67 protein-coding genes (2 of these 67 running past the window's edge) are annotated in these 56735 nt (G+C 42.6%); 13 read left to right on the top strand and 54 right to left on the bottom strand.

Annotated elements, in window-relative coordinates; translation table 11 throughout:
• The 4 genes from BQ7394_RS18835 to BQ7394_RS18850 all read right to left on the bottom strand — a co-directional run.
• Nucleotides 1-229: the 5' portion of a helix-turn-helix domain-containing protein gene (locus BQ7394_RS18835; RefSeq protein WP_075558815.1), read on the bottom strand. The gene continues 593 nt to the left of window position 1, outside the view; 229 of the gene's 822 nt are visible here — the first part of the coding sequence; the start codon lies at nt 227-229; its stop codon lies off the left edge, out of view.
• Nucleotides 230-247: 18 nt separating this feature from the next.
• Entirely contained in the window at nt 248-1105 is an 858-nt protein-coding gene (locus BQ7394_RS18840; protein WP_075558816.1) for an AraC family transcriptional regulator, read from the bottom strand.
• A gap of 122 nt (nt 1106-1227) precedes the next feature.
• Nucleotides 1228-1575, bottom strand: coding sequence for a DUF4907 domain-containing protein (locus BQ7394_RS18845; RefSeq protein ID WP_075558817.1), 348 nt, complete (start codon nt 1573-1575; stop codon nt 1228-1230).
• Nucleotides 1550-2551, bottom strand: a complete 1002-nt coding sequence (locus BQ7394_RS18850; RefSeq protein ID WP_075560123.1) for a Kelch repeat-containing protein — start codon at nt 2549-2551, stop codon at nt 1550-1552. Before BQ7394_RS18850 ends, BQ7394_RS18845 begins: the two co-directional genes overlap by 26 nt.
• Before the next feature lie 267 nt (nt 2552-2818).
• Between BQ7394_RS18850 and BQ7394_RS18855 the strand changes: the two genes are divergently transcribed.
• Together BQ7394_RS18855 and BQ7394_RS18860 are read left to right on the top strand one after the other, a co-directional pair.
• Nucleotides 2819-4135, top strand: coding sequence for a DUF4270 family protein (locus tag BQ7394_RS18855; RefSeq protein WP_075560124.1), 1317 nt, complete (start codon nt 2819-2821; stop codon nt 4133-4135).
• The gene (locus BQ7394_RS18860; RefSeq protein WP_075558818.1) at nt 4122-5327 is read left to right on the top strand and encodes a BamG family beta-barrel-assembly machinery protein; all 1206 of its coding nucleotides are present in this window, start codon (nt 4122-4124) and stop codon (nt 5325-5327) included. Before BQ7394_RS18855 ends, BQ7394_RS18860 begins: the two co-directional genes overlap by 14 nt.
• Nucleotides 5328-5384: 57 nt before the next feature.
• Here BQ7394_RS18860 and BQ7394_RS18865 read toward each other — a convergent pair whose 3' ends face one another.
• From BQ7394_RS18865 to rplS, 7 genes are all read right to left on the bottom strand, one after another.
• Nucleotides 5385-6029, bottom strand: a complete 645-nt coding sequence (locus tag BQ7394_RS18865) for a class I SAM-dependent methyltransferase (protein ID WP_210436536.1) — start codon at nt 6027-6029, stop codon at nt 5385-5387.
• A gap of 64 nt (nt 6030-6093) precedes the next feature.
• A complete protein-coding gene (locus BQ7394_RS25835) occupies nt 6094-6255 on the bottom strand; it encodes a hypothetical protein (RefSeq protein WP_154674747.1) in 162 nt (53 codons plus the stop codon).
• Nucleotides 6256-6751: 496 nt separating this feature from the next.
• The gene (locus BQ7394_RS18870) at nt 6752-7798 is read right to left on the bottom strand and encodes a DUF2776 domain-containing protein (protein ID WP_075558819.1); all 1047 of its coding nucleotides are present in this window, start codon (nt 7796-7798) and stop codon (nt 6752-6754) included.
• Between the two features lie 103 nt (nt 7799-7901).
• Nucleotides 7902-8339 carry a LytR/AlgR family response regulator transcription factor gene (locus BQ7394_RS18875; RefSeq protein WP_075558820.1) on the bottom strand — a complete coding sequence of 146 codons (438 nt, stop codon included), beginning with the start codon at nt 8337-8339 and terminating at the stop codon, nt 7902-7904.
• Nucleotides 8340-8493: 154 nt separating this feature from the next.
• Nucleotides 8494-9249, bottom strand: a complete 756-nt coding sequence (locus tag BQ7394_RS18880) for a LytR/AlgR family response regulator transcription factor (protein WP_075558821.1) — start codon at nt 9247-9249, stop codon at nt 8494-8496.
• A 34-nt stretch (nt 9250-9283) separates the two neighbouring features.
• Complete coding sequence (locus BQ7394_RS18885) at nt 9284-10495, bottom strand: sensor histidine kinase (protein ID WP_075558822.1); 1212 nt, start codon at nt 10493-10495, stop codon at nt 9284-9286.
• Between the two features lie 193 nt (nt 10496-10688).
• Nucleotides 10689-11036, bottom strand: a complete 348-nt coding sequence (rplS, locus tag BQ7394_RS18890) for a 50S ribosomal protein L19 (RefSeq protein ID WP_075558823.1) — start codon at nt 11034-11036, stop codon at nt 10689-10691.
• 277 nt (nt 11037-11313) lie between these two features.
• Here rplS and BQ7394_RS18895 point away from each other — a divergent pair, with 277 nt between their 5' ends.
• Nucleotides 11314-14313: a serine hydrolase domain-containing protein gene (locus BQ7394_RS18895; RefSeq protein WP_075560126.1), complete on the top strand. Its 3000-nt coding sequence runs from the start codon at nt 11314-11316 to the stop codon at nt 14311-14313.
• Nucleotides 14314-14365: 52 nt separating this feature from the next.
• The gene (locus tag BQ7394_RS18900; RefSeq protein WP_075558824.1) at nt 14366-15397 is read left to right on the top strand and encodes an aminotransferase class I/II-fold pyridoxal phosphate-dependent enzyme; all 1032 of its coding nucleotides are present in this window, start codon (nt 14366-14368) and stop codon (nt 15395-15397) included.
• A 331-nt stretch (nt 15398-15728) separates the two neighbouring features.
• Here BQ7394_RS18900 and eno read toward each other — a convergent pair whose 3' ends face one another.
• Entirely contained in the window at nt 15729-17015 is a 1287-nt protein-coding gene (gene eno / locus BQ7394_RS18905) for a phosphopyruvate hydratase (RefSeq protein WP_075558825.1), read from the bottom strand.
• Between the two features lie 237 nt (nt 17016-17252).
• Here eno and BQ7394_RS18910 point away from each other — a divergent pair, with 237 nt between their 5' ends.
• The 7 genes from BQ7394_RS18910 to BQ7394_RS18945 all read left to right on the top strand — a co-directional run bounded on the left by BQ7394_RS18910 (nt 17253) and on the right by BQ7394_RS18945 (nt 23445).
• Nucleotides 17253-17651: a hypothetical protein gene (locus BQ7394_RS18910; RefSeq protein WP_075558826.1), complete on the top strand. Its 399-nt coding sequence runs from the start codon at nt 17253-17255 to the stop codon at nt 17649-17651.
• Nucleotides 17652-17780: 129 nt separating this feature from the next.
• Nucleotides 17781-18590: a MotA/TolQ/ExbB proton channel family protein gene (locus BQ7394_RS18915; RefSeq protein WP_075558827.1), complete on the top strand. Its 810-nt coding sequence runs from the start codon at nt 17781-17783 to the stop codon at nt 18588-18590.
• Nucleotides 18591-18595: 5 nt separating this feature from the next.
• Nucleotides 18596-19204, top strand: a complete 609-nt coding sequence (locus BQ7394_RS18920) for an ExbD/TolR family protein (RefSeq protein ID WP_075558828.1) — start codon at nt 18596-18598, stop codon at nt 19202-19204.
• Between the two features lie 12 nt (nt 19205-19216).
• Nucleotides 19217-19879 (top strand): ExbD/TolR family protein, encoded by a 663-nt coding sequence (locus BQ7394_RS18925; protein WP_075558829.1) that lies wholly within the window; start codon nt 19217-19219, stop codon nt 19877-19879.
• 14 nt (nt 19880-19893) lie between these two features.
• The gene (locus tag BQ7394_RS18930) at nt 19894-20709 is read left to right on the top strand and encodes an energy transducer TonB (protein ID WP_210436551.1); all 816 of its coding nucleotides are present in this window, start codon (nt 19894-19896) and stop codon (nt 20707-20709) included.
• A 198-nt stretch (nt 20710-20907) separates the two neighbouring features.
• Nucleotides 20908-21843 (top strand): PstS family phosphate ABC transporter substrate-binding protein, encoded by a 936-nt coding sequence (locus tag BQ7394_RS18940; RefSeq protein ID WP_075558831.1) that lies wholly within the window; start codon nt 20908-20910, stop codon nt 21841-21843.
• A gap of 21 nt (nt 21844-21864) precedes the next feature.
• On the top strand, nt 21865-23445 hold the full coding sequence (locus tag BQ7394_RS18945; RefSeq protein WP_075558832.1) for a tetratricopeptide repeat protein: 1581 nt from the start codon (nt 21865-21867) through the stop codon (nt 23443-23445).
• A gap of 77 nt (nt 23446-23522) precedes the next feature.
• Here the strand turns inward: BQ7394_RS18945 and rplQ are convergent, their stop codons facing one another.
• The 34 genes from rplQ to BQ7394_RS19115 all read right to left on the bottom strand — a co-directional run bounded on the left by rplQ (nt 23523) and on the right by BQ7394_RS19115 (nt 44034).
• Nucleotides 23523-24017: a 50S ribosomal protein L17 gene (gene rplQ / locus BQ7394_RS18950; protein ID WP_075558833.1), complete on the bottom strand. Its 495-nt coding sequence runs from the start codon at nt 24015-24017 to the stop codon at nt 23523-23525.
• A gap of 8 nt (nt 24018-24025) precedes the next feature.
• Nucleotides 24026-25018: a DNA-directed RNA polymerase subunit alpha gene (locus tag BQ7394_RS18955; RefSeq protein ID WP_028730672.1), complete on the bottom strand. Its 993-nt coding sequence runs from the start codon at nt 25016-25018 to the stop codon at nt 24026-24028.
• A gap of 12 nt (nt 25019-25030) precedes the next feature.
• The gene (gene rpsD, locus BQ7394_RS18960) at nt 25031-25636 is read right to left on the bottom strand and encodes a 30S ribosomal protein S4 (RefSeq protein WP_075558834.1); all 606 of its coding nucleotides are present in this window, start codon (nt 25634-25636) and stop codon (nt 25031-25033) included.
• A gap of 123 nt (nt 25637-25759) precedes the next feature.
• The gene (gene rpsK, locus BQ7394_RS18965) at nt 25760-26149 is read right to left on the bottom strand and encodes a 30S ribosomal protein S11 (RefSeq protein WP_005634781.1); all 390 of its coding nucleotides are present in this window, start codon (nt 26147-26149) and stop codon (nt 25760-25762) included.
• Nucleotides 26150-26160: 11 nt separating this feature from the next.
• Nucleotides 26161-26541, bottom strand: a complete 381-nt coding sequence (rpsM, locus tag BQ7394_RS18970) for a 30S ribosomal protein S13 (protein WP_009859527.1) — start codon at nt 26539-26541, stop codon at nt 26161-26163.
• A gap of 36 nt (nt 26542-26577) precedes the next feature.
• Nucleotides 26578-26694, bottom strand: a complete 117-nt coding sequence (gene ykgO / locus BQ7394_RS18975; RefSeq protein ID WP_005645768.1) for a type B 50S ribosomal protein L36 — start codon at nt 26692-26694, stop codon at nt 26578-26580.
• A 12-nt stretch (nt 26695-26706) separates the two neighbouring features.
• The gene (gene infA / locus BQ7394_RS18980; RefSeq protein WP_028730670.1) at nt 26707-26925 is read right to left on the bottom strand and encodes a translation initiation factor IF-1; all 219 of its coding nucleotides are present in this window, start codon (nt 26923-26925) and stop codon (nt 26707-26709) included.
• A gap of 10 nt (nt 26926-26935) precedes the next feature.
• Nucleotides 26936-27721: a type I methionyl aminopeptidase gene (gene map, locus BQ7394_RS18985; RefSeq protein WP_075558835.1), complete on the bottom strand. Its 786-nt coding sequence runs from the start codon at nt 27719-27721 to the stop codon at nt 26936-26938.
• A 4-nt stretch (nt 27722-27725) separates the two neighbouring features.
• Nucleotides 27726-29066, bottom strand: a complete 1341-nt coding sequence (gene secY / locus BQ7394_RS18990; RefSeq protein WP_075558836.1) for a preprotein translocase subunit SecY — start codon at nt 29064-29066, stop codon at nt 27726-27728.
• Between the two features lie 3 nt (nt 29067-29069).
• On the bottom strand, nt 29070-29516 hold the full coding sequence (gene rplO, locus BQ7394_RS18995; protein ID WP_075558837.1) for a 50S ribosomal protein L15: 447 nt from the start codon (nt 29514-29516) through the stop codon (nt 29070-29072).
• A 29-nt stretch (nt 29517-29545) separates the two neighbouring features.
• A complete protein-coding gene (rpmD, locus tag BQ7394_RS19000; protein WP_009859531.1) occupies nt 29546-29722 on the bottom strand; it encodes a 50S ribosomal protein L30 in 177 nt (58 codons plus the stop codon).
• Between the two features lie 16 nt (nt 29723-29738).
• A complete protein-coding gene (rpsE, locus tag BQ7394_RS19005) occupies nt 29739-30257 on the bottom strand; it encodes a 30S ribosomal protein S5 (RefSeq protein WP_075560128.1) in 519 nt (172 codons plus the stop codon).
• 5 nt (nt 30258-30262) lie between these two features.
• Nucleotides 30263-30607, bottom strand: coding sequence for a 50S ribosomal protein L18 (rplR, locus tag BQ7394_RS19010; RefSeq protein WP_028730664.1), 345 nt, complete (start codon nt 30605-30607; stop codon nt 30263-30265).
• A gap of 21 nt (nt 30608-30628) precedes the next feature.
• Nucleotides 30629-31180 carry a 50S ribosomal protein L6 gene (gene rplF, locus BQ7394_RS19015; protein ID WP_075558838.1) on the bottom strand — a complete coding sequence of 184 codons (552 nt, stop codon included), beginning with the start codon at nt 31178-31180 and terminating at the stop codon, nt 30629-30631.
• Nucleotides 31181-31196: 16 nt separating this feature from the next.
• A complete protein-coding gene (rpsH, locus tag BQ7394_RS19020) occupies nt 31197-31592 on the bottom strand; it encodes a 30S ribosomal protein S8 (protein WP_028730662.1) in 396 nt (131 codons plus the stop codon).
• A gap of 54 nt (nt 31593-31646) precedes the next feature.
• On the bottom strand, nt 31647-31916 hold the full coding sequence (gene rpsN / locus BQ7394_RS19025; protein WP_028730661.1) for a 30S ribosomal protein S14: 270 nt from the start codon (nt 31914-31916) through the stop codon (nt 31647-31649).
• A 6-nt stretch (nt 31917-31922) separates the two neighbouring features.
• The gene (rplE, locus tag BQ7394_RS19030; RefSeq protein WP_010800552.1) at nt 31923-32480 is read right to left on the bottom strand and encodes a 50S ribosomal protein L5; all 558 of its coding nucleotides are present in this window, start codon (nt 32478-32480) and stop codon (nt 31923-31925) included.
• Nucleotides 32480-32800 carry a 50S ribosomal protein L24 gene (gene rplX, locus BQ7394_RS19035; protein ID WP_075558839.1) on the bottom strand — a complete coding sequence of 107 codons (321 nt, stop codon included), beginning with the start codon at nt 32798-32800 and terminating at the stop codon, nt 32480-32482. Before rplX ends, rplE begins: the two co-directional genes overlap by 1 nt.
• An 18-nt stretch (nt 32801-32818) precedes the next feature.
• Complete coding sequence (gene rplN / locus BQ7394_RS19040) at nt 32819-33184, bottom strand: 50S ribosomal protein L14 (protein WP_046146311.1); 366 nt, start codon at nt 33182-33184, stop codon at nt 32819-32821.
• 1 nt (nt 33185) lies between these two features.
• Nucleotides 33186-33443, bottom strand: coding sequence for a 30S ribosomal protein S17 (gene rpsQ / locus BQ7394_RS19045; protein ID WP_028730658.1), 258 nt, complete (start codon nt 33441-33443; stop codon nt 33186-33188).
• Nucleotides 33444-33452: 9 nt separating this feature from the next.
• Nucleotides 33453-33650 carry a 50S ribosomal protein L29 gene (gene rpmC / locus BQ7394_RS19050; RefSeq protein WP_075558840.1) on the bottom strand — a complete coding sequence of 66 codons (198 nt, stop codon included), beginning with the start codon at nt 33648-33650 and terminating at the stop codon, nt 33453-33455.
• 5 nt (nt 33651-33655) lie between these two features.
• Nucleotides 33656-34090, bottom strand: coding sequence for a 50S ribosomal protein L16 (gene rplP, locus BQ7394_RS19055; protein ID WP_028730657.1), 435 nt, complete (start codon nt 34088-34090; stop codon nt 33656-33658).
• A gap of 19 nt (nt 34091-34109) precedes the next feature.
• Nucleotides 34110-34850 carry a 30S ribosomal protein S3 gene (gene rpsC / locus BQ7394_RS19060; protein ID WP_028730656.1) on the bottom strand — a complete coding sequence of 247 codons (741 nt, stop codon included), beginning with the start codon at nt 34848-34850 and terminating at the stop codon, nt 34110-34112.
• 6 nt (nt 34851-34856) lie between these two features.
• A complete protein-coding gene (gene rplV / locus BQ7394_RS19065; RefSeq protein ID WP_075558841.1) occupies nt 34857-35267 on the bottom strand; it encodes a 50S ribosomal protein L22 in 411 nt (136 codons plus the stop codon).
• 53 nt (nt 35268-35320) lie between these two features.
• Entirely contained in the window at nt 35321-35590 is a 270-nt protein-coding gene (gene rpsS / locus BQ7394_RS19070) for a 30S ribosomal protein S19 (protein ID WP_028730655.1), read from the bottom strand.
• Nucleotides 35591-35610: 20 nt separating this feature from the next.
• Nucleotides 35611-36435: a 50S ribosomal protein L2 gene (rplB, locus tag BQ7394_RS19075; RefSeq protein WP_009859543.1), complete on the bottom strand. Its 825-nt coding sequence runs from the start codon at nt 36433-36435 to the stop codon at nt 35611-35613.
• Nucleotides 36436-36443: 8 nt separating this feature from the next.
• Nucleotides 36444-36737, bottom strand: coding sequence for a 50S ribosomal protein L23 (gene rplW, locus BQ7394_RS19080; RefSeq protein WP_075558842.1), 294 nt, complete (start codon nt 36735-36737; stop codon nt 36444-36446).
• A gap of 11 nt (nt 36738-36748) precedes the next feature.
• On the bottom strand, nt 36749-37378 hold the full coding sequence (gene rplD, locus BQ7394_RS19085; RefSeq protein WP_075558843.1) for a 50S ribosomal protein L4: 630 nt from the start codon (nt 37376-37378) through the stop codon (nt 36749-36751).
• Nucleotides 37378-37995, bottom strand: coding sequence for a 50S ribosomal protein L3 (gene rplC, locus BQ7394_RS19090; protein ID WP_075558844.1), 618 nt, complete (start codon nt 37993-37995; stop codon nt 37378-37380). Before rplC ends, rplD begins: the two co-directional genes overlap by 1 nt.
• A 21-nt stretch (nt 37996-38016) precedes the next feature.
• The gene (gene rpsJ, locus BQ7394_RS19095) at nt 38017-38322 is read right to left on the bottom strand and encodes a 30S ribosomal protein S10 (RefSeq protein WP_005634728.1); all 306 of its coding nucleotides are present in this window, start codon (nt 38320-38322) and stop codon (nt 38017-38019) included.
• Between the two features lie 21 nt (nt 38323-38343).
• Nucleotides 38344-40473 (bottom strand): elongation factor G, encoded by a 2130-nt coding sequence (gene fusA, locus BQ7394_RS19100; RefSeq protein WP_075558845.1) that lies wholly within the window; start codon nt 40471-40473, stop codon nt 38344-38346.
• 28 nt (nt 40474-40501) lie between these two features.
• The gene (gene rpsG, locus BQ7394_RS19105) at nt 40502-40978 is read right to left on the bottom strand and encodes a 30S ribosomal protein S7 (RefSeq protein ID WP_075558846.1); all 477 of its coding nucleotides are present in this window, start codon (nt 40976-40978) and stop codon (nt 40502-40504) included.
• Between the two features lie 157 nt (nt 40979-41135).
• Nucleotides 41136-41546, bottom strand: coding sequence for a 30S ribosomal protein S12 (rpsL, locus tag BQ7394_RS19110; RefSeq protein WP_075558847.1), 411 nt, complete (start codon nt 41544-41546; stop codon nt 41136-41138).
• A 382-nt stretch (nt 41547-41928) separates the two neighbouring features.
• Nucleotides 41929-44034: a hypothetical protein gene (locus BQ7394_RS19115; RefSeq protein ID WP_075558848.1), complete on the bottom strand. Its 2106-nt coding sequence runs from the start codon at nt 44032-44034 to the stop codon at nt 41929-41931.
• Between the two features lie 170 nt (nt 44035-44204).
• Here BQ7394_RS19115 and BQ7394_RS19120 point away from each other — a divergent pair, with 170 nt between their 5' ends.
• Both BQ7394_RS19120 and BQ7394_RS19125 read left to right on the top strand, forming a co-directional pair.
• Complete coding sequence (locus BQ7394_RS19120) at nt 44205-44564, top strand: BlaI/MecI/CopY family transcriptional regulator (RefSeq protein ID WP_075558849.1); 360 nt, start codon at nt 44205-44207, stop codon at nt 44562-44564.
• Between the two features lie 15 nt (nt 44565-44579).
• Nucleotides 44580-45908, top strand: a complete 1329-nt coding sequence (locus tag BQ7394_RS19125) for a M56 family metallopeptidase (RefSeq protein ID WP_075558850.1) — start codon at nt 44580-44582, stop codon at nt 45906-45908.
• A 139-nt stretch (nt 45909-46047) separates the two neighbouring features.
• Here the strand turns inward: BQ7394_RS19125 and mutL are convergent, their stop codons facing one another.
• The 8 genes from mutL to recQ form a co-directional block, all read right to left on the bottom strand.
• Nucleotides 46048-47940 carry a DNA mismatch repair endonuclease MutL gene (gene mutL / locus BQ7394_RS19130; protein ID WP_075558851.1) on the bottom strand — a complete coding sequence of 631 codons (1893 nt, stop codon included), beginning with the start codon at nt 47938-47940 and terminating at the stop codon, nt 46048-46050.
• Complete coding sequence (locus BQ7394_RS19135; protein WP_075558852.1) at nt 47937-48242, bottom strand: hypothetical protein; 306 nt, start codon at nt 48240-48242, stop codon at nt 47937-47939. Before BQ7394_RS19135 ends, mutL begins: the two co-directional genes overlap by 4 nt.
• Before the next feature lie 25 nt (nt 48243-48267).
• Nucleotides 48268-49896, bottom strand: a complete 1629-nt coding sequence (locus BQ7394_RS19140; RefSeq protein ID WP_075558853.1) for an OstA-like protein — start codon at nt 49894-49896, stop codon at nt 48268-48270.
• Nucleotides 49893-51257 (bottom strand): peptidylprolyl isomerase, encoded by a 1365-nt coding sequence (locus BQ7394_RS19145; protein WP_075558854.1) that lies wholly within the window; start codon nt 51255-51257, stop codon nt 49893-49895. Before BQ7394_RS19145 ends, BQ7394_RS19140 begins: the two co-directional genes overlap by 4 nt.
• A 22-nt stretch (nt 51258-51279) precedes the next feature.
• Nucleotides 51280-52134 (bottom strand): hypothetical protein, encoded by an 855-nt coding sequence (locus BQ7394_RS19150; RefSeq protein WP_075558855.1) that lies wholly within the window; start codon nt 52132-52134, stop codon nt 51280-51282.
• Nucleotides 52135-52147: 13 nt separating this feature from the next.
• The gene (locus tag BQ7394_RS26565; protein ID WP_075558856.1) at nt 52148-53734 is read right to left on the bottom strand and encodes a foldase protein PrsA; all 1587 of its coding nucleotides are present in this window, start codon (nt 53732-53734) and stop codon (nt 52148-52150) included.
• A gap of 109 nt (nt 53735-53843) precedes the next feature.
• A complete protein-coding gene (gene guaB / locus BQ7394_RS19160; protein ID WP_075558857.1) occupies nt 53844-55319 on the bottom strand; it encodes an IMP dehydrogenase in 1476 nt (491 codons plus the stop codon).
• Nucleotides 55320-55460: 141 nt separating this feature from the next.
• A protein-coding gene (gene recQ / locus BQ7394_RS19165; RefSeq protein ID WP_075558858.1) for a DNA helicase RecQ crosses the window boundary here: on the bottom strand, nt 55461-56735 show its 3' portion. Its footprint extends 906 nt past the window's final position; the window shows 1275 of its 2181 coding nt (coding positions 907-2181); the start codon falls outside the window, past its right edge; it ends in the stop codon at nt 55461-55463.

Below are 56735 nucleotides of genomic sequence, written 5' to 3' on the forward strand. Positions count from 1 at the left end.
CGGAGTAACCGACATACTGCCCACATAAAACAGATTGGTTGTTTACACGGCGGCTGTCTTGTGAGGAAGACAATAATATAGGATTTCCCCGATAAAAAAGCATCTGCACATTCCCGGTCGGGATAATACACTCCGTGTTTTCTATAGGACTATCCGTCTCCAACAACCAGTAATGCTTGACATAAGGAGCAAGTGCCGGCGATGGTAACATTATCTGAAATGATTCCATGCCGGCAAATATACGAATTTATTCAATCGGAATATGGATTTCAGTTACCAGCTCTTCCGGGGCTGTGTTGGCCGGATTATTCAGATACTTTTCATATCCCGGCGCATCAAGAGGTTTGTATCCACCTTCGGGAATCAGATGCAGGTAGACCGTATCATATACTGATTTCAGATGTTCATACGAACCTTTATAGCGAAAGATAAGATATTTAGCTGCAGGTAATTGCTTTACTCCGACCTCCCCTTTCGGTTCGGCAGTCTTCGGCAAAACCAGGCAAACATAAGTACGCAGCTTATCGGGCTCCGTCACTTTGGGGTCGTCATGATAGATACAAATATGCTCGATCCCTTCCGAATACAGGTTCTGTTCTTTCACAAAGGCCCACAGTTTCTGCCAGGCTCCGCAAAAATCGAGGTTCATATAAGCTCCCGACAAACGGACATAGGCAATCTGGCGATCAGGATATTCTTTTACTTCTGTTTCTATATTTAAATCGTATCTTACTTCAACAGGTCTCATAATAATGTAATCTTTGTTTTTACGATAATCATTGGGTGAAATACCATAGAACTGCTTAAAAGCCTTCGACAGGGAAGACGGCACATCATAACCTACGCGCCAGGATATTTCCTGTACCGACATATCAGAGTAACGCAGTAACCGAGCTGCAGTCTCGACCCTCATCCTGACAATAAAAGCACCGATATTCTCTCCCAGGAATGCTTTTACGATCCGGTGGAAATGCCAGGGCGAAAAACCTGACATCTCTGCCAGTATATCCAGATCAATTGTTTCGCTCAAATGATTGTTGATATACTCTACGATGATATTCATTTTACGTTGATACTCTTCTGTTGTTGATGGTCTTTGTTGCATGTCGTTTGTATTTCGATACAAAGATAAGGGCCGGAAAGGTTAGAGACTTGTCCTATCTTGCTAAAAAAGGGCGACCATCACTGGCCACCCTTTCGACGTTCACGTTGAATTATCGTTTGTTTCTAATCAGAGAGTGAATGTTGAATATCATCTTTCGTTATCGAAAAATCTTTGTTATTGGCAATCCGGTCCCTGACAAGCGATCCGATCTTACGGGCACTTGCCTCATCAGGGAAAGACATTAATGTATCAATTGCAGGAATGGTGGGTTGATCAATCAACACTTTCTCATTCATCAGGATACGGTATCCCCAGCCATTCCCCAATCGATACGTTTGCAACTCCGGTTGCCGGCCGTCCGGAGACCCCTTTTCTCCGGAACAGATGTAAACAAATAGAATAAATACCAGTAGTACGCATAGCCACCACAGGGCTTTTTTACCTTTAATAGTCATCATCATCGTATTCATAAGGGTGAAGTTCCCAAATGTCATCAAAATAATAGGTACTGCTACCACCGGTTGCCACGAAGCCTTTCTCACCGTTCGAAAAAGAAACCGTAGCGCTACGGGCCGATCCCTTAAACTTGGCGACATTTTCCCACAAATCGGTTGAAGGATAATATTTCCAGGTATCGGAGCGTACTCCCCCGCTCTCGCCGCAGGTCAGATAGACCGCCCCGTCGATTACAAAGGCTACGCCGTTGGTCCGTATTATACTATAATCGTCGTCATAGCTATCGTCGGATGTATTTGCTATATCGCGAAGTTGTGTCCATGACCCGTCAGAGGGGTTAAACCTCCAGAAGTCATCTACGTATTCAGCGTTATTCACCCCACAGCAAACATAAGCCATATTGTCGTACACAAAGCTGGTGGCACCCCGACGTTTGCTTCCGCCGATGCTGACTATCTGTGTCCAACTGTTAGCGTTAGGATCGAAAGAGTAAAAATCTTTCAGGTAATTACCATCATAACCAGAACCTAAATATCCTTTACCACTAACCCCGAATGCAACAGCGTCATAGCGGGCCGAACCGGGGAAATCGGCTTTCTGCGTCCAGCTATTGGACGCTGGATCGTATTCCCAAAAATCATTCAGATAATTCTCGCCATCGTAACCTGTGCCCAAATAACCTTTCTGGTCGACAGTCATTGCTACAGCCGAGTTACGGGCGGTACCGGGAAAGTCGGCTTTCTGCGTCCATGTGTCTCGTTCCATATCGTATTCCCAAGTATCGGAGAGGCGTTTCTTTCCATTATACCCGCAAGCTAAATATCCTTTATTCCCAATGGTAAATGAAGAAGCATAACTACGGGCAAGCCCATCGAAATCGGAGACACGATACCATTTACCTTGTAAATCATCGTCATCATCATCGCTGCAGGAGATCATCCCCAGAGGAAGCAGTGCTATCAGGAATAGAAATAATCTTTTTTGTGTCATCATATAGCGTGTTACTGTTTTACGAACACAAAAGAACAGGGCTTTTTGTTTACCGGCAAATTAAATCGGCAAACAGGTTATCTTGTTCGGTGAATGCCCGAAAAAAGAAGGTAAACCCTATTATCCCAGTCGGCAGACAGGCTGATCTGCCAAATACCACTGTTAGTGGAGCAATATCGGGGTTTGACAGGTTATTCTTGCATAAGAATAGGCGATTGTGGTTCTTTGCCTGATCAACAGACTCTATTACTAATATATATAATGTATATGAATAAGATTCTTTTTCTTTTTTGGGTATGCCTTTCCTGTTGCCTCTTTTCATCCTGCTATGATGAAAGTAATAAATACGGCAACGGTCTGGTCGATTCGGTTTTTCGTAATATTAGTACCGATACCTCAACAGTCGTCATTACATCCGTTCTGATCGATTCATTGGAAACATCAGGAAAAGGGGTTGCACTAGTCGGAGAATATACACATTCGATCTGGGGGACCATGAAATCGTCGGGATATATTCCTTATACGCGTCCCAGTTACAGTACAGACATCGACAAAGTTGTCGTACTCGATTCGCTTGTCCTGTCACTGGCCTACGGCAGCTATTATGTAGGGGATACTTTACAATACCAGCAATTCTCGGTTCACCGGCTAACAGAGAAAGTTGTATTGAATGACAACAACTACTTATATAATACCTCCTCCTTTTCTTACGAAACCGAGCCAATGGCAACCTGCCGGTTCAGGCCCCGTCCCCAAGGAGTGGACAAGCTGGAGATCCGCCTCCCCGATGAACTGGGACAGAATCTATTGACCCGTTTTCATCAACGGGACGAGGCCGTATCGTCGGAACGCTTCGAAGACTATTTCAAAGGGATCGTCATCATCCCTGACGGTTCAGACAACCATTCGATGCTCTCTTTTCAGGTGGCCGATACAATGTCGACTATCGTATTACATTACCATATTGTTGAGGAACAAGCAAATGAACAACAGTTGGTATTCTCTCCCAACACATCCACACAATTCAACCATATCGATCATGACAGGACAGGTACACTGATGGAGCCTTTCCCCACGAAACAAGTCGAAATACCTTCCGAGTCACTGGATAACCGGGGTGTATTATTTGGTGGCTTAGGCTGGTTCGCCCGGTTGGAGTTTCCTTACCTCAACGATATCATGAAGCTGGGAGAAAGAGTGGTCATAGAATCGGCCATGCTCAAACTATATCCGGAACTCGGTACTTATTCGGAAACAAATGCACTTCCGGACAGCGTCTATCTTTACATTGCCGACGAGAACAATGTCGTTACCGATGCTGTAACGGATTACCTCGGCACACAGGTACAAGGCGGTACACTTGTAAAAGACGATGTATTCAATGAAAATACTTATTACTATTTCGATGTCACCGATTTCATGCAACAAGAACTCGGCACAATCGGGATAAATAAACACAACCTGCAACTGGTTCTGAACGAAGACAGCTACACCAAAACATTCAAAAATATGACTTTCGGCGACAGGCAAAGCAAGTCACCCATCGTTTTACAGCTAATCTACAAAATATATGAAAGTTATTAAGTATATATTTTCCTCTCTCCTGCTGACAGCAACAGTAGCGGACGCACAAAACATCATGACCTCTTCACCCTATTCGATGTTTGGTATCGGTGAGATCGTAACCGGACTATATGGTTCCAATTCAGCCATGGGGGGCGTTTCCACCGGGATACGGAATTCATGGTTGATAAACACGGAAAATCCGGCCGGACTTTCGGGACTCGACTCGTGCAGGCTCTTTGCCGAAGCTTCTGCTTTCGCAAAAAGCGAATCTTATAAGTCGAAGAGTGGAAGTAGCAATGCGTTCTCCGGAAATGTATCGGCCTTCGCATTAGCCGGACGAATCATACCCCACTGGTATATGGCGGCCGGTCTCACTCCTTATTCTTCGGTCGGTTATTATTTTCAGAGCACACAGCCGCTCGAAGGTTCACCCGGGTCCTACTATACCAGTACCTTCGAAGGATATGGCGGTCTCTCGAAAGTGTATCTGTCGAATGCCTTCATGCTTTCCCGGGATTTATCGGTTGGCGTGAATCTGAATTATATATTCGGTAATATAAAATCGTCTGAGAATCAAGGCAGCATGACCGTTGAAAACAAAATGTACACAAATGCTTTCTATGCAGACTTCGGAATTCAGTATCACCGGAATCTGGCCAGGGACAAATCGATTACGATTGGAGCTGTCTATGGATACAAGCAACGTTTGAAGATGGACAATTCCATTATCATAACAAACGGCAATGTAGAGACAGAGCAAAACAAAAAGAGTTCCTCTCAACATCTACCTCAATACATGGGGATCGGAGGATCATTGATCTATCAAAAATGGACGTATGCCCTCGACTATAAGTTTCAGCAATACAGTTCCCTGTCATCGGGCGACAGCAGGGTTGCATTTAAAGATGCACACGAAGTACGTGCCGGAGTCTGTTATTTCCCGAACGGATATTCTTCCAGTAGCTACTGGAAGCGAATGTCTTACAAGGCTGGTATCGACGTATCCACTCCCTATATGAACATAAGCGGACAATCCGGCCTTTCGTGGCGGGCAAGCATAGGTATGGGATTGCCTGTTCTGAACGGACATTTCAACGCTGCCATTTTCCATGAACGGACACAACTGAAAAACAATACTTTCCAAAAAGACGTTACAGGGATAACGGTTACTTATACATTAAGCGAGTTGCTTTATAAGATGAAATTATAAATAGTTAATGATAAAAAACGAACGTCTGCACTGATTAATTGAGTGCAGACGTTTTCTTTACTTTCGGATAATAATTGAAAAGTCCATTACGAATCCTAAAAACCAGTTACATTTGACAGAGCAATTTGTTGCTCCTGCTTCTTTACAAATGGAAATAATTTGCTTTTGAGTGAGTAGATTCATATAGTCACCCGTAGCCCAATCTTTTCCTAAGATATGAAGAATCCCGTCAAATTGTTTCTTGGGCAACCAATGGATAAAAGGGTATTTGGTATGGAGGTCAAAAGGGAAAAATCTATTGGGCGTAGTAAAATAAACTACTTTACATGTACGTAACATCTCTTTTATGAATAGAACCTGTTTATCACGCTTACCGACATGTTCAATAACCGCATTGCTCCAGCCAATATCAAATGTGTCATTTTCAAAAGGAAAAAGACTTCCATCATACCGAATAACTGTTACTTGAGGGTATAGAGTCCTGAAGTCCCCTTCTTCTCTCGCTTCTTCAATGCCTAATGCGGTAATATTCTTTTGGTATGGATAATGTTTTTCCAAATAATTGGCTTCTTCACTATAATTATTCTCAGTAAATCCTACATCAAGAATTTTATCTTCTATACCAGGTTTGATTGTTTGCAAAAAGTGATTGTATTTACGACCACGATTAAATTTGCTGATCTTATTAGCTAAGTTCATCATTGCTTTTCTTTTTTATAATTGAAGTTTCATATACCTACTTTATATTAGTGAGTTTGCCTTTTTATTAAGGTGTTTGTTTCATCGCTTCCAATAATTCCAATCCTGCTATCACCCACCCGTAACTCATCCCTTCGAGGATGTTCTGTTTATAGTCATTCTTATCGGCTATCAGCTTGTTTTCATTGGTATTTCTACGTAATATATTCGATTTTACCTTTTTTGCCATAATTGAAGCAGTCTTAATATTAAATATAGTGTTGATTTACAAGCCTTACAAAAAGACAATGACTAGATTAAACGTTCCTTTTTTTTAGTCACAATTTATACCAAGCAACAGATCTAAAGGGGCGAAGTAAAAAAGTGAGACAACGTATTGATATATAGCAAATAAAAAAGACTCTATCCTTTGAATATTCAAATATAAAGGACTATCTTTGGGATGACTAAAATAAAGGAACGATTAAATCGTCCACAGCCCCATCTTTATTGATTATATAAAATTCAAGGGATAACACAAAAAGGTAGATTAGAAGTAGCCCAATCAACACATGTCCGGTAGCGAAATAATCAGAAACTAATCGACAAACAAAAATTTTTAGTACACTTAATTCGTATCGAACCTAAAAAGAAGAGAATTGAGAACTTTTGATAAGAACTAATAGTTAAAAAAAGGGACAGATTGAAAAAACCTGTCCCTACAATACATCAAGGATATAAATTATTTACTTAGAAGACGTTCCGCTCTCCAGAATACTCACAATAGAAAACAAAGTAAAACAAATACCGCCTAATCCAGCCAGAACACGTGCCGGGACAAAGTAGTAATCGTGAACGGAACCCAGTTCAAACAGGAATGCAGAAAGGAACAGGCAGGTCAACGCTGTGAAGATCGGTATTAGCGGAATACGGTTAGACAACTTAAACTCATGCCGCCATATTTTTGAAAGTAGGATCACCTTGCTGGATATACTATAACAAACCAACCCTAAACCGATCATGATATAACCTGTTACACCATTGGCCGGATTAATTGTCCCCAAAATAAGAATAACTCCCCAAATGACACATAAACTTCCCATGATCAACACCATGACCGGCCATATCATACGCTCGTTAGGAGAAAATATATTCCGGATCTGACGGGCAATGGTAGCAACTAACGCTATCAGACTGGTACAGATACAAGCCAACCCGATCATCACATGCCCGGCTATAAAATATTTGGAACTATGATCTTCATTCGCTAATAACCAGAAAGCCCATATCCAGGCAATCAATGCAATTCCTCCGGCAATGGCAATTAAAGTCAATCCCTGTGCCCGTGTAAATGCTTCGGGAGGAACATCATGGTCCGTTTTTTTCGAATTAACCGTGATCATCGTAAAGCGGGTAGAAGATGTTGCTGTAGTTGCTACACATGCGGTAATAAGTCCAACTCCACAGATAACATGCCCGGCTACGAACGAAGCCGAATCAGGCGATTCCATTATATGGACTCCGATTATTACAGTCAGAAGGGCCGATAAGTAACCGAGTGCCGGCAATGCGTACCGACTCACCATCCCGAAAGTATTTATGATCTGCCGGATAATCGTTGCCGCCGTGGAGAAGAGGGCAATACAGATCATCCCCAGGGAAAAGACAACCGGACCCGCTACAAATTTACCCGGGTCTGTTCCATATTCATAAACGAACAAACCATAACTGAAACAGAACAGGGCCATCAACAGTGGGATCGCCCTGAATAAAACACTAATACCGTAATTCATAGTCTATTTGCTTTAAATTTTCAACCAAACAGACTGAATTACGGCTTTGTTCCTTTAATTAGATTTTTATAGAATCTTTTTAGTTATCAAGAGCAGGATCAACCTATTCCTGTAAAGCCAACCTCCCCATAAGAGCCGGCAGATACGAATCGCTGATAGGAATCAGTTCATCGCCGATACGTATCCTTTTCCGTTCGATATAACTGATATGGGAAAGGGCAACGATATAAGAACGGTGCACACGACAGAATAACCCATCGGTAAGATTTTCTTCAAATCGCTTCAGGCTGACCTGCGAAAGTAGCGGCTTGCCCGTGGTGCGATGGATTTTGACGTAATCGCCATAGCCTTCCAGAAAAAGTATTTCCTCTCTGTGAAGGCGAATGATCTTACTTCCTTCCCGAACAAAAACAGGTTGTTCAGTTTGTTCCTTGTGCAAGACTTCATGCACATCAGCGAGTGCTTTATCCAACTTCTCAAAATACCCCATCAGGGTGTTCAACGTAGAAGCATCTCCATCGAAAGTAATACATTTCAACATACTAGAGTCTCTTTTTAAATTACACTACAAATAAATAAGAATATTCGGTGAACAAAGGTTAACCACCGACAAATGGTACAACTTGATCGGTGAATCGCCTTAGGTAGCAGGGTGAAAAAACTTGCTTCCTCAATGCAGTATTTTCACCTGACCACTATTCCATCAGTATCCATTTCTTGAATACCGGTGTTTTTGTCTTACTGATGATAATACGCTCCGGAACCGGTAAAGTCAGATTAACCGACAAACGGCTGCCGAACCAGAGGTCGATATCCTTTATGGCTTTACGGGCAATGATAAACTGACGATTAGCACGAAAAAAGTCTTTTCCGTCGAGTTGATCACCTAAGGTATCAAGTGTACGGTCCACCGGATGCTGTTTGCCGTCGGAGGTATAAGCCGTTACTTTCTCGTTTGCCGTATAGAAATAAAGGATATCTTCTACCTGCAAAGGGTAGAACTTATCACTGAGCATGATAAGCAGGCTTTTGATGACATGCCGCTTTTGTATCGTATCGTTCGTCTGACGGATATGTGCCAGTCGCTCTTCCGGACTGAACAGCCGCAGCTTACTCAACGCCCGTTCCAAAGAGGTCATTGTGACCGGTTTCAAGAGATAATCGATACTGCTAACCTGAAAGGCCTGCAGCGCATATTCGTCATAAGCCGTTGTAAAAACGACCGGAGCTTCAACCTCAACCTGCTCGAATATCTTAAAAGCGCTACCGTCTGCCAGATGAATATCCATAAAAATAACATCCGGATGAGGAAAGGAACGGAAATAGGCTACGCTTTCCTCTATACTCTCCAGTTCGGCTATTACCTCGATCGGTATAATCGTATTCTGTGCCAGTATCGCCTTCAGGGAGCTTACCGCAGCAGTTTCATCTTCAATAATTACAGCATTCATACGGATAATCAATTAATTGACAATTTAGTTAGACCTAAACCGACAGATCGGACAGGGGAAGGGATACTTTAAAATATTCTTTCCGGTTGGATATATTAATATCTTTTCCAGTGAGTAAACGATAACGTCCCCAAAGATTTTTAAGTCCGATACCGCTACTATGTCCCTCCTCTACCTTCGGATGCACTTTGTTGGATACCACCAAAGTGTTCTCCTTTGTAGTATAAATGTCAATTTGTAGCGGATACTGCTTACTGATCACATTATGTTTGACTGCATTTTCAATCAGCGGCAATACACTCAGGATAGGTAACGACCAAAGCAACAGCGTCGGTTCGGCCTGTATAGAGAAAAAAAGTTTGCCTTCATAACGCACGCCAAGCAGATAAGTATAGGCCTTTACAAACTGCAACTCCTCTGCTAAAGTGACCATTTCCTTCTTGTTACTCTGGAGGATATACCGGAAAACATTCGACAGTTCATCCAGGTATGTCAATGTATGCTCCTTTTCTCCGTTACGGATCAGGGAATTGAGTCCGTTGAGTGAATTGAAAAAGAAATGAGGATTGATCTGCCCCATCAAAGCATTATAGGAAGTTTGTAGTTTCTCTGTTTTTAGTTTTTCATACTCTAGCATCATTTGTTGTTTGCCGCTTATCAAACGTATCAGCAACACACTGAGCAATACGGTTAACAGGACAAACAGATGTTCCGTCATCTGCGGATGAAAAGCAATAGATCTGGATATTAGAATATCCCCCTCCGGTCGATCCGGTCGTATCTCCAGATTTTTTCTGGCTTTAGATACAGGCCTTCCATATCCTGGAATAATCTTATCCGACCGCCTTTCCATAATAACGGTTTCATGAACAGTGGGAACTTCAGCGACTTCAAATACAGATTTTTGCACGATCGGATATACAGCCAGTAGCCCCAGACCCACCATCACACTTACTCCACCGGCAAATATCGCTACTTTATATTCCCTTTGTTTGAATATCTTATCCCCCAGTTTATACATTTGCATATTTACAATGAAAAGAAGGAAAGCAAACAAGAAGAACCACACAAGCGGGAAATAAAATAAATAATCATTCAGGAATACCGGAGGCTCTGGAAGAGCCGGATTTCTCTGAATATTAATCACATCATATTTACGCATCAGCATCGAGAAGTTGACAAACAGACTCAACAATACCGATACGATAAAGCCAATCAATAGATCGTTCTTTACGGAATGTCGCATAAAGGATTTATTTAGTGGCTACAAAGATAAGTATCCCAGGAAGTCAAAAGTATATAAACCGACGAAACGGACAAAAACATCGGCGAAACGCCTGTTCTTATTCATCGAACATTTTACAGGCAATAGACAAAAGGACATAAAAAAAGGTTACCCAACGAGCAACCTTCTTTTATGGTAATTAAATCCCAAAGGATTAGAATCTTCTTTCTTTGATTCTTGCTTTCTTACCAGTAAGAGCACGCAGGTAATACAATTTAGCGCGACGTACTTTACCAAGTTTGTTTACAGTGATGCTTTCGATGAACGGAGATTCCATCGGGAAAATTCTCTCTACACCTACGTTTTCAGACATCTTACGAACTGTGAAACGTTTTTTGTCACCATGTCCTGAGATACGGATAACTACACCTCTGTACTGCTGGATACGTTCCTTGTTACCTTCTTTAATACGGTAAGCTACTGTAATAGTGTCACCACTCTTGAATGAAGGATATTCCTTATTCGTAGCAAACGCTTCTTCTGCAATCTTAATTAAATCCATTGTTTTATAGCTTTTTAATTGTAATTTTAAACGAAACGCAATATAACGGGCTACTTCTCCCGACAGAGATTGCGCAAAGCGGATGCAAAGTAACGAAAGATTTATTTTATACGCAAGTAGTTTAGGTAATAAATCATCGATCCTGTACTTATTTTTCTTCCTTTAAATCGCTATTCAAGCGTATATTACCTTATGTGAACAACCGAAAAGTTGTCACAGTATAGAGACTTTTCAACTTATTTTCCTATTTTTGATGGATAATAATGATAACGTGAAGATGAGGAAGATACTTACAATACTGCTTTGCGCTGTATGTTTACTGGCAGGCAAAGCACAGACCATACCGAATATGTACCGCAATGTCGATCAGGCAAAAATGAATCACTGGGTGGATTCGGTTTTCGACTCGATGACTTACGATGAACGGATCGGGCAACTTTTTATGGTAATAGCCGATCCTAAATCGGACAACCGCAATATGCAACGACTCATGCGGTATGTGAATGAAATAAAGATCGGAGGAATTCTTTTCCATAAAGGAAACCCTGTCACACAGGCAGAAGTCACCAACCGGTTGCAGAAAGCATCCCGTGTTCCCATGTTCGTCTCGTTGGATGGAGAGTGGGGCTTGTCGATGCGTCTGAGCGGTACGACTCGTTTCCCCAAGAATATGATGCTGGGGGCGATAGAAAACAATCAATTAATCACCGAATATGGCAAAGAAGTAGCCCGTCAATGTAAAGAGATGGGGATACAGATCAACTTTGCCCCCGACATGGATGTAAACAGTAACACAGACAACCCCATAATCGGACTACGTTCCTTCGGAGAGAATCCGCAGGCAGTAGCAGAGAAAGGTCTTGCTTATGCCCGTGGCCTGGAAGGGGAAGGTATTATCTCTGTTTCCAAGCATTTCCCCGGACATGGAGATACCTCGGAAGACTCACACAACACACTACCTTCCGTCCATCACGACCTGGCCCGTCTCGACAGTGTGGAACTATATCCTTTTAAACGATATATATATGATGGATACGCGGGGGTTATGACAGGACACCTCTATGTCCCGGCACTCGATAAGACCCGTAACCTGCCCTCTTCCTTCTCCCGCCCGATAGTAACCGGATTATTAAAAGACAAACTGGGCTTTAGAGGATTATGTTTCACCGACGCACTGGCCATGAAAGGTGCCACCACCAGTAAATCGGACAACCCTTCGGTAAAAGCACTACTGGCCGGAAATGACATATTATTGGCTCCTGCTGCCCCGATCAATGACTTCACAGCCGTGAAAGAGGCCATAGACGAAGGCATACTTAATATTGAAGAGGTGGAGGCCAAGTGTATAAAGATACTTCAGTACAAATATATTACTGGATTAAACAAATACAAACCGATAGAGATCAAAGGCTTAAGTGAGCGGCTGAACTCACCGCATGCAGAATGGCTGGCTGCCAAACTGAATGCGGAAGCGATCACTTTATTAAAGAATGAAGCAGACTTCATTCCACTCAAACAACTGGATAAAAAGAAGATAGCCGCCCTGTCGATCGGATCTCCCGTAGGAAACGATTTCCAGAAGATGCTGGGCCGTTACGACTCTGTGGCAAACTTCAGTATCAGCCGCAGCTCTACGGCCGCACAGGTACAACAGGTTTACAAACAGCTGGAGAAATATGATGTTATTATTTGCAGCATACACACAGTACGTATTCCCGAAAGTCAGTTGCTCCGCCAGCTGGCGACAAAGAAAGAACTGGTGTACGCCTTTTTCACCCTGCCCTATTTCTGTAAAGATTATAAGAACTCGATACAGAAAGCGAAAGCAGTCGTGATGGGATACGAAGCGACTCCTCTTGCACAAGAGTACGCTGCCCAGTTAATATTCGGAGGTATTGCAGCGAAAGGGAAATTACCTGTTACCATCCCCGGACTTTATTATGCGGGAACCGGTCTCTTTACTGAGAAAACCCGGTTGGGATATCATGAGCCGGAAGAAGTCGGAGCCAACCCCATACGCCTTAAAGTGATCGATTCTATTGTTGAAGAAGGACTGGAAGAGAAAGCCTACCCTGGCTGCCAGGTGCTTGTAGCCAAAGACGGTATGGTCATTTACGACAAATCGTTCGGCTATTTTGATTACAGTCAAAAACAGCCGGTAGAGGAAAATTCAGTCTACGACCTGGCTTCCGCTTCAAAGGCAGCCGGAACATTATTGGCCGTCATGAAAGCTTATGACGAAAAGAAGTTCACGCTCAACAATAAGATATCGGAGTATATCCCGGAGCTGAAAGGCTCTAATAAAAAAGACCTGAATATAAAGGAAATGCTCTACCACCAGTCGGGCGTTGTCTCTACAATCAACTTTTACCTGGATGCTATCGACAAAGACAGTTACAAAGGAAGTCTTTACAGTCGCGAAAAGAACGCTACCCATCCGGTACGCTTCGATGCAAAGACCTTCGTCCGCAACGACTTTAAGTATCTGCCCGACCTCGTATCCGATAAAAAGAAACCCGGTTTCACCACCGAAGTGGCCCGCAACTTCTATCTGCACGACTCCTTCAAAGACAGTATCATACAGGATATAAAAGACTCGCGCCTCGGTACACGCGGTAAATATGTGTACAGCTGCGTCAACTTCATCATGCTGAAGATGATGGTGGAAAACCAGATGAAGCAACCGATGGATCAACTGCTCCACAATAACTTTTACAGTCGTCTCGGAGCACGCCATACCACTTACAATCCATTGAAAGCGATGGATACGTTACAGATTGTCCCCACAGAAGACGACCAGTTCGTACGCCGCCAGCTGGTTCGCGGATATGTGCATGATGAGGCAGCCGCCTTTCAGGGAGGTGTCTCCGGTAATGCCGGATTATTTTCGAATGCCAACGATCTGGCAAAGGTGTTGCAACTGTTCCTCAATCAGGGGAAATACGGTAACGAACAATACCTGTCGACAGAAACCTGCCGGCTCTTCACTCAAAGCAAAAGTCCGACAAGCCGTCGCGGACTGGGTTTCGACAAACCAGCCGTCGGCACGCATAAAGGTTCACCCTGTGGAAGCCTGACGCCACCATCCGTCTACGGCCATACCGGGTTTACCGGTACTTGTTTCTGGGTAGACCCCGATAATCAGTTGCTTTACATCTTCCTTTGCAACCGTGTCAACCCATCGCGAGCCAACAATAAGCTGGGAGCACTGGATATACGAACCCGAATACAAGACGCAATCTATAAAGCAATTGATAGAAAAAGCCAAAAAGATTAGTACTTTTGCAACACCTTATTATAACAACATTAATTACTAAAACAAATAAAGTATGCTATTCGGACACGGTGACGACTTTTACAACTCACAAAACGAAGTGAAGATAAACTTCAGCTCCAATGTATGGCACGGTGCCAACCTTGAAAAGCTCAAAGAACATCTGATCGAGCAATTCAATAAACTGACACGTTATCCGGAACCGGATGCCGCCTCACTCAAACGGCTGCTTGCCCGCCGATATGAAATAAAAGAAGAGAACGTTGTTGTGACCAACGGTTCCATCACCGCCTTCTACCTACTTGCACAGGCTTGGAGAGGGGCCAAATCGATGATCGCTGTGCCTTCTTTCTCCGAGTACGAAGATGCCTGCCGCCTGCACGAACATGAGATCAGTTTCTTTTCCACCACCGACGACCTTTCGGAACTCTCGCTGGAAGGACAGGATTTCTGCTGGATTTGTAACCCGAATAATCCGGACGGCAAACTGCTCCACCGCACAGAGATGCTGAAACTGATCGCAGCTAACCGGAACACAAAATTTATTGTCGACCAGGCATACGTTGCCTTTACAACCGAGGATATGTTGAAACCGTCGGACGTAAAGAACAACCCGAACTTGATCCTTATCCAATCTATTTCCAAAGCATACAATATTCCGGGAATACGTATCGGTTATCTGGTAGCTTCACCGGAAATAGTAAACGAAGTAAATAAGTATATCATCCCCTGGTCCATCAATGCGATCGCACTCGAAGCAAGTAAATATATCCTGATCCATCCGGCACAGTTCACATTGCCAATCCGCAAGTGGCAACGCGAAACAGCTGAGCTGATCTACCAATTGAATAAATTCGACAACCTGGAAGTGATTCCTTCGTCGACCACCTTCTTCCTTGTCCGCCTGAAAAAAGGAACGGCTGCCGAATTGAAGAAATTCTTGTGGGAGAAATATGGTATCCTGATACGCGATGCTTCAAACTTCCGCGGGTTGGATGAAACCTATTTCCGCCTGTCTACCCAGACAACAGCAGAGAATCAGGTATTGATCGATGCCATACGCGAATGGTTTGAACTGGAGGACTAAGCAACTACCTCCCTACTTATAAGGATTTATCTCACTAAGATTAAATCTTTTTGTCTGGACTTTGGGAAACGAAAGGCAGGCAGTACAAATACGCAAGGCCAGCTTTACATAAATGTAAGGCTGGCCTTAATTTTTAGTAAGGCAGGCCTTGCGTTTAAAAACATCAGGACTAAAATGCTTAAACATCGGCACATTTTCCCTTAATATACAGCATGAAAAGACTTAGATCCCGGCATGAAAAAACACTTAGCACAGCAAAGACAAAACAAAAGAGGCCATCCTCGTAAGGACGGCCTCTCGTCATTTTAAATCACACCTAATGGAGTTTATCTTATTTCTTATAAGTCTTGTAACCATAAACTGCCAGGTCACCCAATTCCTCCTCGATACGAAGCAACTGGTTGTACTTAGCCATACGGTCTGAGCGGCTCAATGAACCGGTCTTGATCTGTCCACTGTTAGTAGCAACTGCGATATCGGCGATTGTCGCATCTTCCGTCTCACCCGAACGATGTGAAGTGACAGAAGTATATCCGTTACGATGAGCCATTTCGATAGCATCCAGTGTCTCGGTCAATGTTCCGATCTGGTTTACTTTGATCAGGATAGAGTTGGCACAGCCTTCTTCGATTCCTTTCTTCAGAAATTCAACGTTAGTCACGAACAGGTCGTCGCCAACCAGTTGGATACGGTCGCCCAAAGCCTTGGTAAGTTTCTTCCAACCTTCCCAGTCGTTTTCATCCATACCGTCTTCGATCGAGTCGATCGGATATTTATTTACCAGTTCAGTCAGATACAACACCTGTTCTGTTGCTGTGCGCTTTGCACCATTCGGACCTTCAAATTTAGTATAATCGTAAGTTCCTTTCTTGTCGTAGAATTCAGAAGAGGCGCAGTCCATAGCGATAGTTACATCCTTTCCCGGTTCGTATCCGGCAGCTTTAATAGCAGCCATAATAGAACCCAGTGCATCCTCTGTACCGTTAAGAGCGGGAGCAAAACCACCTTCGTCACCAACAGCAGTACTCAGGCCACGGTCGTGCAGAACTTTCTTCAATGCATGGAATACTTCAGCTCCCATACGTAAGCCTTCACGGAAACTCTTCGCGCCTACCGGACGGATCATGAATTCCTGGAATGCAATCGGAGCATCAGAGTGCGAACCTCCGTTGATAATATTCATCATCGGAACAGGCAATACATAAGCATTCGTTCCGCCGATATAGCGGTAAAGCGGCTGGTCAAGATAATTGGCGGCAGCTTTAGCTACGGCAAGTGAAACACCCAGCATGGCATTGGCTCCTAGCTTCGACTTTGTCTTTGTTCCGTCCAAAGCGATCAGTTTATGGTCGATCTCACGCTGGTTCAAAGCACTCATACCGATAATTGCAGGTGCGATAATTTTGTTCACATTATCTACGGCTTTCTGAACACCTTTACCGCCATAACGTTTTTTATCGCCATCACGAAGTTCGATGGCTTCGTTTTCGCCGGTTGAAGCACCGGAAGGAACGGCTGCACGGCCAAATGCGCCACATTCAAGAAGCACATCTACTTCTACTGTCGGGTTTCCACGGGAATCAAGAATCTCTCTACCTACTACTTTTTCAATTTTCATAACCTAAATATTTAGTACTTTATTATTTTTCACTCAGTACAAATATAACAAAGTTTACACGCCGATTGTTGCCAAGCCCTTATAGAGTTTTTCGATGAATAAATAGAAGAGTTTCTTTTACGACTCGATATTTCATCCAAATTTGCGATAAGAATAAGTTGATATTTTTTTCTAAAAAGTTTCAACTATTTGCTTCTCTCGAATGTTTTAACATAAAAGTCCTGTTTTGGTTGGGTTATGAAAAAGATTCTATCCATATTGACACTCCTTATTCTGGTCCTTATCGGTCAGGAGGTTGCATTCAATGTGGATAGTAAAACAACAATCCAACAATGCAGTTCGAATGATGACAAAAAAAACACTTCTCTGGAAAAAGAGCTTAAGAAGTTTGAATTAGGAAAAGTTCCCCTTGAGTCTTATGATATAACAGCCCGTACCAAACCGGCTTCCGATAACTACGAACGACTGTTCAAATTATCGAACAACAATAAAAACCTTCTCCTCCTACATCTGAAAGGTCAAGCTATACAATATAAAGTATCAGAGACTTTATCTACTATTCAAACTATAAACTACTCTTCGCTTCGTAAATGTGGAAATCTTTGGATCTACGTTTTACGAAAACTCATTATTTGATATTATAGATTAGACAATTGTAATTGATGGTTATACCCTTTTTATAAGGTATGATCCGAATGCACATTCCCTTATTTGTGCACTCAGACTATTATTTTCTGTTTTTATCTTCAATATAATATCAAAATTATGAAAACAAATAAATCTGTTATATTAAAAACATCCAACGGCGTATCAGCCGGTATCGTTATTATCGTTTGCTTTGTCCTGGCAGTATGTTTCTTTGAATTCGTGTTAGGTAATCCTTCTAACTTTATGGATAATAATCCTGATAATCATCCGCTTCCCGGAAATTATGCGGGTACAATCTATAAAGGAGGTTATATCGTTCCTGTTGTAATCACTCTTCTATTGACTGTTATTACACTAAGTGTAGAACGTTTCATCGCTATCAGCCGCTCCAAAGGGAAAAAAGGCTTGATGGGTTTCGTGCAGACCATAAAGAAAGACCTGGAAGAAGGTAATCTGGATGCAGCAAAAGCTGCTTGTAAAGAACAGCAAGGTTCGGTTGCCAATGTCGTTAATGCGGCACTGACACGCTATGCGGATGTAGAACAAAGAGCAGACCAGACAAAAGAACAAAAGATGGTCATCATTCAGAAAGAGATTGAAGAAAGTACGGCGCTGGAGTTACCGACTATGGAACAGAACTTGCCTGTCATCGCTACGATCTCAACGTTAGGTACCTTGTTTGGATTGCTGGGAACAGTATTAGGTATGATTCGTTCGTTTGCCGCTTTGGCTAATGCGGGTGCTCCCGACTCCGTTGCTTTGTCTACTGGTATCTCTGAAGCGCTGGTTAATACGGCTTTAGGTATCGCCACCGGTGCCATGGCCATCATCTCATACAACTATTTCACCAGTAAAATAGATAATATTACCTATGCTATTGACGAGATAGGTTTCTCTATCGTACAGACATTCGCCGCTAAACACTGAAGCATATGCCTAAGATCATAGTAAAACGCAAGAGTACATTCATTGACATGACGGCAATGAGTGACGTAACGGTATTGCTGCTTACTTTCTTTATGCTGACATCTACCTTTATTCAGAAAGAACCGGTTATGGTAACGACACCGGGGTCTGTTTCCGAAATCAAAATACCGGAAACAAATATTCTTTCAATCCTGGTAGACCCGGACGGGAAAGTATTTATGAGCCTGGATAAACAGGAAGACAAGGCTAATGTATTGAAGATGCTGGGAAAAGATTATGGTATAAACTTTACCGACAAAGAAATATATGAATTCAGTCTGCTTCCTTCCTTCGGTGTTCCTATCCAGAATATGCAGGAGTTTCTGAATCTCCCGGGATCCGAACAAGACCGGTTAATAGTCAACTACGGAATCCCGGCCGACAGTACCAACAACCAGTTTAAAGCGTGGGTTCAACATGCCCGCGAAGTAAACCGTGACCTGGTGATTGCCATTAAAGCCGATCAACAGACTCCTTATCCGAAGATTAAGAACATTATGAACACATTGCAGGACTTGAGGGAAAACAGGTATAACCTGATCACCACTCTCAAAAATGTACCTGACAATGCCTAAACAACAAACGTTATGGCAGAAGTAAATACAGATAAAGGTAAAGGCGACGGCAAGAAAGGTAAACAGAAAAAGGTGAATATCCGTGTGGACTTTACTCCGATGGTGGATATGAACATGTTGCTGATTACTTTCTTCATGCTCTGTACTTCGCTCAGCAAACCGCAGACCATGGAGATCAGTATGCCGTCGAAAGACCATGTGACGGAAGCCGAACAGACGAAAGTAAAAGCCTCCAAAGCCATCACTCTTATACTGGGTGAAGACAGCAAGGTGTATTACTATTTCGGCGAACCGGATTACGAACATGTTGAATCGCTGCAAACTACCGACTTCTCTCCCACCGGATTACGTAACATTCTTTTGGAACGTAACGCCGATGCGGTACAGAAGATTACGGAACTGAAAGTAAAAAAGCTGAATAAAGAAATCTCCGAAGATGAGTTCAAAAAGCAAGCCGCAGAAATAAAAGGAGGTAAAGACGCACCGGTCGTACTGATCAAAGCTACCGACGATGCTTCTTACAAAGACCTGGTGGATGCACTCGACGAAATGCAGATTTGCAACATAGGTAAATATGCAATTGTCGATATCACTGACGGAGACAAATTCCTGGTTGATAATCTAAAAAGCGGGGGCGAACTTTCCAAGGAGATCGCCCAGGCGAATAAAAAATGACGATCATGATTAATATTAATAATATAAATCTAAACTCACCGGAATGGACCGATTTGATCTTCAAAGGAAAGAATAAAGAATACGGAGCTTATGAGCTACGCAAAAATTCTTCCCGCAGACATATTCGTGCCTTGATCGTCGTTACCATCGGAGCAATCCTGGTAATGACCATTCCGGCTTTAATCAAATCTGTCATCCCGCAACATACCAAAGAGCAGGTACTGGAAGTTACGACACTTTCCAACCTGCAGATGGAAACAAAGGTGCCGGAAGAAAATCAAATTCGTAATATTGAGGCCCCACCTCCTCCCGTACTGAAAAGTACGATCAAATTTACTCCGCCTGTCATCAAAGCGGATAAAGATGTAAGGGATGAAGAGGAGATCAAAACACAAGAAGAGCTGACCACATCCAAGTTGGCTATCTCTGTTGCCGATGTAAAAGGCTCTGACAGTGATGACGCAATCGACATCGCCGACCTGAAAGATAACAAAGAAGTGATCGAAGAGGAAACGACTCCTTACGTAGCTGTTGAACAGATGCCGCAATTCCCCGGTGGGAACGAAGCTCTGCTGAAATACATCAGTACCCATTTAAAGTATCCGGTTATCGCTGCTGAAAATGGTATCGAAGGAACAGTCACACTCCGTTTTGTTGTCAGTCCGACAGGCGAAGTCACCAAGGTTGAGATCCTAAGACAGTTGGATCCTTCCTGCGACAAAGAGGCGATACGTGTTATCAAGTCTCTTCCGCAATGGGTCCCGGGAAAACAAAATGGTAAACCTGTACCGGTCTATTTCACTGTCCCGGTACGCTTCAGATTGCAATAATATGGAGGTAAAGTGTATAAATACGAGGCTTGTTTGGGGTATATCCATGATTGTGATATACCTCGGCATGTCTTTTCTTCTAATCTTCACGAACTTGTTTAACGAGAATATGTCATTCTATATGCGGATGATATTTGGTGTCTTATTCTTTTGTTACACAATATTCAGAGGATATAGGCTGGTAAAAGACAATAAACGATGAGAAATCTATTATATATAATAATATTAGCGGTGTTAGCTTCATGCAACAGCAAGAATAGCAATTCGCCGGATGACACTCCTACGAGCGGTGTAATAGCAATTGCCTCCGACGGTTGCTTTACTCCGATCATAGAAGAAGAGATCGCCGTGTTTGAAAGTCTTTATAAAGAGGCTGGTATAGTTCCCTACTTCTCCGGTGAAACAGAAACGATCAACCGCTTATTACATGACAGTACACGGTTGGCAATCGCTTCACGACCGCTAACCCAGGAAGAGACTGAATATATGAACGGCAGAAAGCTATTTCCCAAAAGTATTCATATCGCAACCGATGCTATCGCTTTAATCACAAACAGACAAAATACAGACTCTCTGATCGGCATTCCGGTATTAAAAGAGATACTGACAGGCAAGATCAAGGATTGGGATGAGTTTGCTACGGATAATAAGTCTGGAAAAATAGAAGTGGTATTCGACAATCCGAATTCCGGTACTGTTCGTTATGCTATCGATTCAATCTGTGGCGGAGAACCGTTGAGTGGTAATCTTCATGCTATGAAAGATAACCGGCAAGTAATGGATTATGTATCTAAAACTCCGGGAGCACTAGGTATCATTGGAGTAAACTGGATCAGTAACCCACTGGATTCAACATGTATGAGTTTTCTGGACGATATAAAAGTGATGGCAGTCAGTCGTTACAAAAAAGCGACCGTTACCAATAGCTTTAAACCGTATCAGGCATACATAGCCCTAAAGGAATATCCAATGACAAGGTCTGTTTACCTGATCCTGTCAGAACCGCGTATGGGGCTGGCTTCCGGTTTTACCACCTTTATCACCAGCGACCGGGGGCAACGGATCATTCTCAAATCCGGAATTCTTCCAGTTACACAACCTGTCCGGTTGGTCAATGTTAGAGATCAATTATAAACCCTATAAACATCAATCATTATGATAAAGAATTTATATATACTCATCTTAAGCCTGGTAGCGATAGCTATCCACGCTGATAACCAACAAGGAATTGCTTATTATAAAGCCGGTGAACCGGCTATTGCAAGCCAGCTTTTCAATAAACAGTTAAACGGTTCTCCCTCAGAACAGGCAGAAGCGCTCTATTACCTGGGGGAAATAGCCTTCGACGCCGGAAAAACGACCGATGCCCTGGCTAACTATCAAAAAGGTTGGGCTGTTTCTTCCGATTACGCTTATAATAAGGTGGGAGAAGGAAAAGTATTACTAAAAACAGACAAGTCGGCAGCCCAAAAAGCATTTGATACAGCAACCAAAGTTGATAAGAAAAATGTACCGGTTTACGTGGCCATTGCCAGAGCTTATTCAACTTATGGAATGAATTCAGAGGCAAAAGCTGCTCTCGACAATGCCAAAAAGTATAACATCAATGATCCGTCAATTTACATATACGAAGGCGATATGTTAATCAGTGAAGATAAACCGGGAGATGCTGCTGGCAGATATGAACAAGCCCTTCACTTCGATCCCTCCTGTAAAGAAGCCTATCTTAAATATGCAAATGTTTACCAAGGTGTCCAGCCTGCATTATCCATAGAAATGCTTGAAAAAGTAATTACAAACTATCCAGATTATCTTCCTGCCTATAATGCACTTGGTAATATTTATTCATTACAGGGAACGTACTCCAAAGCTGTAGCTGCATATAAAACATATATCGCAGGAGGTCTTTACTCTATTGACAACCTGATTCATTATGCATCTGCTTTGTTCTTCAACAAGCAATATGCAGAAGCAAGTCAGGTAATTAATGAAGGACAGGCTATCGATCCCAATAATTTCCTGTTGAAACGTCTATGTATTTATAATAACTATGAAACGAAGGCATATGAAAAAGGACTTGAAGAAATCAATACATTCTTCAATGATCCGGATGCTAAATACATATGGCAGGATTACTTATACTACGGTCGCTTACTCAACAAAGCCAAGCAGTACGATAAAGCTGCAGAAGCATTGCTAAAAGCAATAAAAGAGAACCCGGCTCACACAGAAGTATACAAAGACCTTGCTGAAGTATATAGTAATAGTGAAAAGGATTCTGAGGCGATTAATGCCTATACACAGTATATAGAGTCATTAGGTAAAGAATCGGAAGCGGCCGATTATTATCAACTGGGTAAATACTATTATTCTGCAGCGACAAAAGATAGCTTAGAAGCCAGTAACTACTTGGCGAAGGCAGATAGCTTGTTTGCCATAGTAAAAGAACGTGTACCAGACAGTCATCTAGGTAGTTTATGGCAAGCGCGAACACAATCTCAACTGGATCTGGAAACAGAGCAGGGATTAGCTAAACCTTATTATGAGACCTGTATTCCTATGCTGGAAAAAGATAAAGACAAATATCGTAATGAATTAACGGAATGTTATCGCTATCTGGCTTATTACTATTATCTTAAACAGGAAATGGACAGTTCCAAATCATACTGGAATAAGATATTGTTAATCGATCCGTCTAATGCTACGGCACAAGAAGCATTGGAAAATATAAAATAAAAGGCTTAATACCTATATAAACAAAAACAGCCGACATATAAATGTCGGCTGTTTTTATTATATATAAGTTACAGAAATTATTCTGCAGCTTTTTCTTCTGTTGTTTCTGCAGCAGGTGCTTCAGCAACCGGAGCAGTTTCAGCAGCTGTAGATTTCTTACGAGAACGTCTTGTTTTCGTAGTTTTTGCAGCTGTTGTTTCTTTCAACATGTTTTCGTTATAGTCTACTAATTCAATGAAGCACATTGCAGCGTTGTCACCTAAACGGTTACCAGTCTTGATAATTCTGGTATAACCACCCGGACGATCACCGATCTTCTGAGCTACTTCTTTGAAAAGTTCTGTTACAGCATTTTTGTCCTGTAATGTACTGAATACGATACGTCTTGAGTGAGTTGTATCCTCTTTACATTTAGTGATCAGAGGTTCAACAAACTTACGAAGTGCTTTCGCTTTTGCTGTTGTCGTAAAGATTCTCTTATGCTTGATCAAAGAAGAAGCCATATTAGACAGCATTGCTTCACGGTGAGTATTCGTACGACCTAAATGATTGAATTTTTTATTATGTCTCATCGCTTTACTTACTCTTTATCTAATTTATATTTCGTGATATCCATACCGAATGAAAGGTTCAAGCTTTCAAGCAGTTCATCAAGTTCAGTGAGCGACTTCTTACCGAAGTTACGGAATTTCAACAAATCATTCTTGTTGAACTTAACCAGTTCACCTAATGTTTCAACATCTGCAGCTTTTAAGCAATTCAATGCACGAACGGAAAGATCCATATCTGCTAACTTGCTCTTAAGCAACTGACGCATGTGAAGTACTTCTTCATCGAATTCTTCATTGCCGTCAGTATCAACTGTCTCGATCGCAATCTTTTCATCTGAAAACAACATAAAATGGTGAATCAGAATTTTAGCAGCTTCTTTCAACGCTTCCTTCGGATGAATAGAACCATCTGTGGCTATTTCAAGAACCAACTTTTCGTAGTCCGTCTTTTGCTCAACACGGAAGTTCTCGATTGAATACTTAACGTTACGTATAGGAGTGTAAATAGAGTCGATAGCAATAACGTGAACGTCTGCATTCGGATCTCTGTTTTCGTCAGCGGGTACATATCCGCGTCCTTTATTTATCGTTAATTCAATCTGGAAACTAGCGTTCGGATCCAAACGGCAAATAACCAGGTCAGGATTCAATACTTCGAATCCGGTCAGCTGTTTACCTATATCACCGGCTTTGAACACTTCCGAACCCGAAACAGTAATACTTACTTTTTCATTCTCTATGTCGTCTACAATATGCTTGAACCGTACCTGTTTCAAGTTCAAGATAATGTTTGTTACATCTTCAATAACACCGGGGATTGTACCAAATTCATGGTCAACCCCTTCGATCTTAATGGATGTAATAGCAAAACCTTCAAGCGACGACAGGAGAATACGACGCAGAGCATTACCTATAGTAATACCATAGCCGGGTTCCAACGGACGAAATTCAAACTTTCCGAAGAAATTGTCCGCTTCCAACATTAATACTTTATCGGGTTTTTGAAATGCTAATATCGCCATGGAAATCAATTATTATTTAGAATACAATTCTACGATCAACTGCTCTTTAATGTTTTCAGGAATGTCAGTTCTTTCCGGCAGATGCAGTAATTTTCCGCTTAAAGAAGACTGATCCCACTCAATCCAAGGGTATTTGCTGTGATTGAACCCTGACAATGCATCAGCAATCACTTCCAAAGATTTGGATTTTTCTCTAACACCAACGATCTGACCGGGTTTCAAAGAGTAAGAAGGAATATTCACAACCTTACCATCCACTGTGATGTGACGGTGAGAAACCAACTGACGGGCTGCTGCTCTTGTAGGAGCCATACCCAAACGGAAAACTACATTGTCCAGACGGCCTTCCAACAACTGAAGTAGAACTTCACCGGTAATACCTTTTGAACGCTGTGCTTTTTCAAACAGGTTTCTAAATTGTTTTTCCAATACACCATAAGTGTATTTTGCTTTTTGCTTCTCGCGAAGCTGAATTCCGTATTCAGAAGTTTTTCTCTTTCTGGCGTTACCATGTTGTCCGGGAGGATAATTCTTTTTAGAAAGAACTTTATCCGGTCCGAATATAGCCTCACCAAACTTACGGGCAATTCTTGTTTTTGGTCCAGTATATCTTGCCATTTTTTTATTGTTTTAATTTTTCTGTCTGAATCTGGAACCGTGCAGCCGCGATTACAGAGAGGATAAGGTCTTTGTGCAATCTATTCACAATTCCGGATTCAATGTTCAAGAAACTATAGTTAATTATACTCTTCTTTTCTTCGGAGGACGACAACCATTGTGAGGCAGCGGAGTAACGTCAACAATTTCCGTTACTTCAATACCGGCACCATGAATAGTTCTGATAGCAGACTCACGTCCGTTACCCGGTCCTTTAACGAATACTTTTACTTTTCTCAAACCAAGATCATAAGCTACCTTAGCACAATCTTGTGCTGCCATCTGAGCGGCATACGGAGTGTTCTTTTTAGAACTTCTGAATCCCATCTTACCTGCAGAAGACCAACTAATAACTTGACCTTCGCTATTGGCAAGAGACACAATAATGTTATTAAAAGAAGAATGAATATGAGCTTGACCATAAGCGTCAACTTTTACGTTTCTCTTCTTTGCTGCGACTGTTTTTTTTGCCATATCAACTCTTATTATTTAGTAGCTTTTTTCTTATTTGCAACAGTTTTCTTCTTACCCTTACGAGTACGAGCATTATTTTTTGTGCTCTGACCTCTTAAAGGCAATCCAATACGGTGACGAACACCTCTGTAACATCCGATATCCATCAGACGTTTAATGTTAAGCTGAACTTCTGAACGAAGATCACCTTCTACCTTGTACTCAGCGCCAATGACTTCACGTACTTTTGCAGCTTGATCATCTGTCCAGTCTTTCACTTTGATATCACGATCAACGCCTGCTTTCTCTAAAATAGATTTTGAAGCACTCCGACCGATACCGTAGATATAAGTCAAAGCGATTTCTCCTCTTTTATTTTGTGGCAAGTCTACACCAACTATTCTTATAGCCATATTACTTACTAATGATTATTATGCAAAAATAATAAATTATCCCTGACGTTGTTTATACTTAGGATTTTTCTTGTTAATTACGTATAAGCGACCCTTTCTTCTTACAATTTTACATTCCGGGGTACGCTTCTTTAAAGATGCTCTTACTTTCATATCTAGTTATTTTTATTTATATCTAAAAGCAATTCTACCTTTTGATAAATCATACGGAGACATTTCGACTCTTACCTTGTCACCAGGAAGGATTTTAATATAATGCATACGCATCTTTCCTGAAATGTGAGCGGTAAGCTCATGTCCGTTCTCTAATTCTACACGAAACATTGCATTCGACAATGCTTCAATAATTACTCCATCTTGTTCAATAGCTGCTTGTTTAGCCATATAGATCAAATTAAATTGCGTTACTTCCTAGGACTTCTTCTAAAAACTTAAATGAAGAGAGGATTTGTGGTCCATCAGGTCTGATAGCAATGCAATGTTCGAAATGAGCAGAACATTTTCTATCTTTAGTCCGGACTGTCCAACCATCCTTTTCAAAAACTACATTCTTGCTTCCCATATTGATCATAGGTTCAATGCAAATGCACATTCCACTACGTAATAAAGGTCCGCAACCATATCTGCCATAATTCGGTACTTCAGGTTCTTCATGCATTTTACGTCCAATACCATGTCCTACCAATTCTCTGACAACAGAGTAACCGTTCGATTCACAATATTTTTGTACTGCATTACTGACATCCCCAATGCGCTTTCCTTCTACAGCTTGTTGAATACCCAAGTAAAGAGATTCCTTTGTTGTCTTCAACAATTTCCTTACTTCCGGAGACACCTCCCCTACACAAAACGTATAGGCTGAATCTCCAACAAAACCATTCAATATAGTACCACAGTCAACCGATATGACGTCACCTTCCTTTAAAATAGTTTTCGAGGAAGGAATACCATGTACTACCTGTTCATTTACAGAAGCACATATTGAATTAGGAAAACCACCATACCCTAAAAAGGCAGGAACAGCTCCATTATCCCTAATGAATTCTTCAGCAATCTTATCGAGTTGAAGAGTTGTTACTCCGGGAGCGATATGTTTAGCTAACTCTCCCAGTGTCTGACCAACCAACTGGTTAGCCGAACGCATCAACTCGATTTCTTCATCTGTCTTTAAATAGATCATTCTATTAATAAGCGGCTACAGAGCCTGAACGTCCTTTAATTCTTCCTGACTTCAACAAACCGTCATAATGACGCATCAACAAATGACTTTCGACCTGCTGTAATGTATCTAACACTACACCAACCAAAATCAACAAAGATGTACCTCCAAAGAACTGAGAGAACTCCATACTCACACCAGCGATTCTTGCAAAAGCGGGCATAATAGCTACTAATGCCAAGAAGAATGCACCCGGTAGAGTAATACGGTCCATGATTGTATCCAGATAGTCCTTGGTACTTTTTCCCGGCTTAACACCCGGAATAAATCCATTGTTTCTCTTCAAATCATCAGCCATCTGCGTCGGATTGATCGTGATAGCTGTATAGAAATAAGTAAAGAGGATAATCAATACCGCAAAAGTGAAATTATACCAGAAACCGGTATTATCCATAAATGCAGCCCAAAAACCACTCTGATCACCAGTGCTTGAGAATCCAACAATAGAAATAGGTATAAACATAATTGCCTGGGCAAAGATGATAGGCATTACGTTAGCAGCATTTACCTTTAAAGGGATATACTGTCTTGCACCACCATACTGTTTGTTACCTATAATTCTTTTTGCATACTGTACGGGTACTTTACGAGTTCCCTGAACCAATAAAATAGCACCGGCAATAACAAGTAAAAGAAACAGCATTTCAAACAAGAACATAACCAGACCACCAGTTTTTTCACTTGTTCTTGAAATAAATTCCTGGAACAATGAATGCGGCAGACGGGCTATGATACCAATCAAAATGATAAATGAAATACCATTTCCAACACCTTTATCTGTAATTCTTTCACCTAGCCATAAGATAAACATACTTCCTGCAGCCAGAATAATAGTAGAAGAAATTGTAAACCAGATACCCGGAGGTAAAGCTGCACCGGCGGCCTTTAACTGAACACTTAAGTTCACAAGGTATGTCGGTCCCTGGAATAACAGGATAGCTACTGTCAGGTAGCGAGTCCATTGGTTGATCTTTCTACGACCACTCTCACCTTCTCTCTGTAGTTTCTGGAAAGAAGGAACTGCGATGGCTAACAACTGCATAACAATTGAAGCGGAAATATAAGGCATAATACCCAATGCAAAAATAGAAGCATTAGAGAATGCACCACCTGAAAACATATCCAACAGTGCAAGCAATCCGCCTCTTGTCTGCGCCTGTAAAGCGGTTAACGCTTGAGGATCAATACCAGGAAGTACTACATACGTTCCGAAGCGATATATAGCCACCAATAAAAGAGTGGTGAGGATCCGATTTCTCAGATCCTCAATCTTCCAGATATTTTTTATTGTTTCAACTGCTCTCATGACTTAGAGTTTAACAACAGTTCCACCTGCGGCTTGGATAGCTGCTTCTGCACTCTTAGAGAAAGCGTGAGCTTCAACTTCTAATTTAGCAGTCAGACTACCATTACCAAGAATTTTAACCAGTTGAGATGCAGAAATAAAACCAGCTTCGATCAATTCATTTACACCAATCTTAGTTAAGTTCTGAGCTTCAGCCATTAACTGTAATGTTGCGAGATTGATAGCTTTATATTCTACGCGGTTAATATTCTTGAAACCAAATTTAGGCAAACGTCTCTGAATTGGCATCTGACCACCTTCAAATCCGATCTTTCTTGAATAACCTGATCTAGACTTTGCTCCTTTATGACCTCTTGTTGAAGTTCCTCCTAATCCTGAACCCGGACCACGGCCGATTCTTTTTCTGGTCTTAGTAGATCCTTCAGCAGGTTTTAAATTTGATAAGTTCATATCGTATAATTTATTTTTTCAACCAATTATTACTTTTCTACCGAAACCAAATGTTTCACTTTCTCAACCATACCCAAGATAGCCGGAGTAGCTTCATGTTCTACCACACGGTTCAACTTTGTCAGGCCCAGTGCATCGAGTGTTCTTTTCTGGTCTTTCGGGCACTTAATTCTACTCTTAACTTGTTTAATTTTAATAGTCGCCATAATTTTTCCTCCCTAATTAACCTCTAAACACTTTTTCAACAGAAATACCTCTGTTCTGAGCAACTACAAACGGACTTCTCAATTCACCCAAAGCAGCAATAGTAGCTTTTACTAAGTTGTGAGGGTTTGAAGAACCTTTTGACTTTGCCAAAACGTCAGTAATACCAACACTTTCCAATACAGCACGCATAGCACCACCAGCTTTAACACCGGTACCGTGAGATGCAGGCTTAATCAAAACTTGTGCACCACCAAATTTAGCAAGCTGTTCGTGAGGGATAGTACCTTTGTGAACAGGAACCTTGATTAAATTCTTTTTAGCAGCTTCTACACCTTTAGCGATAGCTGTCGTTACTTCACCTGCTTTACCTAAGCCCCAACCGATGATACCATCTTCGTTTCCTACTACTACAATAGCAGCAAAACTAAAAGTACGTCCACCCTTTGTTACTTTAGTTACGCGGTTGATTGCAACTAATCTGTCCTTCAACTCTAAGTCGTTGGTCGATTTAACTCTATTATTAACTCCTGCCATCTTCATTAAAATTTAAGGCCGCCGTTACGTGCAGCATCAGCTAATTCTTTAATTCTTCCGTGATACAGGTAACCGTTACGGTCGAAAACAACAGCCTGAACACCAGCTTCCTGAGCACCTTTAGCGATCAGTTCACCAACTTTGGCAGCGATTTCTTTCTTGGGAGCCTTAACATCTAATTTCAAAGATGAAGCAGCAGCCAAAGTTTTACCTGTAGTATCATCTATAACCTGTGCATAGATCTGCTTGTTGCTTCTAAACACAGTAAGGCGCGGGCATTCAGGAGTTCCTGAAACTTTGCCACGTATACCTCGTTTTATTTTTAATCTTCTTTCTTCCTTCGTTGTCATGATAATTTCAGTTTACGTAGATTACTTACCTGCTGATTTACCAGACTTTCTGCGAATTTCTTCACCCACAAACTTAATACCTTTACCTTTATACGGTTCCGGCATTCTGAATGAACGAATCTTTGCACAAATCTGACCTATTAATTGCTTATCAGCTGATTCAAGGATAATAAGAGGATTCTTATTTCTCTCAGTCTTCGTTTCAACTTTCACTTCTTTAGGCAACTGCAAATAAATGTTGTGAGTATAACCTAAAGAAAGATCCAACAGCTGGCCTGTGTTAGACACACGATAACCAACACCGACTAATTCCAGTTCTTTTTTGTATCCTTCAGATACACCGATCACCATATTGTTGATCAAAGAACGATACAAACCATGTAATGCACGATGGTTCTTTTCTTCTGTCGGTCTTGTTAAATGAATAACTCCGTCTTCCAAAGTTACATTTATATCAGGATTTACGGCCTGAGTCATCTCGCCTTTAGGACCTTTTACAGTCACTACGCTATCCTTAATCGTAACCGTTACACCGGCTGGCACATGAATTGGTAATTTTCCTATTCTTGACATTCTTCTTTCCTCCTAATTAATAAACATAACATAATACTTCGCCACCGATCTTCAAATCGCGGGCTTCTTTGTCTGTCATCACACCCTTAGAAGTAGAAAGAACGGCAATACCTAAACCATTCAATACTCTCGGCATTTCTTTGTAACCAGTGTACTTACGCAAACCTGGAGTAGAAACTCTCTGAAGTTTCTTGATCGCATTCACTTTGTTTACCAAGTCATACTTCAGGGCAATCTTAATTGTACCCTGAGGACCTTCTTCTACAAACTTGAAGTTAAGAATGTAGCCCTTTTCGAAAAGGATCTTAGTGATCTCTTTCTTTAAATTTGACGCCGGCACTTCAACAACTCTGTGCTTCGCTTTAATTGCATTACGCAATCTTGTCAAATAATCTGCAATAGGATCTGTCATATATAAATGAATTAAATTGATCCGGCCACCCGGACAATATTTAAATAAAAAAACTTACCAACTTGCTTTCTTTACACCCGGTATTAAACCATTGGATGCCATTTCACGGAACTGAATACGTGAAATGCCGAACTGGCGTACATACCCTTTCGGACGACCTGTAATTTTGCAACGGTTGTGCAAACGTACAGGAGAAGCATTTTTAGGTAAAGACTGCAAAGCGTCATAGTTGCCTTCTGCTTTAAGCTGTGCTCTTTTAGCAGCGTATTTTTCAACAAGCTTTGCTCTTTTAACCTCGCGGGCCTTCATTGATTCCTTAGCCATAACTACTTAGTCTTTTTTTGCATTTTTAAAAGGCAACCCAAATTCTCTCAATAGAGCATACCCTTCCTCATCTGTTTTCGCAGAGGTCACAAAGGTAATATTCATTCCCAATATTTTGGTAATATTATCGATATTTATTTCAGGGAAAATGATTTGTTCCTGAATACCCATGGTATAATTACCTCTACCATCCAACTTACTTTCAATACCTTTGAAGTCACGAATACGAGGAAGAGCGATACGAACTAATCTTTCCAGGAATTCATACATTTGTTCACGACGCAATGTTACCATTACACCGATAGGCATTTTCTTACGCAACTTGAAGTTAGAGATATCCTTTTTAGAAACTGTCGCAACGGCCTTTTGACCAGTGATTGTAGACAATTCGCTGATGGCGATATCGATAATCTTCTTATCAGCAGCAGCCATACCCAAACCCTGATTGATAACAATCTTCTTCAGTACGGGAACTTGCATTACTGATTTATAACCGAACTCTTTCGTCAAAGCAGGAACAATTCTGTCCTGATATTCTTTTTTAAGACTGGCAGTATTGCTCATTACTTAATTTCCTCCCCAGATTTTTTAGAATAACGAACTAAAGCACCTTCTGCATTTTCCTTACGGCCGATACGTGTCGGTTTTCCAGATTTAGGATCAACCACGTTCAGGTTAGAAAGATGGATAGGAGCTTCTTTCTTTTCAATTCCTCCTTGCGGATTCTTTGCATTAGGCTTGGTATGCTTTGATACCATATTAACACCTTCAACAATAGCACGGTTCTCATCTACGAGCACCTGTAAAACACGACCTGTTTTACCTTTGTCTTCGCCGGTATTAACAAAAACTATATCGCCTTTTTTGATATGTAATTTACTCATTACCTTAAATTTTACGAATTAAAGTACTTCAGGTGCAAGTGAAACAATTTTCATATTTGTTGCACGAAGTTCTCTGGCAACCGGACCGAAGATACGGCTTCCACGAATATCACCACCGGCATTCAACAATACGCAAGCGTTATCATCGAAACGGATGTATGAACCATCCTGGCGACGGATTTCTTTTTTAGTGCGAACAATGATAGCTTTAGAAACAGCACCCTTCTTCACATCACTTGACGGGATTACACTCTTAATTGCAACTACAATTACATCCCCAACAGTGGCATAGCGTTTTCTTGTTCCGCCCAAAACACGGATACATAATGCTTCTTTTGCGCCACTGTTATCTGCTACTACTAGTCTTGATTCTTGTTGTATCATGTTACTTAGCTCTTTCGATTATTTGAACTAATCTCCATCTCTTTGTTTTGCTCAAAGGACGAGTTTCCATAATTTTTACGGTATCACCGATATTACACTCGTTCTTTTCGTCGTGAGCATGATATTTCTTCGTTTTATTAACGAACTTACCATAAATGGGGTGTTTTTCCTTCCATTTAATAGCAACTGTGATGCTTTTTTCCATCTTGTTGCTAGTAACCACGCCCGTTCTTTCTTTTCTTAAATTTCTAGTTTCCATCAGGCTCAATTATTTGTTGTTAAGTTCTCTCTGGCGCAATTCTGTTTTCATGCGCGCAATCATCCTGCGTTGTTGTTTAATCTGTGCAGGATTGTCTGTCGGAGAGATAGTGTGGTTAATAACCTTCTGATCGTAGGCAGCAACCTCAGCATCAACTCTTTCAAGCAATTCTTTTGTGCTTAATTCTCTAATTTCTGCAATCTTCATAACAATTACGCATTTTGATTAGCCATATCATAATCACGTCTCACAACAAATTTCGTTGTTACAGGAAGCTTCTGAGCCGCTAAGCGCAATGCTTCTTTTGCAACATCAAAGGGAACACCTTCGATTTCGAAAATAAGACGACCTGGAGTAACAGGCGCAACAAATCCTTCTGGATTACCTTTACCTTTACCCATACGTACTTCGGCCGGTTTCTTTGTAATAGGTTTATCCGGGAAAATCCGAACCCAAACCTGACCTTGACGTTGCATATAACGAGTTACCGCGATACGGGCAGCTTCAATCTGGCGACCGGTAATCCATTTATTCTCTAACGCTTTTATACCAAACGAACCGAACGCCAGCTGGTTGCCACGTTGAGCTTCGCCCTTCATGCGACCTTTCTGCTGTCTTCTGAACTTGGTTTTCTTTGGTTGTAACATCTCTTCTTAATTCTAACGTTTAACGATTAGCTTTCTTTCTCTTGAAGTTCTTATCTCCTCTGTTGTTGCCGCCGGCATTGTCATTTCTGCGACCTGAATCTTTTGATGCAGTGAATGAAGGAGCAAGATCTCTCTTACCATAAACTTCACCACGGCAGATCCAAACCTTAACACCCAGCAAACCAACTTTCGTCAACGCTTCAGCCAAAGCGTAATCGATATCTGCTCTCAGTGTGTGTAACGGAGTTCTTCCTTCTTTGTACATTTCAGAACGGGCCATTTCAGCACCATTCAAACGACCAGATACTTGCACTTTAATACCTTCGGCACCCATTCTCATGGTAGAGGCGATAGCCATCTTGATAGCACGACGATAAGCAATTTTTCCTTCAAGCTGACGAGCAATATTGTTTGCGACAATAACTGCGTCTAATTCGGGTCTTTTTACCTCAAAGATGTTGATCTGAACTTCTTTGTCGGTAATCTTTTTCAACTCTTCTTTCAATTTATCAACTTCCTGACCACCTTTACCGATGATAATGCCCGGACGTGATGTGCAAACTGTTATTGTGATCAACTTAAGCGTACGTTCAATAACGATACGAGATACACTAGCTTTAGCAAGACGAGCATTCAGATACTTACGAATTTTGCTATCTTCCAGCAAAGTATCTCCGTAATTCTTGCCGCCATACCAATTGGAATCCCAACCACGGATGATTCCTAAACGATTACTAACCGGATTAACTTTTTGTCCCATCTACAATTAATTTTGACTATCGTTTTTACTAAGTGTATCAACAAACAAGGTTACATGGTTCGAACGTTTACGAATTCTGTATCCTCTACCCTGGGGAGCCGGACGCATTCTCTTCAATATAGTAGCGCAATCTACGCTGATTGAAGAAACAAACAACTCACCAGTTTCTGCTTTACGTTCATTTTTCTGCTCCCAATTGGCAATTGCTGAACGAAGCAATTTTTCTACTCTTGCTGCAGCTTCCTTGTTAGAAAACTTCAAAACACCAAGTGCACGGAATACTTCCATACCGCGGATCATGTCTACAACGAGACGCATCTTACGCGGAGAAGTAGGTACATTACGCAATTTTGCGAAGTACATGGTCTTTTGGGCTTCTTTTCTTGCTTCAGCTGATATTCTTTTTCTAGCACCCATTTTTATTGATTCTTTTTATTTTCAGATTCCTGAATTCCTGTTACTACCGATAATTATTTCTTCTTGTTACCGGCGTGACCACGGAACGTACGAGTTGGTGAAAATTCTCCCAACTTGTGACCTACCATATTTTCGGTTACAAAAACAGGAATAAATTTATTTCCATTGTGAACTGCAATAGTATGGCCTACAAAATCAGGCGAAATCATTGAAGCTCTTGCCCATGTCTTAACTACGGCTTTCTTTCCTGACTCATTCATAGCCAAGACTTTCTTTTCCAGCTTGATGTTAATATACGGGCCTTTTTTTAGTGAACGACTCATAGTTTACTTAATTAATCAGATTATTTCTTTCTTCTTTCAATAATATACTTTGAAGAATGCTTCTTCGGAGCTCTTGTCTTCAAGCCCTTAGCATACAAGCCTGTACGAGATCTTGGATGACCTCCGGAAGCACGACCTTCACCACCACCCATTGGGTGATCAACCGGGTTCATTACAACACCACGGTTGTGAGGACGACGACCTAACCATCTAGAGCGACCGGCTTTACCTGATTTTTCAAGACCATGGTCTGAGTTACCTACACTACCAATTGTAGCCTTACATGCAGCAAGAATCTTTCTGGTTTCGCCAGAAGGCATCTTAATAATAGCATAAGCGCCTTCTTTAGAAGTCAACTGAGCAAATGCACCTGCAGAACGTACCATTTTAGCACCCTGTCCAGGACGAAGCTCAATATTGTGAATAATTGTACCAACGGGAATATTTGCCATAGGCAAAGTATTACCTACCTCAGGAGCGGCATCGCTACCTGAAACCACTGTCTGGCCAACTTCCAATCCGTTCGGAGCGATGATATAGCTCTTTGCTCCGTCAGCATAATACAATAAAGCGATACGAGAAGTACGGTTTGGATCGTACTCGATAGACTTTACTGTTGCAGGAATGCCATCTTTATTTCTCTTGAAATCGATAATTCTGTACTTTTGTTTGTGACCGCCACCAAGATAACGCATTGTCATCTTACCTGTGTTGTTACGACCACCAGTACTGCTCTTACCTACCACAAGAGACTTCTCTGGTGTACTTGCAGTGATTTTATCAAATGCACCAATAACTTTGTGTCTCTGCCCCGGTGTTGTGGGCTTTAATTTACGTATTCCCATTTCTTTTTTTAGATATTACTAAAGAAATCTATTGTTTCTCCTTCTTTCAACGTTACGATTGCTTTCTTAAAAGCTGCTTGTTTACCATTGATAATACCTGATTTTGTATAACGGCTTTTCAACTTGCCAGAGTAGTTGATGGTATTAACATCAACTACAGTTACATTATACATATCCTGTACAGCTTTTTTGATCTCCAACTTGTTGGCATCAGGAGAAACACGAAAACCATAGCGATTAGCCATTTTTTCTGTAATCGCTGTTTGCTTCTCTGTTACTATAGGTTTAATAATAATTCCCATTTCTTTACTCCTTATGCGTTAAAAAGTTTTTCTATAACAGCAACAGAACTTTCAGTCAGCACTAAATTTGCTGCATCAAGAACTTTGTATGTGTTTAATTCAGAAGCTGTTATAACATTTGTTTTCTCTAAATTACGAGCCGACAAATATACAAAATTATTTTTCTCCGGTAAAACCATAAGTAACTTTTTATCAGCCACTTTCAGGTTTTTAGCAATTGTTATTAATTCTTTAGTCTTAGGAGCTTCCAGAGCGAAATCTTCTACAACCACAATTGCGTTATTAGTAGCTTTATAAGTCAGTGCAGACTTACGAGCCAGACCTTTTACCTTCTTGTTCAGCTTGAACTCATAATCTCTCGGTTTCGGACCGAATACACGAGCACCACCAACCAATACAGGAGAGTTGATATCACCACGACGTGCACCACCTCCACCTTTCTGGCGGATCAGTTTACGAGTACTACCAGAGATCTCACTTCTTTCTTTCGATTTATGAGTACCCTGACGTTGGTTAGCCAAATACTGCTTTACATCCAAGTAAATAGCATGATCATTGGGTTCAATGCCGAAGATAGCATCGTTCAAAGTTACCTTTCTTCCGGTATCTTCACCTTTAATATTAAATACGCTCAGTTCCATTACTTTTCAATTATTACGATTGAACCTTTTGCTCCTGGAACAGATCCTTTAACCAATAAAAGATTGTGTTCCGGCATTACCTTGATCACTTCCAAGTTCTGAACAGTTACACGTTCATTACCCATCTGTCCAGCCATACGCATGCCCTTAAACACCTTTGCAGGGTAAGAACAAGCACCGATACCACCGGGAGCACGCAAACGGTTATGCTGACCGTGAGTAGTCTGACCTACACCACCGAAACCATGACGTTTTACAACACCCTGGAAACCTTTACCTTTTGATGTACCCACTACATCAACGAAACCAGCATCTTCCAGATAATCCACAGTGATCACATCACCCAGATTGTATGCAGTTTCAAAATTCTTGAACTCGGCCAAGTATCTCTTGGGAGCTACACCGGCTTTCTTGAAATGGCCCATTTCCGGCTGTGTAGTGTGTTTCTCTTTTTTGTCTTCGAAACCAATCTGCACTGCTTCATAGCCATCTTTCTCGATAGTCTTAATTTGTGTAACAACACAAGGACCCACTTCGATAACAGTGCATGGAAGATTTTTTCCCTCGGCACTGAAAACGGATGTCATTCCGATTTTTTTTCCTAATAATCCTGGCATTTCACTTAATTTTTAAATAACTCACACTTTAATTTCTACTTCAACACCGCTGGGTAATTCCAGCTTCATCAATGCGTCAACTGTTTTTGCAGTTGAGCTGTAAATGTCTATCAATCTTTTGTAAGACGATAGTTCGAACTGCTCGCGAGATTTCTTGTTAACGAAAGTTGAGCGGTTCACAGTAAAGATACGCTTGTGTGTAGGCAGAGGTATAGGACCACTAACAACAGCACCTGTAGCCTTTACCGTCTTCACGATTTTCTCGGCAGACTTGTCTACCAGAGAATAATCGTAAGACTTTAATTTAATTCTGATCTTTTGGCTCATATTGTTATATATGTTTCTAAATTATTTGATCAAATCAGCACGACCCTGTACTTCTGTCAGCACCTGCTTAGCGATAGAAGAAGATACCTGAGCATAGTGAGAGAACTGCATTGAAGATGTTGCACGACCTGAAGTGATAGTACGAAGAGCAGTTACATAGCCGAATGTTTCAGCCAAAGGAACTTTAGCTTTCACAACACGTGCACCAGTACGGCTTGATTCCATACCTTCAACCTGTCCGCGACGTTTGTTCAAGTCACCAATTACATCACCCATACTTTCTTCCGGAGTTACAACTTCCATCTGCATGATCGGTTCCATCAAAGCAGGACCTGCCTTTTCAGAAGCGCTCTTGAATGCCTGGATACCTGCGATTTCGAAAGACAACTGGTCAGAGTCAACCGGGTGGAATGAACCATCGATCAATGTTACTTTCAGTTTATCCAACGGATAACCAGCAAGGATACCGTTCTTCATAGCTTTCTCGAAACCTTTCTGTACTGAAGGGATAAATTCTTTAGGAATGTTACCACCCTTCACTTCGTCGATGAACTGCAGTGTACCTTCGAATTCAGCATCAGCCGGTTCAACGCGAACGATGATATCAGCAAACTTACCACGACCACCAGACTGTTTCTTATAAACTTCACGAAGTTCAACAGATTTGGTAATAGCTTCTTTGTAAGTTACCTGAGGTTTACCCTGGTTACATTCAACCTTGAATTCGCGACGCAGACGGTCAACGATGATATCCAAGTGAAGCTCACCCATACCGCTAATTACAGTCTGACCTGTTTCTTCGTTAGTCTGTACGCGGAATGTAGGATCTTCTTCAGCCAGCTTAGCCAATCCCATACCCAGTTTATCCAGGTCTTTCTGAGTTTTAGGCTCTACTGCGATACCGATAACCGGATCCGGGAATTCCATTGATTCCAGTGTAATCGGATGTGCTTCGTCACAAAGAGTATCACCAGTACGGATATCTTTGAAACCAACACCAGCACCGATATCACCACAACCGATAGCTTCCATCGGGTTCTGTTTGTTTGAGTGCATCTGGAACAGACGAGAAATACGTTCTTTCTTACCTGAACGAGTGTTATAAACATAAGAACCGGCAAGCAGAGAACCTGAATATACACGGAAGAAACACAAGCGGCCTACATACGGGTCAGTTGCGATCTTAAATGCCAGTGCAGTCAACGGTTCTTCGAACAACGGTTTACGAACGATCACTTTATCAGGATCGCTAGGATCTGTACCTTCGATAGCATCTGTATCAGCAGGACTCGGCAGATATGCACAAACTGCATTCAACAGAGTCTGAACACCTTTATTCTTGAAAGAAGAACCACAGATCATCGGATTGATCTGCATAGCGATAGTACCTTTACGGATAGCAGCTCTGATTTCATCTTCAGTGATAGTAGAAGGATCATCAAAATATTTTTCCATCAAAGCATCGTCGCATTCAGCCAAAGATTCGAGCATCTTATCTCTCCATTCATCAGCTTCATCCTTCAGGTCTGCCGGAATTTCTTCAATTGAATATTCAGCACCCATTGTTTCATCATGCCAAAGAATAGCTTTCATTGTTACAAGGTCAACTACCCCTTTGAAAGTTTCTTCTGCACCGATAGGAATCTGAATAGGACAAGGATTTGCGCCTAATACAGCCTTCACCTGACGAACTACTTCAAAGAAGTTTGCGCCGGAACGGTCCATTTTGTTTACATAACCAATTCTGGGTACATTATATTTGTCAGCCTGACGCCAAACTGTTTCCGACTGGGGTTCTACACCACCAACAGCACAGAATGCAGCAACGGCACCATCCAGAATACGCAGTGAACGTTCTACTTCAACAGTAAAGTCCACGTGTCCCGGGGTGTCAATCAAGTTGATTTTATATTTATCATTAGCGTAATTCCAGAAAGTAGTTGTAGCAGCAGAAGTGATAGTGATACCACGTTCCTGTTCCTGCTCCATCCAGTCCATAGTTGCAGCACCGTCGTGAACTTCACCAATCTTGTGAGTCAGACCTGTGTAGAAAAGGATACGCTCAGAAGTCGTAGTCTTTCCTGCATCGATGTGCGCCATGATACCGATGTTTCTGGTATATTTTAATTGTTCGTCAGCTTTTGTTGCCATCTTTTTTTATTCTCCTAAATTTGCTAAATTAAAATCTGAAGTGAGCGAATGCACGGTTAGCTTCAGCCATACGATGCATATCTTCTTTTCTTTTGAATGCGCCACCCTGGTTGTTGAAAGCATCTACAATCTCTGCAGACAACTTATCAGACATAGTCTTACCACCTCTCTTACGTGAGAAGATAATAAGGTTCTTCATAGAAATTGATTCTTTACGATCGGGGCGAATTTCAGTAGGTACCTGGAAAGTAGCACCACCTACACGGCGTGACTTCACTTCGACTTGAGGGGTAATATTGTCGAGTGCAGCTTTCCAAATTTCGAGAGCAGACTTTTCTTCGTTAGGCAATTTAGCCTTAACGGTTTCCAGAGCGGAATAGAAAATTTCGAAGGCAGTATTTTTCTTGCCATCATACATTAAATGGTTAACGAATCTCGTAACCTTAACATCACCGAAAACAGGATCCGGAAGGATCTGTCTTTTCTTTGGTTTTGCTTTTCTCATTTTGTTTTCAAAAATTTCGTTTTTTTCTTTGGTTGCCTTTTTAAACTTTGTCTTCAACGGTTCCGCTGAACCATTTACTCAACCTTGTAGCCTATCCAAATACTCAAACCAGCTTTAATACTTAATTTAAATTCTCAGTTTGAAGGGATGTAACTAATTACTTCTTCTTTCCTTTAGCTGCAGCAGCTGCCTGTCCTGGTTTCGGACGTTTAGCTCCGTATTTAGAACGTCTTTGAGTACGTCCGTTTACGCCAGCAGTATCCAAGGTTCCACGTACAATGTGATAACGTACACCAGGAAGGTCCTTAACACGACCACCACGTACCAAAACGATTGAGTGTTCCTGCAAGTTATGTCCTTCTCCCGGAATGTAAGAGTTTACTTCTTTACCATTTGTCAAACGAACTCTCGCTACTTTACGCATTGCAGAGTTAGGCTTTTTCGGTGTCGTAGTATACACACGTACACAAACACCACGTCTCTGAGGACATGAATCCAGTGCAGGTGACTTACCTTTTATCACCAAAGTTTCCCTTCCTTTTCTAACTAATTGCTGAATTGTAGGCATTTCTTTTCTTTTTTAAACTTTGAATGTGTTATAATTATATTTATATCTTTTTCTATTTCAGGCTGCAAAGATACGCATTATTTCCGTATAACCAACGAGTTACAGTTCTTTTTCTGCATAATTCGCGCTAAAAACGGTGCAAAGTTACATAATAGTTCCCGTTTGTTTCTGCTACACAACAGGCGAATTCATACTATTTATTATTATTTAACAACGAAGCCCCGTTGGCTTAAAACCAATGGGGCTTGTCTTGTGTCTGCTTTCTCCCTTCACAGGGAAATTACAGAAAATAACAAAGGTGAAACGCGAGGCTTCACCTTAACAAACTGTTCACCTGTCCATTACGATCAATATGACAGGTGTAGGGTATGCGTTGAAACAACTACGGCATCGGTAGAAAACCCTCCGCTCTCACTGTCCAGCTTCCATCTTGCGGGAATCCGGGAGCTTCGCCCGATGACCCGTCCCAACCGGCAGCCATCATGGCGACAGCAGTCAATAAGGCACCGTTGGACGGGAAGTAAGGAAACGGACCGCCTGTAGCCAATCCATGTTCATCGAACTGGAAACCACCGGCCGGATGAAGCAGGAAGTCCACCGCCTGTCCGGGTTGCCCACAGCGGGCGGCTGCCATAGCCAGCATCGGAAAGTCCCATCCCCAGGTCCGGTCAAAATTCCAGGTTGCAGTGATCTTTGCCAATGTACGTGCCAACGTATCCGGATCAACCCCGTCCCCCGGCAGCATACCGTAAGTACCGATTAAAGCCGGATGCTCGAAGGCAAAGTCCGTCCACATGTCCGGGATACCCTCATACGTAACATATACATCTTCTTCAACAGGCAACGGAGAGAGTCCAGCTAATACCTTTTCCCACTTTTCGTCTACCGGAAGCGACATGCGTTCACGCCATTCACAAGCCATCCGCAGGCCATAACGCCAATAACCCAACTCGAAGGCCGGATTCAACGTTATTTCGGGTCGCGTATTCTCGGAAACAATAAAAACAGGAGGCCCTAGTACATACCGATCCTGCGCCTCGTCATAATGTGCATAATCGGCCATAAAGTCGGCGGTAGCCGAAACGACAGGTTCCCATTTCTCCAACGTCTCGCGGGTAGGATGCAGCCGGTAATCGAGGTCGGCAAAATAGATCGGGTGCGGTTGCTGCCAGATCAGGGTAGCATGGATGATATGAGGCCACTCACGATCGAAATCAGCCGTGCATTTAGGCCAACGGGCCCCTTTATACCCTTGTTTCTGTGCACGCATCTGTGAAGTAGGGAGAAAATCCCGGTAAACGGCCAGACTCTTTTCAAATAACGGCCAACGGTTCCATAAAGCATAATGTACGCCATGCCACCAGATCATTTCGAAATGGAAACGGCCGTACCAGCCATTATTCACCAGTCCGCTCTCTTGGGGAGGAAGCGATCCGGCCTCGTTCACCTTCATAAGGTATTGCGAAAGGACGATCCGGCGTTCCAGTTCTTTCCAGCGCGGGTCTTTGCTGCCGGACAGGTCGATTGCCGCCCCCGATTGCCAGAAAGCTCGCCATTCCCTGGAACTGTCATTAAATATGCGGGAAGCAGTCGGGATATCCGCCAGCTCTTCCTGTGAGAAAAGACAAGAGAAAGACAACTCCTCCGTATCTTCCGGGATCAGTTCAAAACGGTGAGATGCCTCTGCCCCGTCCCGCACGAAACCGGCGCGGGTATTCCACCGCAACGAAGTATAATAATGTGTTTCATCCATTTTACGGGCAATGAGAACAGATCCTTTCTTTTCGTCCCGGATGACCGAACGGTGGGCCCCGGGTTTATCATAAGTGCCGACATACTCTTTCATCTCCCCACTCTCCGCATAAGGAAAATCGAGAAAAACACTTACCTGTCCTTTCCTGAGCAACGGGCTTTCTACCGTGACGCCTACCGCATCCAAAGCAGGATGACAAGCCGTTTTAACAGAAACGGGAACACCATCCAATTTAAAACGGCTGTGTATGATACCGGTCCACATATCCACCTCCTGGTATGTATCCGAAAGATCTTCGGCAGTTGCCTCCCTCCCATCCGAACGAAGCAGTTTAAAGCCGATACGCCCCAGATTAAAGCGGTGGGGATTAGCGGCCAGCCAGGCTGATAATTCGGGTTGTTCCGGATTAGGTATATCGTAAGGGAGCATCTTACCATAGGTATCTATCAAAGGCTTTCTGAAATCCTCCACCTGCAGCCCTTCCGGCAAGGGAAAGCTATGCCAGCTCCACTGTGCCATCGTATTGAAAGGGACAAAGGTTTGCAATCCGGTAATATCGACCCCGAAAGCGAATTCGCCATTCCCTACCTGGGCAGGACTCCGGGGATCAGTCTTCGTGGTTACGATACGATGCCTGTCTACCAATGCCTGCCTGTCGATACGGGACTGATTACAGGCTACAAAAGAGAACACGCTCACCAGAAACAGAAGGATAAGTCGGATCGGTCTTTTCATTTTCTCATGATTTAAATGTAACAGTCTCAAATATACAACTTTTCCATCCTATACACCTTGCTTTCTCTTTCCCCGTTAACAATATTTATCGATAAAAAGAATTGCCATCTACTTAAATTAAGTAGCTTTGCGAAAAGATAGTAGATTAAAATTCAAATAATTGAAGAGACATGGAAAGACTGACTGCGCAAGAAGAAGACATTATGCTCTATATTTGGAGACTAGGTCCCTGCTTTATCCGGGATATACTGAACGAGATGCCTGAACCCCGTCCGCCTTATACGAGCGTGGCCTCTGTGATCCGTAACCTGGAAAAAAAGAAATATGTCACACCGAAGAAGTTCGGAACCATCACAAGGTTCTCTCCCAAGGTGAAAGAGGCTGACTACAAGCGTACTTTCATGTCGAACGTCGTAGAGAATTACTTCACCGGCTCTTACAAAGAGATGGTATCCTTTTTTGTCCGCAACCGTAAACTGACGAAAAGCGACTTGCAGGACCTTATGAACCAGATAGAAAACGAAGAATAGATAAAACGAATCTATATGGAAACATCGATACTGGCCTATTTCCTGAAGGTGAACCTGGCGTTGGCAATCCTTTATATCTGCTACCGCCTGTTATTCCGGGATGATACCTTTTTCCGCTTGCGGAGAGGTGTATTGCTTTCTGTCTACCTGATCGCGTTCCTCTATCCGTTATTGGATATCAGTATCTGGTTATCCTCTCGTGAGAGCATGGCAGAAATAGTGAACTACTATTCTACGATCCTTCCACAGAAAACGGCAGCCATAACCGAAGATATGCCTCTCCTTGCAGAGTCGAACCGGCAGATGATGATAGGAAGCGCTTTGTTACTGGTCTATCTGATAGGAGTATGCCTATTGTTCTTCCGTTGTATCGTGGAATTGGTCATGGTAGTCAGACGCCGGTTCAGAAGCCCTGAACAAAAGATCAACGGGACTACTATTCACATATTACCCACAGGGGAAGAACCTTATTCCTTCTTCGGCTGGATATTCGCTTCACCGGATTCACACACTCCGCAAGCGCTAGAAGAGATACTGGTGCATGAGAAGACCCATGTCCGCCAACTCCATTCGGCCGATGTAGTTCTCGCAGAGCTCGTATGTATCCTATATTGGATCAACCCCTTTGCCTGGTTATTGAAGAAAGAGATCAGTAGCAACCATGAATACCTGGCAGACGAACAGGTGATGCTTGCCGGATATAATAAGAAAGAATACCAGTACCATCTGATCGGACTGGAACATCCCGATATGGCTATAGCAAAACTATATAATAATTTCAGTGTCTTACCATTAAAAAAGAGAATTACTATGTTAAACAAAAAAAGAACCGGCAGAGTTGGGAAAGTAAAGTACCTGACACTGCTACCGCTGGCAGCCGGTTTATTGCTGCTCAATAACATCGACGCGATGGCACGGATCATGAACCGGCAAGCGACTGTTCCCGTTCCCGTACAACAGACAGAGGTTGTACCTGCACCGGAAACAGCTCCTGTAGAAATAGCGGCACCGCTACCACCGGAGGATGACAAAGTGTATCAGGTTGTAGAAGTAATGCCGGAATTTCCCGGAGGGGAAACTGAACTTTTAAAATACATGGCCAGAAATGTCAAATACCCGGCCGAATCCGTAAAGAACAAAGAGGAAGGCAGAGTCTCGCTTTCCTTCATTATCAATAAAGACGGTAGTCTATCAGATATTAAAGTAGTAAAAAGCCTGACTCCATTATTGGATGCAGAGGCAATACGGGTGGTTAAAGACATGCCTAACTGGACACCCGGTAAGGTAAAAGGAAAAGTGGTACGAGTAGCCTATACCGTTCCTATCTTTTTTAAATGCCAGTAATTCGACAACTTAAACATACTAATTCCCTTTTTGAGACAGACACAAAAAAGGCATGAAACTTTCCCAAATGCTGGCAGGCGATCAGAAAAGTAACATGCCCATAGCCCTTCTCAAAAAGGGATATTTTTTAATATTCCGTCTACTTAAACCGCTTCTCCAACTCCTCGTCGGTCAACATCGAAACGATCGTTTTCCCGTCGGGTGTCAGGTTTGAATCCGGACAGGAGAAAAGAGTGGCGATCAAATGATCCATCTCATCGGCAGACATCACTTTCCCCGGACGAATGGCAGCAGCCTTGGCCAAAGCCAACGCGATCGACTCACAAATCTCCTCGTGTACTTCACAGCCCGTTTCTATGGCACGGCTGACAATATCCTTTATCAAAACGACCTGATCCACATTTTCCAGGCCGGCTGGTAAACCATTGATTGCATAGCTGTTATTCCCCAGGTTGGAGAGATCAAAACCGATAAAACGCATATCTTCCAGCAGCGCAGGCAAGACAGCAGCCTCTGCCGCGGTAAACTCGATAATTTCCGGGAAAAGCACCTGCTGGGAGGCTCCTTTCTGCTGACGGATATTATTCAGATACTGGTCGAACAGGATGCGGACATGTGCCCGGTATTGATCGATCAACGCCAATCCCGACTTGAGCGAAGTAATAATATAACGTCCTTTATACTGGTAACAAGGGGTAGTTGTCTCAGCAAACAAAGCCTCGTCACCGACAACCACTTTAACGGGTTCCGGCGTTTCCATCTCCTCCGTATCCAATACTTCACCCATCATTTCCAAATCCTTGCGTACGGCATCCCGGTCACTCTCAAAACCCTGATAGAGTTGAGACCAGTCGAACTCCTGCTTCTTTGAAGAAGGAGATGACGACGAGGGCGAATACGAGGACGATGAAGAACTCTTGAACGGATTATATCCGGAATCGAGTTGCACAGTTGGTGATTTAAAACCATCCGCTTCCCTGACAGGGTTATAGACCGGTATGTCGATTGCGTCCTCCACATCGAAGTCGATGGTAGGAATGGCACTCGACTTGGCTAGTGCCTCACGGGTGGCCGCCATCAGTATCTGCCAGATAGGCTGTTCGTTCTCGAATTTAATCTCAGTCTTGGTCGGATGGATATTTACATCGATCGTGGAAGGATCAAGCGTGAAATAGATAAAATAGTTGGGTTGTTCGCCGGGAGGGATCAACTGTTCATAAGCCTGCATGACCGCCTTATGAAAATATGGATGTTTCATGAAACGTCCGTTCACGAAAAAGTATTGCAGTGCCCCACGCTTTTTGGCAGAGTCGGGACGGCCTACAAAACCGGAAATAGTGACCAGCGAACTTTGTGCATCCACAGAAAGCAGCTTCTGATTCAGGTTCTTGCCGTAAACGTTTATAATACGCTGACGCAAACCGGATTCCGGCAAATTAAAGATCTCGGTATCATTATGATTCAGCCCTAAAGCCACCTGAGGGTTCACCAATGCGATGCGTTCGAACTCATTGATTATATTACGAAACTCCGTCTCGTTCGATTTCAGGAATTTACGCCGGGCCGGTACATTAAAGAACAAATTCTTTATAGAGAAAATACTCCCTTCCGTACAGGCGTCCGGTTCGATATCCTGTAAGGTAGAACCTGCCATCGAAAGCTTCGTACCGAGTTCGGCACCTTGCAGCCGGGTACGCAATTCCACATGGGCTACTGCTGCGATCGAAGCGAGGGCCTCTCCACGGAACCCCATTGTATGGAGCGAAAAGAGGTCGTCGGCAGAAGAGATCTTCGAGGTGGCATGCCGTTCGAATGCCATACGGGCATCGGTTTCAGACATACCTTTCCCGTCATCGACCACCTGGATCAATGTACGCCCTGCATCCTTGATGTTCACCTGGATGTGACCGGCTCCTGCATCTATCGCATTTTCAACCAGTTCCTTTACAACGGAAGCAGGCCGTTGAATAACTTCACCGGCCGCTATCTGATTGGCTATACTATCAGGTAATAAATGAATTATATCGCTCATGACCAGAACAAATACCAGAATAATGCACCCAGAACCGCAATTGCAACAATGAGCTTAACGCTCTTATATGTACGGCTACGTGCATTGTCCCCTCTGTCAAGGCTTTTCTTCAGGTGCGAAGTACCTTCAACAAAGGTTCCTTTTATCTGAGGTTTATATTCTTCCAGTGACTCCTCCACTCCCATCTCGCGTTTTATCTTACGCACACGTTCCTCCATAGCCTCTCTATGGGGATCCCAGTAAATCGGCTTATGGTCGTATTGACGGGGCTTACGCATATTATAAAATGAGAAAAGTGCCATAACTTAACAAATTTAATAGTGAATTTTATTCCTCATGTTTGAATTTATTGTCACCCCTAACCGGTGCGTCTTCCACTTTCTTCTTCACCACAGTGTATATATCATCTTTGTTTTTCGGACGCAGGTAGTCATACCAATAAAAATCCTTCAGTGTTTTCTGTTCCGGCTTCAGGTCGGGTATCGGTGTCAGGTTACCCAGTGGGCTCGGCCATATCTTAAGCTTCTCGAGCTTATTCTCTTTTACCCAGATCGTAAGGAAGCCACTCTTGGTTTCATTCAAACCGATCTTGGCACCATCGCTTTCCAACGGGTAATAGATCGACTCCGCATTTCCCTCCACATCAATCTGCCGGACAGCCTGACCTTCAAAGTAAGCTTTGAGGTCGTTCCCTTTCAGTTGATTATAATAGGTCGAATCGAGATGCTGCACCGCAAACGCAAACTGTATGACATGTGCATATTCGATCGTACTGTCATTCATAAAAATCTCTATCGTATCGCCGTACAACTGATACTGTGCGTTCCACAAAACCGGATTATCATACATATATAATACGGAATCACGGGTATTGAACTGCATCGAATCGCAAACGCCCTGCATATCGGTACGGTAGAAACGTACACCATGAAAAGCCTTTATCTCACGGGCCGTCGAATCGAGTGTCGACATTTCAAGGGTATCGGCATGCAGATATAAGGTATCTCCCTGCGAATATTCCAGGAAACGGGCACTGTCGGTAGCAAAAGCATACTCCGTCCGTTCATTATAATAACCGTACTGGCCTTCCAATGTAACCTTTTGTGCCGTATCTACCAGGCACATATTTCCAAATGCTTCCCCAAAACCGGCATCCTGATTATACGAGATAGAATCGCCGATCAAGACCCTGTCGCCCGAATAGACTTCGGAACGGTCAAGTAGTAAGGATGTATTTGTTTCCGTATTGTACCATCCACGGGAAGAATGGATCGTTCCACTGTCTGATACAATAATGGAAGGTCCTAATATCGTCGCTATTTTCGACTCTGTATTGTAATGAAGCGTATCCGAATACAATGTAAAATTAGGATTCTCCAAACGTACGCTATCGTTAAATATCGCCAGCTTCGTCCCCGGAGAATATTGTCCATAGAATGACGAAAGTTGATTCAGCGAGTCGACGATCAGACCACCATCAAAATAATATCCTATATCCGGAATGCGCTCGTAGTTCAGGCTATCTGTAAAAAGCGTTACCTGCCCGTTCTCCATACGAACGTTTTCACGCAGGTAAGCGATCTGGGTATCTCCGTCATAAAACAGATAGTTACCATACACAAACAGGGTGTCGCCCTGCTCCATCCTCACATTGCTGAAAGCTTCCAGTGAGTTGGTTGTCTCAAAAAAGTAAGCACTGTCACAATACATATATGAACTATCGTGGCGGAAGCACACATCTCCTTGTAGAAACTGTGCATCCGCTTTCATCACTTCCTTATCATAAGACACCGTATCGGCATGCAACAGATAAACCAGTGTTTTTTTAGTAGTGGCAGTATCGACAGGCTGTGTTTCTCCTTGTCTGACGGAAATAGAATCCTGCGTTTGTGCAAAGACACAAACCGTCAGTAAACAGAATAGACCTGTAAGAAAAAACTTATTTACAATTTTCATTCTTTCACCCAACCCGGATACTTGAAGTCACAGTTACGCCATCCTTCTGAAATACGTACATAAGTCGTTTTTTGTTTCTTCAGGATCCAGTCATTCAATAATTCTTCTCTTTTTTGCTGTTCCACCAGATTCTTCATTGCCTGGAAATCGTCTGAAAGATTTGCTTTATGTTGTTCAGTACGTGACTTCAACTTGACAATAGCGACTACCTCTTTCTGTTTGTCGGATATCATGGTAAACGGTTTGGAGATCTCCCCAACCTGCATGTTATAAACGACTTTACCCACTTCCTGCGGAAGTTCCTGCATTTCGAACTTAGGTGTACCGAAGTTATTTCCTTCATGGTTCTGATTCACCATCAACCCTTTGTTGTTACGGGTATCCTTATCATACGAAATGAATGTGGCAGCTTCTTCAAACGAGAACTTGTCAGCCTTCAAATCGGTATATAAAGAGTCCATGCGAACAGTTGCTTCTGTCAATTCCTTTTCCGATACTTTCGGCTTCAACAGGATGTGACGGCAATTAATACGGTTACCGCGTTTTTCGATCAACTGAATGATATGGTAACCATACTCGGTCTGAACGATCTGTGATACACGCTTCGGATCAGACAAGTTGAAAGCGACATTGGCAAACTCCGGAAGCAAGTCGGTCTTACTCATGAATCCCAGTTCACCACCTCTGGCAGCCGAACCCGGATCTTCCGAATACAAACGGGCCAATGTGGAAAACTCCATCTTACCGCTATTGATCTGCTCTGTGAAATCACGCAGGCGGGCTTTGATAGCATCAGTCACCTCGAACGGTATCTTCGGTTCGAAAGTAATGATCTGCACTTCCACTGTTGTCGGGATAGTCGGCAGACTGTCTTTCGACAACTGGTTATAGAACTTACGGATCTCAGACGGAGTCAGCTTGATCTCACCGATCAGTTTCCGCTGCATCTCCTGAGTAATCTGTTGCTCACGGATCATATCCTTACGCTCATCCTTGATCTGTGAGATTTTCTTTCCGAAATATTCTTCTACTTTTTCTTTCGATCCGATCTGGTTGATCGCCCAGTTGACCCACTGGTCTGCAGCCTGGATAATCTGCCCTTCACCGACTTCGATACTATCGATCTTCGCCTGGTTCAGATACAGCTTCTGTATTGCTATCTGCTCCGGAATCACACAATAGGGATCGCCGTCCAGACGCTGACCTTCGTTTTGCATATACAAACGCTGTGTCTCTATGTCCGAACGTAAAATAGCATCATCCCCTACCACCCACACAATTTCATCAATCACATTATCCTGTGCCATTGCCACACAAGATAAGCAGGCAAGAAAGAATACAGTTAAAATCTTTTTCATCATATCTACCTTTATAAGTTACAAATTACGGTTCTGTATAAAATTTCACATCACCTCCTCTGACTGCATCATTATATAATTCTTCTTCAAACGTCTTCAAAAAATCGACTTTCCGCTGGTTGATAAGCATTTCCGTGATCTGCGGACTGGCATAATCATAAGGAGCGACACTTCCCACAGAAAGATACTCCTTGATATTCAGCAGATAGCAATAACTACTATCGGCCACTTCCACGAACTTGTTCGCTTTCAGATAAGCGTTCGGATCAGACACATGAACGGGGAGATTGTCCATCACCTCGTCAAAGTCCACCCATTTGTCGTAAAAGTAGTCATAAATAGTGGCATTTTGCACACTATACTTCTCAATTTTTTCCAAAGAGGCCTCAGAAGTCGATTTATACCACCCTTTTACATCAGAAAGACCGGGGGCATCCACCGGTATCTTCAGGAAAAGACCTTTGATCAGGGCCTTATCAAGTGTAAACTTTTTCTGATTCTCTTCATAATAGTTCAGCTTATCGCTCTCGCGGATATTAGCCGACAACTTTTCTTTTATCAATCGTTCCTGATAACGGTAACGGATCAGCGAATGGCGGTATTCTTCCACGAGCTTGTCAACCTCTTCTTTTTCGTTTCCGAGGTTCCGCTGAGCGACTTCATAAACCAGGGCATCTTTCACCCATTTCTTTACAAAGCTTTCGGCTAACAACAAACTATCCGCAGAGGATATCCCCCGCGGAATCAGACTAACCACTTCCGAACGTTTCAACGTCCGGTCCTTCACTCTTACCAGTACATCCGCATCGTTGGTTTGCTGGGTCCGTTTACAAGAACACAGCAAAGATACGAATGCTATAAAAATGAAGCAATACTTCATAACCTTCTCTTTCTTATTTCTTTAGTTTTTTCAACAATTTCCAATTAATAGTAACAGGATACTCTTTATTCAGCTGCTTCACCCATTCCTCTTCCAGAGTGGTTTGCTCTGCAGCCGGTTTACTCCAAATCTTCTCATTACTGATATTGAATAACAAAATGCCATCACGATATTCCTGCATCAAATGTGTGAACTCAGGATGTTTTGTTTCCAGGTTTTTACGCTCTGCAGTCGTAACGATATCACGGATGAACAGATCGTACACCTCCTGCATGAAATCTCCTGCATACGTTTTTGTGGAGAACGGGCAACGCTGTATATAGTAGGCGAACTCGCTCTGCGGGAAATCGGTATCTGCCAGGTGGAACAAGGTCTTGTTCATATCCTTTGCTTTTTCATAAAACTCCTTGTCTGTCGGGAAGTTATCATTGCAAAGAGCAACCAGTTCCGCATATGCTTCCGGATAGAATTTATATCCGTATTCTTTCTTCAAACGTTCGTCGAATGCTTGATAATATTCAAAATTACGTTCTCCCTGTGCCATTATCTTCGACCAGGATTTTTTCTTTTCTTCAAAAGAAGGGATGCCACTCTTTCCGATCAGTTTGATAATATGATAGCCGAAACGTGTTTTTACCGGCTGTGACAACTCGCCCGGAGTAGTCAGGGCAAATGCCGCTTTCTCGAACGGTTCAACCATTTCGCCCACACCGAACCAGGGTAGTTCTCCCCCTTTTCTTGCAGACGCACCGTCGGAAGAATATTCTTGCGCCAACTCACCGAAGTCGGCTCCGTTTTGTGCTTTTTTATAAACTTCGTCCGCCAATGCGAGTGTTTCGCTTTCGCTACGCGTTACTGAATCCTTTTGGAACGGGATCAGGACGTGAGCGACATGGCGCATGCCCGGATTAGGTTTCCGGCTAAGCAGTTTTATGATATGAAAACCGAGGGTAGTGCGTACAGGCATCGATAACTCGCCCGACTGCATGGAATAGACGGCGTTTTCAAACGCTTTTATCGTCTGCATCGGCAACAGGCAACGGGTATATTCATAACCTGTATTTTCAGGATCTTCCTCTTTCAACTCACGGCCGACAGCTGCGATATCTTCTCCTCCCTTAATACGCTGGTATGCTTTCAGGGCTTTCTCATATACAGCCACTGTATCTTTCGAAACGGTGTGCTCCGGCAAACGAAACAGGATATGACTTAATTCCATCACTTCACCCAGTCGTTCGTATTCTACACGAACTGCCGCTTCTTCCCCATCCTTATCAGATAAATAACTTGAAGTCAATTGTGCGCGGTATCCCTCCAACTCATCTGTGAATTCTTTTGTCTTATCCATCCCGGCGGTCTCTGCATCGGTAACCTTCAGTTTGAAGTTCTTATACAGTTCCACATAATTCTCCAGTGACTTACGGTCGGCCAAATTTACTTCACCGTTCTTCTTAGCCATAAAAACAAATTCCGCAAGAGGGACCTGCTTACCGGCCACAGTCATCACTACAGAGTCAGGCAAATTACGCGCTTCTCCTGTTAAACAAGCGAATACCAAAGATAATACAAGTAACTTTTTCATCAAAAATCTGTTTATCATACTACGTAGACATTACAAAAATAACACTAATCTAACGGACAACATCCTTAAAAAGTATGCTATCGAATTAAATTAGTGTTTTTTATATAACGGGGATTATCCGCATTTATTATTCGCCGCGGCTATAATTAGGTGCTTCCTGCGTAATGGCCACATCGTGCGGGTGACTCTCCTGCACACCTGCATTCGTGATACGGGTAAATTTAGCCTTATGCAACTCATCAATATTATGAGCTCCGCAATATCCCATACCGGCACGCAGACCACCTACCATCTGATAGATCACTTCAAATAAAGATCCTTTATAAGGAACACGGGCAGCTATTCCTTCCGGAACCAACTTCTTCACATCGTCTTCCACGTCCTGGAAATAACGGTCTTTCGAACCTTTCTGCATAGCTTCCAACGATCCCATGCCACGATATGATTTAAACTTACGTCCGTTAAAGATAATAGTCTCACCCGGCGACTCTTCCACTCCGGCTAACAGGGAACCCATCATAACAGATGATCCACCAGCCGCAATCGCTTTTACAATATCTCCCGAATAACGAAGTCCGCCATCGGCAATTAAAGGAATGCCTGTTCCATTCAATGCTTTCGCCACGTCATAGATAGCCGACAACTGGGGCACACCCACTCCGGCAATTACACGGGTTGTACAGATCGAGCCCGGTCCGATACCCACTTTAACGGCATCGGCACCGGCATCGGCCAGGTATCTGGCAGCATCTCCGGTAGCGATGTTACCTACCACACAATCGATACCCGGATATTGGGCTTTGATCTGTTTCAGGACATCCACCACTCCTTTGGAATGACCGTGAGCCGTATCGATAACCAATGCATCGGCACCGGCTTCAACCAGGGCAGCTACACGTTCGAATGTATTAAACGTCACACCTACTCCGGCTGCTACACGCAAACGCCCTTTGGCATCCTTGCAAGCAGAAGGTTTATCTTTCGCTTTTGTTATATCTTTATAGGTAACGAGCCCTATCAGTTTATTATGACTGTCCACAACCGGCAGTTTTTCGATCTTATGTCGCTGAAGGATCTGGGCGGCAGCTTCCAGGTCGGTAGACTGATCAGTCACCACCAGGTTCTCTTTCGTCATCACCTCATCGATCGAACGGTTCATATCTCTTTCGAAACGCAGGTCACGGTTGGTAACGATACCTACCAGATAACCGCCTTCGTCTACCACAGGTATACCGCCGATCTTGTATTCCGCCATCATAGCCAACGCATCGGCCACACGTTTTCCTTTCGTGATCGTCACAGGATCGTAAATCATTCCGTTCTCTGCACGCTTCACGCTTTGAACCTGCTTGGCTTGTTCTGCGATCGTCATGTTTTTATGAATAACGCCGATACCGCCTTCGCGGGCAATAGCAATAGCCATCTTTGCCTCGGTAACTGTGTCCATGGCCGCCGATACCATCGGAATATTCAATGTAATGTTTCGTGAAAACTTTGTCGAGAGGTCGACATTTCGGGGAAGAACTTCTGAGTAAGCAGGGATCAACAATACATCATCGAATGTTAATCCGTCCATAACTAACCTGTCTGCAATAAATGACATAAAACGTATGCTTTAAAAATTATTGCGCGCAAATATACGATTTTTCCGGAAACTATGCAACGATAAAAACAAAAATGGCTTTCTCCCTGTTTACTTTTAGGGAGAGAGCCATTTTTATTTCTGACGAAGACGGCAAATAAATCAATTGGCCATTTCCGACAAAAATTTAATGCGAACCAGACGGATCTCTTCTTCGGTATAATCGTTACCCAGTTCTTCGATCGCATCTTCCAGATCATCGGTTTCGGAATCTTTGAAGTATTCATAGATATCTTCAATATGATCTTCATCCATGACATCATTCACAAAGTAATCGATGTTAATACGAGTTCCGGAATAAACGATCGCTTCGATCTCGTCGAGCAGTTCGTTAAATTCAAGTCCGTTGGTCAATGCGATCTCATCCAGAGCCACCTTACGGTCGATACGCTGAATGATAGAGACTTTCAGTTTCGACTTATTGGCAACCGTACGTACACGCAAGTCTTCCGGTCGCTCGATTTCATTTTCTTCTACGTGTTTTTTGATCAGCGTAATAAATTCCTGACCATAGCGTTTAGCTTTTCCGGCACCTACACCCGGAATGTTCTGCAATTCATCCAATGTCACCGGATAAGTGGTAGCCATAGCTTCCAGCGACGGATCCTGGAATATTACGAAAGGAGGAACTTCCAGACGTTTGGACAGCTTCTTCCGTAAATCCTTCATCATAGAGTACAGAATCGGATCGACCGCACAGGTTGCTCCACCACGTACAGGAACTTCTTCCTCTTCTTCTTCAAACTCGTTATCTTTCGTTATCTTGAACGATACCGGTTTGTTCATAAAATCTTTTCCTTTTGGCGAGATCTTCAACAAACCATAGTTCTCGATATCCTTTGTCAGATAACCGGCGATCAACGCCTGGCGAATAACAGCGTTCCAAGTCTTTTCATCTTCATCCGTACCGGAGCTGAAGACTTCCAGTTCATTGTGTTTGTAAGATTGAATTTCGGAGGTCTCGTTTCCGACCAACATATTGACAATATAGTCTGCCTTAAATTTTTCTTTTAAAGTACTTATCACTTCAAGTACTGCACTCAACAATTCTTTCGCTTCCACTTGCTTTTGGGGGTTCAAACAATTATCACAATTTCCACAATTTTCTTCCAGGTACTCTTCACCGAAGTAATGTAACAGAACCTTGCGGCGGCATACGGATGTCTCTGCATAAGCAGCTGTTTCAAGCAACAACTGTTTACCGATCTCCTGCTCCGCTACAGGTTTGCCCTGCATAAATTTCTCCAGCTTCTGCAAGTCTTTGTATGCATAAAATGCAATACACTGGCCTTCACCGCCATCACGGCCGGCACGTCCTGTTTCCTGGTAATAACCTTCGAGGCTCTTGGGAATGTCATAATGAATCACATAACGCAC

This window comes from Parabacteroides timonensis (assembly GCF_900128505.1).
GTDB lineage: Bacteria > Bacteroidota > Bacteroidia > Bacteroidales > Tannerellaceae > Parabacteroides > Parabacteroides timonensis.

Bases quoted from the DNA above. Each gene is read 5' to 3' on its own strand.
- BQ7394_RS18840 (WP_075558816.1), bottom strand. From the start codon at position 1,105: ATGCAACAAAGACCATCAACAACAGAAGAGTATCAACGTAAAATGAAT.
- BQ7394_RS18845 (WP_075558817.1), bottom strand. From the start codon at position 1,575: ATGAATACGATGATGATGACTATTAAAGGTAAAAAAGCCCTGTGGTGG.
- BQ7394_RS18850 (WP_075560123.1), bottom strand. From the start codon at position 2,551: ATGACACAAAAAAGATTATTTCTATTCCTGATAGCACTGCTTCCTCTG.
- BQ7394_RS18855 (WP_075560124.1), top strand. From the start codon at position 2,819: ATGAATAAGATTCTTTTTCTTTTTTGGGTATGCCTTTCCTGTTGCCTC.
- BQ7394_RS18860 (WP_075558818.1), top strand. From the start codon at position 4,122: ATGAAAGTTATTAAGTATATATTTTCCTCTCTCCTGCTGACAGCAACA.
- BQ7394_RS18865 (WP_210436536.1), bottom strand. From the start codon at position 6,029: ATGATGAACTTAGCTAATAAGATCAGCAAATTTAATCGTGGTCGTAAA.
- BQ7394_RS25835 (WP_154674747.1), bottom strand. From the start codon at position 6,255: ATGGCAAAAAAGGTAAAATCGAATATATTACGTAGAAATACCAATGAA.
- BQ7394_RS18870 (WP_075558819.1), bottom strand. From the start codon at position 7,798: ATGAATTACGGTATTAGTGTTTTATTCAGGGCGATCCCACTGTTGATG.
- BQ7394_RS18875 (WP_075558820.1), bottom strand. From the start codon at position 8,339: ATGTTGAAATGTATTACTTTCGATGGAGATGCTTCTACGTTGAACACC.
- BQ7394_RS18880 (WP_075558821.1), bottom strand. From the start codon at position 9,249: ATGAATGCTGTAATTATTGAAGATGAAACTGCTGCGGTAAGCTCCCTG.
- BQ7394_RS18885 (WP_075558822.1), bottom strand. From the start codon at position 10,495: ATGCGACATTCCGTAAAGAACGATCTATTGATTGGCTTTATCGTATCG.
- rplS (WP_075558823.1), bottom strand. From the start codon at position 11,036: ATGGATTTAATTAAGATTGCAGAAGAAGCGTTTGCTACGAATAAGGAA.
- BQ7394_RS18895 (WP_075560126.1), top strand. From the start codon at position 11,314: ATGAGGAAGATACTTACAATACTGCTTTGCGCTGTATGTTTACTGGCA.
- BQ7394_RS18900 (WP_075558824.1), top strand. From the start codon at position 14,366: ATGCTATTCGGACACGGTGACGACTTTTACAACTCACAAAACGAAGTG.
- eno (WP_075558825.1), bottom strand. From the start codon at position 17,015: ATGAAAATTGAAAAAGTAGTAGGTAGAGAGATTCTTGATTCCCGTGGA.
- BQ7394_RS18910 (WP_075558826.1), top strand. From the start codon at position 17,253: ATGAAAAAGATTCTATCCATATTGACACTCCTTATTCTGGTCCTTATC.
- BQ7394_RS18915 (WP_075558827.1), top strand. From the start codon at position 17,781: ATGAAAACAAATAAATCTGTTATATTAAAAACATCCAACGGCGTATCA.
- BQ7394_RS18920 (WP_075558828.1), top strand. From the start codon at position 18,596: ATGCCTAAGATCATAGTAAAACGCAAGAGTACATTCATTGACATGACG.
- BQ7394_RS18925 (WP_075558829.1), top strand. From the start codon at position 19,217: ATGGCAGAAGTAAATACAGATAAAGGTAAAGGCGACGGCAAGAAAGGT.
- BQ7394_RS18940 (WP_075558831.1), top strand. From the start codon at position 20,908: ATGAGAAATCTATTATATATAATAATATTAGCGGTGTTAGCTTCATGC.
- BQ7394_RS18945 (WP_075558832.1), top strand. From the start codon at position 21,865: ATGATAAAGAATTTATATATACTCATCTTAAGCCTGGTAGCGATAGCT.
- rplQ (WP_075558833.1), bottom strand. From the start codon at position 24,017: ATGAGACATAATAAAAAATTCAATCATTTAGGTCGTACGAATACTCAC.
- BQ7394_RS18955 (WP_028730672.1), bottom strand. From the start codon at position 25,018: ATGGCGATATTAGCATTTCAAAAACCCGATAAAGTATTAATGTTGGAA.
- rpsD (WP_075558834.1), bottom strand. From the start codon at position 25,636: ATGGCAAGATATACTGGACCAAAAACAAGAATTGCCCGTAAGTTTGGT.
- rpsK (WP_005634781.1), bottom strand. From the start codon at position 26,149: ATGGCAAAAAAAACAGTCGCAGCAAAGAAGAGAAACGTAAAAGTTGAC.
- rpsM (WP_009859527.1), bottom strand. From the start codon at position 26,541: ATGGCTATAAGAATAGTTGGTGTAGACTTGCCACAAAATAAAAGAGGA.
- ykgO (WP_005645768.1), bottom strand. From the start codon at position 26,694: ATGAAAGTAAGAGCATCTTTAAAGAAGCGTACCCCGGAATGTAAAATT.
- infA (WP_028730670.1), bottom strand. From the start codon at position 26,925: ATGGCTAAACAAGCAGCTATTGAACAAGATGGAGTAATTATTGAAGCA.
- map (WP_075558835.1), bottom strand. From the start codon at position 27,721: ATGATCTATTTAAAGACAGATGAAGAAATCGAGTTGATGCGTTCGGCT.
- secY (WP_075558836.1), bottom strand. From the start codon at position 29,066: ATGAGAGCAGTTGAAACAATAAAAAATATCTGGAAGATTGAGGATCTG.
- rplO (WP_075558837.1), bottom strand. From the start codon at position 29,516: ATGAACTTATCAAATTTAAAACCTGCTGAAGGATCTACTAAGACCAGA.
- rpmD (WP_009859531.1), bottom strand. From the start codon at position 29,722: ATGGCGACTATTAAAATTAAACAAGTTAAGAGTAGAATTAAGTGCCCG.
- rpsE (WP_075560128.1), bottom strand. From the start codon at position 30,257: ATGGCAGGAGTTAATAATAGAGTTAAATCGACCAACGACTTAGAGTTG.
- rplR (WP_028730664.1), bottom strand. From the start codon at position 30,607: ATGACAACGAAGGAAGAAAGAAGATTAAAAATAAAACGAGGTATACGT.
- rplF (WP_075558838.1), bottom strand. From the start codon at position 31,180: ATGTCAAGAATAGGAAAATTACCAATTCATGTGCCAGCCGGTGTAACG.
- rpsH (WP_028730662.1), bottom strand. From the start codon at position 31,592: ATGACAGATCCTATTGCAGATTATTTGACAAGATTGCGTAATGCAATT.
- rpsN (WP_028730661.1), bottom strand. From the start codon at position 31,916: ATGGCTAAGGAATCAATGAAGGCCCGCGAGGTTAAAAGAGCAAAGCTT.
- rplE (WP_010800552.1), bottom strand. From the start codon at position 32,480: ATGAGCAATACTGCCAGTCTTAAAAAAGAATATCAGGACAGAATTGTT.
- rplX (WP_075558839.1), bottom strand. From the start codon at position 32,800: ATGAGTAAATTACATATCAAAAAAGGCGATATAGTTTTTGTTAATACC.
- rplN (WP_046146311.1), bottom strand. From the start codon at position 33,184: ATGATACAACAAGAATCAAGACTAGTAGTAGCAGATAACAGTGGCGCA.
- rpsQ (WP_028730658.1), bottom strand. From the start codon at position 33,443: ATGGAAACTAGAAATTTAAGAAAAGAAAGAACGGGCGTGGTTACTAGC.
- rpmC (WP_075558840.1), bottom strand. From the start codon at position 33,650: ATGAAGATTGCAGAAATTAGAGAATTAAGCACAAAAGAATTGCTTGAA.
- rplP (WP_028730657.1), bottom strand. From the start codon at position 34,090: ATGTTACAACCAAAGAAAACCAAGTTCAGAAGACAGCAGAAAGGTCGC.
- rpsC (WP_028730656.1), bottom strand. From the start codon at position 34,850: ATGGGACAAAAAGTTAATCCGGTTAGTAATCGTTTAGGAATCATCCGT.
- rplV (WP_075558841.1), bottom strand. From the start codon at position 35,267: ATGGGTGCTAGAAAAAGAATATCAGCTGAAGCAAGAAAAGAAGCCCAA.
- rpsS (WP_028730655.1), bottom strand. From the start codon at position 35,590: ATGAGTCGTTCACTAAAAAAAGGCCCGTATATTAACATCAAGCTGGAA.
- rplB (WP_009859543.1), bottom strand. From the start codon at position 36,435: ATGGGAATACGTAAATTAAAGCCCACAACACCGGGGCAGAGACACAAA.
- rplW (WP_075558842.1), bottom strand. From the start codon at position 36,737: ATGGGAATTATTATTAAACCTATAGTAACAGAGAAGCAAACAGCGATT.
- rplD (WP_075558843.1), bottom strand. From the start codon at position 37,378: ATGGAACTGAGCGTATTTAATATTAAAGGTGAAGATACCGGAAGAAAG.
- rplC (WP_075558844.1), bottom strand. From the start codon at position 37,995: ATGCCAGGATTATTAGGAAAAAAAATCGGAATGACATCCGTTTTCAGT.
- rpsJ (WP_005634728.1), bottom strand. From the start codon at position 38,322: ATGAGCCAAAAGATCAGAATTAAATTAAAGTCTTACGATTATTCTCTG.
- fusA (WP_075558845.1), bottom strand. From the start codon at position 40,473: ATGGCAACAAAAGCTGACGAACAATTAAAATATACCAGAAACATCGGT.
- rpsG (WP_075558846.1), bottom strand. From the start codon at position 40,978: ATGAGAAAAGCAAAACCAAAGAAAAGACAGATCCTTCCGGATCCTGTT.
- rpsL (WP_075558847.1), bottom strand. From the start codon at position 41,546: ATGCCTACAATTCAGCAATTAGTTAGAAAAGGAAGGGAAACTTTGGTG.
- BQ7394_RS19115 (WP_075558848.1), bottom strand. From the start codon at position 44,034: ATGAAAAGACCGATCCGACTTATCCTTCTGTTTCTGGTGAGCGTGTTC.
- BQ7394_RS19120 (WP_075558849.1), top strand. From the start codon at position 44,205: ATGGAAAGACTGACTGCGCAAGAAGAAGACATTATGCTCTATATTTGG.
- BQ7394_RS19125 (WP_075558850.1), top strand. From the start codon at position 44,580: ATGGAAACATCGATACTGGCCTATTTCCTGAAGGTGAACCTGGCGTTG.
- mutL (WP_075558851.1), bottom strand. From the start codon at position 47,940: ATGAGCGATATAATTCATTTATTACCTGATAGTATAGCCAATCAGATA.
- BQ7394_RS19135 (WP_075558852.1), bottom strand. From the start codon at position 48,242: ATGGCACTTTTCTCATTTTATAATATGCGTAAGCCCCGTCAATACGAC.
- BQ7394_RS19140 (WP_075558853.1), bottom strand. From the start codon at position 49,896: ATGAAAATTGTAAATAAGTTTTTTCTTACAGGTCTATTCTGTTTACTG.
- BQ7394_RS19145 (WP_075558854.1), bottom strand. From the start codon at position 51,257: ATGATGAAAAAGATTTTAACTGTATTCTTTCTTGCCTGCTTATCTTGT.
- BQ7394_RS19150 (WP_075558855.1), bottom strand. From the start codon at position 52,134: ATGAAGTATTGCTTCATTTTTATAGCATTCGTATCTTTGCTGTGTTCT.
- BQ7394_RS26565 (WP_075558856.1), bottom strand. From the start codon at position 53,734: ATGATAAACAGATTTTTGATGAAAAAGTTACTTGTATTATCTTTGGTA.
- guaB (WP_075558857.1), bottom strand. From the start codon at position 55,319: ATGTCATTTATTGCAGACAGGTTAGTTATGGACGGATTAACATTCGAT.